The sequence below is a fragment of the Staphylococcus felis genome (genome assembly GCF_003012915.1).
Lineage (GTDB): Bacteria > Bacillota > Bacilli > Staphylococcales > Staphylococcaceae > Staphylococcus > Staphylococcus felis.
Map to the genome: position 1 here is coordinate 2076172 of NZ_CP027770.1, position 57671 is coordinate 2133842.

General features: G+C 34.6%; 52 protein-coding genes, 3 pseudogenes, 1 riboswitch and 3 other annotated features (2 of these 59 only partly in view). All 55 genes and pseudogenes read right to left on the minus strand.

Translation table 11 applies throughout. The annotated features are described in order from the left end of the window. Positions 1–272 carry the 5' portion of an adenine phosphoribosyltransferase gene (locus tag C7J90_RS09740; protein WP_103210025.1) on the minus strand. 247 nt of this gene lie to the left of the window's left edge, so only the first 272 of its 519 coding nucleotides appear in the window; its start codon is at positions 270–272; the stop codon falls past the left edge of the window. Positions 273–282: 10 nt separating this feature from the next. After that, a complete protein-coding gene (recJ, locus tag C7J90_RS09745; RefSeq protein WP_103210027.1) occupies positions 283–2559 on the minus strand; it encodes a single-stranded-DNA-specific exonuclease RecJ in 2277 nt (758 codons plus the stop codon). A gap of 446 nt (positions 2560–3005) precedes the next feature. Then, a complete protein-coding gene (gene secDF, locus C7J90_RS09750; RefSeq protein ID WP_103207713.1) occupies positions 3006–5285 on the minus strand; it encodes a protein translocase subunit SecDF in 2280 nt (759 codons plus the stop codon). Positions 5286–5426: 141 nt separating this feature from the next. Further along, positions 5427–5690: a preprotein translocase subunit YajC gene (gene yajC / locus C7J90_RS09755; RefSeq protein WP_103207715.1), complete on the minus strand. Its 264-nt coding sequence runs from the start codon at positions 5688–5690 to the stop codon at positions 5427–5429. An 18-nt stretch (positions 5691–5708) separates the two neighbouring features. Next, a complete protein-coding gene (gene tgt / locus C7J90_RS09760; RefSeq protein WP_103207716.1) occupies positions 5709–6848 on the minus strand; it encodes a tRNA guanosine(34) transglycosylase Tgt in 1140 nt (379 codons plus the stop codon). Between the two features lie 18 nt (positions 6849–6866). Continuing rightward, on the minus strand, positions 6867–7892 hold the full coding sequence (gene queA, locus C7J90_RS09765) for a tRNA preQ1(34) S-adenosylmethionine ribosyltransferase-isomerase QueA (protein WP_103207717.1): 1026 nt from the start codon (positions 7890–7892) through the stop codon (positions 6867–6869). 12 nt (positions 7893–7904) lie between these two features. Further along, positions 7905–8903 (minus strand): Holliday junction branch migration DNA helicase RuvB, encoded by a 999-nt coding sequence (gene ruvB / locus C7J90_RS09770; RefSeq protein WP_103207719.1) that lies wholly within the window; start codon positions 8901–8903, stop codon positions 7905–7907. Positions 8904–8918: 15 nt separating this feature from the next. Beyond that, a complete protein-coding gene (gene ruvA / locus C7J90_RS09775) occupies positions 8919–9521 on the minus strand; it encodes a Holliday junction branch migration protein RuvA (RefSeq protein WP_103207721.1) in 603 nt (200 codons plus the stop codon). 14 nt (positions 9522–9535) lie between these two features. Next, positions 9536–9979, minus strand: coding sequence for an ACT domain-containing protein (locus C7J90_RS09780; RefSeq protein ID WP_103207723.1), 444 nt, complete (start codon positions 9977–9979; stop codon positions 9536–9538). A gap of 23 nt (positions 9980–10002) precedes the next feature. Continuing rightward, positions 10003–11292, minus strand: a complete 1290-nt coding sequence (obgE, locus tag C7J90_RS09785; protein ID WP_103207725.1) for a GTPase ObgE — start codon at positions 11290–11292, stop codon at positions 10003–10005. 114 nt (positions 11293–11406) lie between these two features. Then, a complete protein-coding gene (rpmA, locus tag C7J90_RS09790; protein ID WP_014613716.1) occupies positions 11407–11691 on the minus strand; it encodes a 50S ribosomal protein L27 in 285 nt (94 codons plus the stop codon). Between the two features lie 10 nt (positions 11692–11701). Beyond that, positions 11702–12022 carry a ribosomal-processing cysteine protease Prp gene (locus C7J90_RS09795; RefSeq protein ID WP_103207727.1) on the minus strand — a complete coding sequence of 107 codons (321 nt, stop codon included), beginning with the start codon at positions 12020–12022 and terminating at the stop codon, positions 11702–11704. 2 nt (positions 12023–12024) lie between these two features. After that, the gene (gene rplU, locus C7J90_RS09800; RefSeq protein ID WP_103207728.1) at positions 12025–12333 is read right to left on the minus strand and encodes a 50S ribosomal protein L21; all 309 of its coding nucleotides are present in this window, start codon (positions 12331–12333) and stop codon (positions 12025–12027) included. 11 nt (positions 12334–12344) lie between these two features. Continuing rightward, positions 12345–12419: a sequence feature (ribosomal protein L21 leader region), on the minus strand. A gap of 36 nt (positions 12420–12455) precedes the next feature. Then, positions 12456–12947, minus strand: a complete 492-nt coding sequence (gene mreD / locus C7J90_RS09805; RefSeq protein WP_244905076.1) for a rod shape-determining protein MreD — start codon at positions 12945–12947, stop codon at positions 12456–12458. Between the two features lie 20 nt (positions 12948–12967). Further along, entirely contained in the window at positions 12968–13801 is an 834-nt protein-coding gene (mreC, locus tag C7J90_RS09810) for a rod shape-determining protein MreC (protein WP_103207732.1), read from the minus strand. A 241-nt stretch (positions 13802–14042) separates the two neighbouring features. Beyond that, positions 14043–14192 (minus strand): hypothetical protein, encoded by a 150-nt coding sequence (locus tag C7J90_RS12000; RefSeq protein ID WP_167388998.1) that lies wholly within the window; start codon positions 14190–14192, stop codon positions 14043–14045. 71 nt (positions 14193–14263) lie between these two features. Next, positions 14264–14728 carry a DUF4930 family protein gene (locus tag C7J90_RS09815; protein ID WP_232332049.1) on the minus strand — a complete coding sequence of 155 codons (465 nt, stop codon included), beginning with the start codon at positions 14726–14728 and terminating at the stop codon, positions 14264–14266. Between the two features lie 364 nt (positions 14729–15092). Further along, a pseudogene (locus tag C7J90_RS12260) lies at positions 15093–15221 on the minus strand (JAB domain-containing protein); the annotation flags it as partial. Between the two features lie 172 nt (positions 15222–15393). Beyond that, positions 15394–16011, minus strand: a complete 618-nt coding sequence (locus tag C7J90_RS09825) for a CadD family cadmium resistance transporter (protein WP_103207738.1) — start codon at positions 16009–16011, stop codon at positions 15394–15396. Positions 16012–16090: 79 nt separating this feature from the next. After that, on the minus strand, positions 16091–18505 hold the full coding sequence (locus C7J90_RS09830) for a cadmium-translocating P-type ATPase CadA (RefSeq protein ID WP_103207740.1): 2415 nt from the start codon (positions 18503–18505) through the stop codon (positions 16091–16093). Beyond that, the gene (locus C7J90_RS09835; RefSeq protein WP_103207742.1) at positions 18498–18863 is read right to left on the minus strand and encodes an ArsR/SmtB family transcription factor; all 366 of its coding nucleotides are present in this window, start codon (positions 18861–18863) and stop codon (positions 18498–18500) included. The genes C7J90_RS09830 and C7J90_RS09835 overlap by 8 nt, the downstream gene beginning before the upstream one ends. Before the next feature lie 239 nt (positions 18864–19102). Further along, positions 19103–19480 (minus strand): DUF6262 family protein, encoded by a 378-nt coding sequence (locus tag C7J90_RS09840; protein ID WP_103210450.1) that lies wholly within the window; start codon positions 19478–19480, stop codon positions 19103–19105. A gap of 6 nt (positions 19481–19486) precedes the next feature. After that, positions 19487–20347: pseudogene (locus tag C7J90_RS09845) on the minus strand (site-specific integrase); the annotation flags it as partial. 6 nt (positions 20348–20353) lie between these two features. After that, positions 20354–21498 (minus strand): IS3 family transposase gene (locus tag C7J90_RS09850; protein WP_103209691.1). Its coding sequence is split into 2 segments (ribosomal slippage): positions 20354–21252 and positions 21252–21498, totalling 1146 coding nucleotides; the frame shifts between segments, so codons are not numbered across the junction. Positions 21499–21569: 71 nt separating this feature from the next. Then, positions 21570–22607: pseudogene (locus C7J90_RS09855) on the minus strand (transposase); the annotation flags it as partial. After that, positions 22604–23689: a phage lytic cycle repressor MrpR family protein gene (locus C7J90_RS09860; protein WP_031775850.1), complete on the minus strand. Its 1086-nt coding sequence runs from the start codon at positions 23687–23689 to the stop codon at positions 22604–22606. The pseudogene C7J90_RS09855 and the gene C7J90_RS09860, both read right to left, overlap by 4 nt. A 118-nt stretch (positions 23690–23807) precedes the next feature. Continuing rightward, positions 23808–24368, minus strand: a complete 561-nt coding sequence (radC, locus tag C7J90_RS09865; protein WP_103209281.1) for a RadC family protein — start codon at positions 24366–24368, stop codon at positions 23808–23810. Beyond that, positions 24365–25102, minus strand: coding sequence for a prepilin peptidase (locus C7J90_RS12335; protein WP_142379872.1), 738 nt, complete (start codon positions 25100–25102; stop codon positions 24365–24367). Before C7J90_RS12335 ends, radC begins: the two co-directional genes overlap by 4 nt. A gap of 138 nt (positions 25103–25240) precedes the next feature. Then, positions 25241–26506 (minus strand): bifunctional folylpolyglutamate synthase/dihydrofolate synthase, encoded by a 1266-nt coding sequence (locus C7J90_RS09875; RefSeq protein WP_103209285.1) that lies wholly within the window; start codon positions 26504–26506, stop codon positions 25241–25243. 11 nt (positions 26507–26517) lie between these two features. Then, on the minus strand, positions 26518–29148 hold the full coding sequence (locus C7J90_RS09880) for a valine--tRNA ligase (protein WP_103209286.1): 2631 nt from the start codon (positions 29146–29148) through the stop codon (positions 26518–26520). Positions 29149–29188: 40 nt separating this feature from the next. Next, positions 29189–29395, minus strand: a binding site (T-box leader). A 66-nt stretch (positions 29396–29461) separates the two neighbouring features. Beyond that, the gene (locus C7J90_RS09885; RefSeq protein WP_103209288.1) at positions 29462–30520 is read right to left on the minus strand and encodes an AbrB family transcriptional regulator; all 1059 of its coding nucleotides are present in this window, start codon (positions 30518–30520) and stop codon (positions 29462–29464) included. A 95-nt stretch (positions 30521–30615) separates the two neighbouring features. Further along, positions 30616–31905, minus strand: a complete 1290-nt coding sequence (gene hemL / locus C7J90_RS09890; RefSeq protein ID WP_103209290.1) for a glutamate-1-semialdehyde 2,1-aminomutase — start codon at positions 31903–31905, stop codon at positions 30616–30618. A 16-nt stretch (positions 31906–31921) separates the two neighbouring features. After that, the gene (hemB, locus tag C7J90_RS09895) at positions 31922–32899 is read right to left on the minus strand and encodes a porphobilinogen synthase (RefSeq protein ID WP_103209292.1); all 978 of its coding nucleotides are present in this window, start codon (positions 32897–32899) and stop codon (positions 31922–31924) included. 3 nt (positions 32900–32902) lie between these two features. Beyond that, entirely contained in the window at positions 32903–33580 is a 678-nt protein-coding gene (locus tag C7J90_RS09900; RefSeq protein WP_103209294.1) for a uroporphyrinogen-III synthase, read from the minus strand. 13 nt (positions 33581–33593) lie between these two features. Next, positions 33594–34517, minus strand: coding sequence for a hydroxymethylbilane synthase (gene hemC / locus C7J90_RS09905; protein ID WP_103209295.1), 924 nt, complete (start codon positions 34515–34517; stop codon positions 33594–33596). A 24-nt stretch (positions 34518–34541) separates the two neighbouring features. After that, positions 34542–35162: a cytochrome c biogenesis protein CcsA gene (gene ccsA, locus C7J90_RS09910; protein WP_232332048.1), complete on the minus strand. Its 621-nt coding sequence runs from the start codon at positions 35160–35162 to the stop codon at positions 34542–34544. 230 nt (positions 35163–35392) lie between these two features. Continuing rightward, positions 35393–36733, minus strand: coding sequence for a glutamyl-tRNA reductase (gene hemA, locus C7J90_RS09915; RefSeq protein WP_103210410.1), 1341 nt, complete (start codon positions 36731–36733; stop codon positions 35393–35395). 209 nt (positions 36734–36942) lie between these two features. Beyond that, positions 36943–37560: a ribosome biogenesis GTP-binding protein YihA/YsxC gene (yihA, locus tag C7J90_RS09920; RefSeq protein ID WP_103209688.1), complete on the minus strand. Its 618-nt coding sequence runs from the start codon at positions 37558–37560 to the stop codon at positions 36943–36945. A gap of 160 nt (positions 37561–37720) precedes the next feature. Then, positions 37721–38986, minus strand: a complete 1266-nt coding sequence (clpX, locus tag C7J90_RS09925; RefSeq protein WP_103209686.1) for an ATP-dependent Clp protease ATP-binding subunit ClpX — start codon at positions 38984–38986, stop codon at positions 37721–37723. A 158-nt stretch (positions 38987–39144) separates the two neighbouring features. After that, complete coding sequence (gene tig / locus C7J90_RS09930) at positions 39145–40458, minus strand: trigger factor (RefSeq protein ID WP_103209685.1); 1314 nt, start codon at positions 40456–40458, stop codon at positions 39145–39147. An 87-nt stretch (positions 40459–40545) separates the two neighbouring features. Continuing rightward, a complete protein-coding gene (locus tag C7J90_RS09935; protein WP_103209683.1) occupies positions 40546–41469 on the minus strand; it encodes a hypothetical protein in 924 nt (307 codons plus the stop codon). 9 nt (positions 41470–41478) lie between these two features. Next, positions 41479–42090, minus strand: coding sequence for an NUDIX domain-containing protein (locus C7J90_RS09940; protein ID WP_103209681.1), 612 nt, complete (start codon positions 42088–42090; stop codon positions 41479–41481). A 168-nt stretch (positions 42091–42258) separates the two neighbouring features. Continuing rightward, positions 42259–42615 carry a 50S ribosomal protein L20 gene (gene rplT, locus C7J90_RS09945; protein ID WP_103209680.1) on the minus strand — a complete coding sequence of 119 codons (357 nt, stop codon included), beginning with the start codon at positions 42613–42615 and terminating at the stop codon, positions 42259–42261. A gap of 65 nt (positions 42616–42680) precedes the next feature. After that, positions 42681–42881 (minus strand): 50S ribosomal protein L35, encoded by a 201-nt coding sequence (rpmI, locus tag C7J90_RS09950; RefSeq protein ID WP_103209678.1) that lies wholly within the window; start codon positions 42879–42881, stop codon positions 42681–42683. 23 nt (positions 42882–42904) lie between these two features. Beyond that, a complete protein-coding gene (gene infC / locus C7J90_RS09955; protein ID WP_167389015.1) occupies positions 42905–43432 on the minus strand; it encodes a translation initiation factor IF-3 in 528 nt (175 codons plus the stop codon). Between the two features lie 24 nt (positions 43433–43456). Then, positions 43457–43592, minus strand: a sequence feature (ribosomal protein L20 leader region). 41 nt (positions 43593–43633) lie between these two features. Continuing rightward, complete coding sequence (locus C7J90_RS09960; protein ID WP_103209676.1) at positions 43634–45139, minus strand: amino acid permease; 1506 nt, start codon at positions 45137–45139, stop codon at positions 43634–43636. A gap of 182 nt (positions 45140–45321) precedes the next feature. Continuing rightward, positions 45322–45496, minus strand: a riboswitch (Lysine riboswitch). Positions 45497–45540: 44 nt separating this feature from the next. Continuing rightward, the gene (thrS, locus tag C7J90_RS09965) at positions 45541–47484 is read right to left on the minus strand and encodes a threonine--tRNA ligase (protein WP_103209674.1); all 1944 of its coding nucleotides are present in this window, start codon (positions 47482–47484) and stop codon (positions 45541–45543) included. 332 nt (positions 47485–47816) lie between these two features. Further along, complete coding sequence (gene dnaI / locus C7J90_RS09970; protein ID WP_103209673.1) at positions 47817–48740, minus strand: primosomal protein DnaI; 924 nt, start codon at positions 48738–48740, stop codon at positions 47817–47819. After that, positions 48740–50110: a replicative helicase loading/DNA remodeling protein DnaB gene (locus C7J90_RS09975; protein WP_103209671.1), complete on the minus strand. Its 1371-nt coding sequence runs from the start codon at positions 50108–50110 to the stop codon at positions 48740–48742. The genes dnaI and C7J90_RS09975 overlap by 1 nt, the downstream gene beginning before the upstream one ends. A gap of 1 nt (position 50111) precedes the next feature. Beyond that, positions 50112–50579 carry a transcriptional regulator NrdR gene (gene nrdR, locus C7J90_RS09980; protein ID WP_103209669.1) on the minus strand — a complete coding sequence of 156 codons (468 nt, stop codon included), beginning with the start codon at positions 50577–50579 and terminating at the stop codon, positions 50112–50114. 834 nt (positions 50580–51413) lie between these two features. Beyond that, a complete protein-coding gene (locus C7J90_RS09985) occupies positions 51414–52412 on the minus strand; it encodes a glyceraldehyde-3-phosphate dehydrogenase (RefSeq protein ID WP_103209668.1) in 999 nt (332 codons plus the stop codon). A 363-nt stretch (positions 52413–52775) separates the two neighbouring features. Beyond that, positions 52776–53399 carry a dephospho-CoA kinase gene (gene coaE, locus C7J90_RS09990; protein ID WP_103209666.1) on the minus strand — a complete coding sequence of 208 codons (624 nt, stop codon included), beginning with the start codon at positions 53397–53399 and terminating at the stop codon, positions 52776–52778. A gap of 16 nt (positions 53400–53415) precedes the next feature. Continuing rightward, entirely contained in the window at positions 53416–54288 is an 873-nt protein-coding gene (gene mutM, locus C7J90_RS09995) for a bifunctional DNA-formamidopyrimidine glycosylase/DNA-(apurinic or apyrimidinic site) lyase (RefSeq protein ID WP_103209664.1), read from the minus strand. 18 nt (positions 54289–54306) lie between these two features. After that, a complete protein-coding gene (polA, locus tag C7J90_RS10000; protein WP_103209662.1) occupies positions 54307–56940 on the minus strand; it encodes a DNA polymerase I in 2634 nt (877 codons plus the stop codon). A gap of 174 nt (positions 56941–57114) precedes the next feature. Next, positions 57115–57671, minus strand: partial view of a two-component system histidine kinase PnpS gene (gene pnpS / locus C7J90_RS10005; protein WP_103209661.1) — the final stretch only. The gene runs 1144 nt beyond the window's last position; 557 of the gene's 1701 nt are visible here — the last part of the coding sequence; its start codon lies off the right edge, out of view — the gene reads right to left on this strand; the stop codon is at positions 57115–57117.

Here is a 57671-nt window from a genome sequence, read left to right on the forward strand (position 1 = left end):
TCATAACGAATCACTTCTCTAGGTAATTTGCCTTCTTTACGAACAGGTGCAAAGCCAATTCCCATAGCATATGCCACAGGACATCCAATAATAAATCCACGCGCTTCTGGCCCAACCACAATATCCACATTTTTGGACTTTGCGTATTCTACAATCTGATCAGTAGCATAACCATAGGCTTCTCCATTATCCATAATCGTTGTAATATCTTTAAAATTAACACCCTTTTTAGGCCAATCTTGTACTTCTGAAACGTATTGTTTTAAATCCATTGTGTTCCTCCTAATTTTCATGTACCATTTGGTCTTCAACCCATGATTTAATCATACTAAAATTTTGATATAATAACGTTTTTTCAACTTCAATTCTATGAAGACGTGCTTGGTAAATTCGACTTGATTCGATAGTTCTTTTCTCAGTTGTTGCTGCTATAGAAATTAATCCATCTTTTTGTACGATAAGCTCTAAATCTAAAAAGACCTTTAATATAAATTTTAAGATATTAGGTTTAATATCCAAATATCGACTTAATTTTACACCATCTTCTACTAAATTTGTTTGTCCTTTTTGGTAAAGCGCTTTGTAACATTTTTTAAACAATTCAGGTTTAGGCATCCCATCAAAGTAAACAGAATATTGATGCTGAAATACTAAATAAACTTGAGATGCATTTAACTGTTTTAAAGACGTTTGAATATCCTCAATAGTCAATGGCAAATCACGTAAAACACATTTTTCGTATGAATTTGGAATAGGCTCACCGTAATAATATTCATGTTCATTTTGTTTATCTTCACTTGGATGGATTAAATAACTCACATTACGATCAAATTGAGGTAATTTCTTATTTTTATTCCTATAATCCAATATCTGCCTATCTTTACTTTGAATATCAGTCATGATTATTTGTGGTGATTGATATCCATTCCATTCGTTAACTTGAAGTTCACCTATTAAATCTACATTTTGATCTACCATTAACTCTTGTGCTAATGTGCCATTATTCCAATATAGGCCTTGCAAACTTTGCTCATTAAATACAAGTTTAAGATGATTCTTTTTTTGTCCTATAGATTTAACTTGATTAATCGATAAATCATTTAAACGAAATGTAGGTTTTTCAAAATCTGAACCAAAGGGACGTAAACGTTCGATCGATTGAATATTATCTATCGTCATGTCTGTTATATCTAACACCGCATCTACGTGGCGAACTGGTTTTAAATCTTTAGAATGGTATGAAGCCTTCATCCATTCATTTAGTCCGTTTCTTAAAGCATCTACGTTCTCAATTGATAAAGTTAATCCCGCTGCCATATGGTGGCCCCCAAACTTCTCAATGCAATGTGTTTGATTATTTAGCGCTTGATACATAGATATTTGTGCAATACTACGCGCTGAGCCTTTAGCATGTGATTGAGTGTGATCAATATTTAAAATCATGGTCGGTAGATTAAACGTTTCAACGATGCGTGAAGCAACAATTCCTAAAACACCTTCATGCCAGTCCTCTTTTGCTAATACTAAGAACTGGTGATTTTTCTCTATATATGTTTTGGCCATCGTCATTGCCTCTTCAGTAATTGCTTGAACGATATTTTTGCGTTCATTATTAAAATATTCAACTTGTTCTGCTAAAAATAGCGCCTCGTCTTTTTCTTTAGTTCTTAACAATTCGACTGCTAATCCAGCATCTTCTAATCGACCCACTGCATTGAGTCGGGGTCCAATTAAAAAGCCTATTGTTTCTTCTGTAATGACCTCATCAAAGCTTGCTTGCTTGAGTAGTGCTTGAATAGAAACTGGCGTTTTTTCATTGATAAGCGAGAGCCCTTTTTTGACAATATATCGATTTTCATCTGTCATTGATACGAGGTCAGCAATTGTCCCGATCATCGCAAAAATCCAATACTCACTGGGAATCTCTTTCAGTAAATTTTGTGCCAATTTCAAAGCAACACCAGCACCACACAAATATTGAAACGGATAGTCAAAATTGGGATGCATAGGATGAATAATTGCATAAGCGTTAGGTAAAGTATCTCCTATCTCGTGATGATCAGTTACGATAACATCCATACCTAACTCATTGGCAATATCAATTTCATTATGTCCTTGTATGCCATTATCTACTGTTATGATGAGCTGAACCCCCTCATCATATGCATTGCGAAAGGCTCCTTCGCTCGGACCGTATCCTTCTGAAAATCGATTAGGAATATACCAATTGACATGCGCACCTAATTGTTCCAATGCATCAACTAATATTGATGTTGACGTTACACCATCAGCATCATAATCGCCATAAACTAGAATCGATTCTTGTTTCTGAATTGCCTTATGTATACGCTCTGTAGCGCGAGTCATATCACTAAGCGCTTCAGGTGAATGACTCATATCACTTGAACTCAGTATTGCTTCGATAGTCTCTCTAGATGTAAAACCTTTGCTTTCTAAAACTTGACTCATCATTGGTGTCAAATTGAATTCTTTTATTAATGATGACTCTATTTTATTATTATTGTCTTTTGCCAACCATTGATATTTAGATTGAATCATAAACTATCCCGCCTCTTTCTCAAACGTATTATATCGAAAAACAGCATAAATAAAAAGCATTGATAGATGAAAAAATGGCTCTCAGTCAAATTGGACTGGTCGCATTAAATTAAGGCGTTATGCAATAATGGATTGCTTAACGCCTTTTTCGTTGTGTGATCATAAAGTCTTGAACATTAATTTCTCTTTTAATACAACATAAATCAGTAAAATTGAGTTGGTAAAACATATTTTATAACTTAGGGGTGTGAATAAATATAGCACATTTGATTGATTCCTAAGCCGAAACTTCTAAGGCGCCTAGAAAAGCGAGGCTTTATGGAACAATCAAATAAATGAAATTATTTATATACCAGTCCGATTTACTATAGAACCGAAAAAATAAAGTGGTTAAAATAGAACTTTACGTTTAACGTTCTATTTAACCACTTTCTTGTCGTTTGGAATTATACTAATACTTTTTCATCATTTGTTCTTTTACGTTTATGCACGATTAACTTATGTTGATCAGATTTACGTAATTCACGTTTCTTCAGCATTCCCCATAGTGGAACTGCAATAAAGATTGATGAATATACCCCTGATACTAGACCAATTAAAAGTGCAAGTGAGAAATTGAATATGCTTGATGCCCCTAAAACAAGTAAAGCCACCACAACGATTACGACAGTTAACACTGTATTAAACGAACGCGTTAAAGTTTGTCTGATTGAACTATTTACAATATAATCAATTTCACTTTCTTTCGTAATGACCTTCACTTTAGACAGCATTTCACGAACACGGTCAAATGTCACAATCGTATCATTAATAGAATAACCAATGATTGTTAACACAGCAGCAATGAATGTAATATCAACTTCAAGACGTAATAAGCTAAACACAGCTATAATCATAAAAGCATCATGTAATAACGAAATAATAGACGCTATACCCATGCGCCATTCAAAACGCAATGTAATGTATATAATCATGCCGATAGAAGCTAAAATAACAGCCATCATTGCATTTTTTGCAAGTTCTTGACCGATTACTGGCGATACCGTATTAATCGATGGTTCATTTCCATAAGCTTCATTCAGGTTTGTTTTAAGTTTAGCAATTTCATCTTTTGTTAAATCGTCCTTATATTGCATAGAAAGATTTTCATCATTTTGACCACCAATTGAAAGCTGATTTGGTGATAAATCTAGAGATTCCATCTTCTTCTCAACGTCTGCTTGTTTTAAGGCTTGATTACTTTGTAAATCCACACGTGTTCCTGAAGTGAAATCTATACCAAGGTTCAGTTTGAAAATAAATAATATGACAACACCAGCCAAAATAATAACACCACTAAAAGCAAATAAAGGTTTTGCCAACTTCATAAAATGAATACGATCATATGGGGTGCTTAAGTCAGGAACATCGTAACCTTCATTAATATTATGAATTTGTGATTTTTTAACACCAAACCACCATAATCTCTTCTTAAACACATTAGAATGTACGATTAATGCAAGTAAGATGCGAGTTAAAAAGACAGCTGTCACAAAACTCATTAAAATGGCTAATAATAACATTGTTGCAAATCCTTTTACAGAACTTTCACCAAAGAAGAAAAGTACTGTAGCTGCAAGTACTGTCGTTAAGTTGGCATCTAATATTGTAATAAACGAACTTTTATTCGCCCGTTTATAGGCTTGCTTTAATGTTCGGCCAATGCGCAATTCATCTTTTATTCTTTCGTACATAATAATATTCGCATCAACAGCCATACCCACACCTAATACTAATGCGGCAAGTCCTGGTAATGTTAATACACCGGAGATAAAGTTAAATGCGACTAATGTCAAATAAATATAAGTCGTCAATGTAATAACCGCAATCAATCCAGGAATGCGATAGAATAAAAGCATGAATAAGAAAATAATGCTTATCCCTATAATAGAGGCATAGATTGTTTTATCAAGTGCATCTTGTCCGAATTGCGCACCTACTGAAGTCGAATAAATTTCTTTTAAATCAACAGGTAGCGACCCTGAATTTAATAAATCTGCAATTTGTTTGGCTTCTGCTATACCGTCGTCACCTTGAAATCCACCAGATATCTCAACATTTGTAGAATTAATAGGTTCATCTACAGTTGCGGCAGAAATATATTTAGGATCTTCTTTTGTTTTTTCTTTTTGATAGCTATCACCTTTTTGATAGTCTAACCAAACAACCATTACATTTTCAGTTTGTTTTGATATATTGTCAGTTACTTTTCTGAATTTATCACTGTCCTTAAGTCTAAAAGTAACAGCAGGCTGATTGGTATTTTGCTTGAATTCCTGTTTTGCTGAACCTTGTACTAAATCTTTGCCGGTTAAGAGTACTTTATCGTTAGCATCACGAATCGTTAAGTTAGCTTGTGATGATAATATTTCACGCGCTTGATTTTGATCTTTAACCCCTGCAAGTTGTACACGGATACGATTGCCGTCTTCAACTTGAATTTTAGGTTCAGACACACCTAAAACATTGACACGCTGCTCTAATGTTTTAGCTGTGGATTGAACTGCTGTATTATCAATAGTATCACCTTTTTGCAAAGGTTGAACTTGATATAACACTTCAAATCCACCTTGAAGGTCAAGTCCTAAGTTGACATCTTTGACTACATTTTTTGAACTCATTGCCATACCACCGAACAAAAGTATGACAATCAATAAAAATGCAATCAATCTACTTACTTTTTTCACATAAACACCTCTTTTTGACTTTTCTCACGTTACTAGCATACTTTAATGCTTTAAAAATTCGCAAGCTATTTTATCATAAAAATAAAAAAGATATGGAATCCCATATCTTTTTCGATATTCAAACATGTCGTACTTCTTTATTTAAGAGGGATCAACTTGTTTAATCGCTTGTTTTTCAAATGTTAACTCATTGCCTTTACCGTCTACTGTAATAACAGCAGTTGTTTCATCAACTGCACGAACAGTACCTTTGATTCCACCAATTGTAGTTACACGTTGACCTGATTGTAATTCTTCAACCATTTGTCGGTGCTCTTTTGCACGTTTTTGTTGTGGACGAATCATAAAGAACCACATTACAACAAATAAAAGAATTAATGGTAATAAACTCACTAATGAAGACATAAAATTTTTTCTCCTATTCTAAAAGTTTTTGGGATTTTCAACATTTAAGCCATACTGCTCATAAAACGCTTCTTTAAAATCTAAAAGACGATCTTCACGTATAGCTTGTCTAACATCCTCCATTAATTTTAGCAGAAAATGTAAGTTATGGTAAGTCGTAAGGCGAATACCAAACGTTTCATCTGCTTTAATTAAATGACGTAAATAAGCGCGTGTGTAATGACGACATGTATAGCAATCACAATTTTCATCTAATGGTCTAAAGTCATCTTTAAATTGCGCATTTTTAACAACTAATCGACCTTTAGAAGTCATACACGTCCCATTTCTTGCAATTCGAGTAGGTAAAACACAATCAAACATATCCATTCCTAAAATACTACATTCAATGAGTGCATCAGGCGATCCGACCCCCATCAAATAACGTGGTTTATCTTTAGGCATAAATTGTTCGGTATACTTCACCATTTCATACATCACCGGTTTAGGTTCACCGACTGATAACCCTCCAATCGCATAACCAGGAAAGTCTAATTCAACAAGTTCTTGGGCAGACTGTTTTCGTAAATCCTTATACTCTCCGCCCTGTATAATTCCGAATAAAGCTTGTTCATCAGGTCGCTGATGTGCTTTTAAACAACGCTTAGCCCATCTAGTGGTACGTTCAAGAGAATCTTTAACGTAATCGTATTCGGCTGGCATAGGTGGACATTCGTCAAAAGCCATAATAATATCCGATCCTAAATCATTTTGGATTTGAATTGAATCTTCAGGAGACATAAATAATTTAGATCCATTTGTATGATGTCTAAATTCGACGCCTTCTTCTGATATTTTCCGTAAGTTACTCAAACTGAAAACTTGGAAACCACCCGAATCCGTTAAAATCGGTCCATCCCAATTCATAAACTGGTGTAATCCTCCAGCTTTTTTAACAATATCATTTCCTGGTTGAAGCCATAAATGATACGTATTACCGAGCAAAATTTTCGTGTTCATCGCTTTGAGTTCTTCAGGACTCATCGTTTTTACAGTCGCTTTTGTTCCGACAGGCATAAACATAGGCGTTTCAAATGAACCGTGAGGCGTATGTACAATACCCAATCTTGCTCCTGATTGTTTACATGTTTTGATATGTTCATATGTTACAGCTGGCATGAAAACGCTCCTTCTATCTTAAATAATGATCATCGCATCGCCAAAGCTAAAAAAGCGATACTGATGATTTACTGCATGTTGATATGCATTTAATATATATTGTTTTGAACTAAACGCAGATACAAGCATGACTAAGGTTGACTTTGGTAAATGAAAGTTCGTAATTAATCCATCAATAGCTTTAAACTCAAATCCTGGATAAATAAAAATATCTGTCCATCCACTTGATGCCACAAAATCATTATGATCCCGATATATTGTTTCAAGTGTTCGTGTAGAAGTTGTACCGACTGATATGACACGTCCACCGCTTAGTCTAGTATCTCTAAGGATTCGAGCTGTTTCCTCTGTCATTTGATAATATTCACTGTGCATGTCATGATCATCAATATTTTCAACACTCACAGGTCTAAAAGTACCTAATCCTACATGTAATGTCACAAATGCAATCTTTACACCTTTTTCTTGTATATCAGAAAGTAATGATTCAGTAAAATGTAATCCTGCAGTTGGAGCAGCAGCAGATCCACTTTCTTTAGCGTACACTGTTTGGTAACGATCTTTTTCATCTAGTCTTTCTTTAATATATGGCGGAAGTGGCATTTCGCCTAGCTCATCCAGTCGCTCTTGCAAAATACCATCATAGTTTAAGCGCATAATTCTGCCGCCTTGGGATCGTTCCTCAATACATGTTGCTTTAATCTTGCCATCACCAAAAACAAGTGTTTGCCCTAGCTTGATGCGTTTAGCTGGTTTCAGTAATACTTCCCAATCGTCATTTTCTAATTGCGTTAACATAAGCATTTCAACTTTTGCATGCGTATCTTCTTTGATACCAAATAGGCGTGCTGGCATCACTTTAGTATCATTTAAAACAAGTGTATCACCTTTATTTAAAAAATGAATAATATCTTTAAAGTGAAGATCCTCCACTTTACCTGTGACTTTATTTAAGTGTAGTAATCGACTCGTATCTCTATTTTTTAATGGTGTTTGAGCAATTAACGCTTCAGGTAAATGATAATCAAACTCTTCAATATTCAAAATAATGTCTCCTTACTTAGTCGGGTAGTTAAAATGTTCATAAGCATATGCAGTCGCTTTACGTCCTCTAGGCGTTCGTTCTAAGAAGCCTTTTTGAATCAGAAATGGTTCATAGACATCTTCAATTGTAACGCGCTCTTCGCCAATGGAAACTGCAATTGTATCTAGTCCAACAGGTCCACCGTGGTATTGTTCAATAATACAAGCCATCATTTTATGATCAATATAGTCCAATCCTTCTTCATCAACTTGTAATAGTTGTAATGCATGTTTGGTTGTTTCAATATATATCATGTCATCTTTTTGAACTTGCTGAAAATCTCTCACTCTTTTTAGTAACCTGTTAGCAATTCTCGGTGTCCCCCTACTTCTTTTAGCAATTTCAGAGGCGCTTTCATAGTCTATTTGAGTACCTAATACTTCAGCAGTTCGAATGATAATCTGTTGTAGTTCAATTTCTTTATAATATTCTAAACGCAAATGAACTCCGAAACGATCTCGCAACGGGCTTGTTAAACTACCTGCACGTGTTGTAGCACCGACTAATGTAAATGGAGGCAAATCGATACGTATACTTCTAGCCTCATCACCTTTACCCACGATAATATCTAAGAAAAAATCTTCCATCGCAGGGTACAATACTTCTTCAACTACACTGCTAAGTCTGTGTATTTCATCAATGAACAAGACATCACCTGGCTGTAATGCTGTTAAAATGGCAGCTAAATCCCCTGGGCGCTCAATCGATGGACCTGAGACTGTGCGCATATTCACGTCCATTTCATTTGCAATGATATGAGACAATGTTGTTTTACCTAATCCTGGGGGTCCAAACAACAAGACATGATCTAAAGGCTCTTCACGTAATTTTGCTGCCTCAATGAACACTTCCAAGTTAGATTTAATTGATGATTGACCAATGTACTGTCTTAAATATTCTGGACGCAGGGATAATTCAAATTCATGCTCATGTGAATGTTCATGTCCATCTACTGTACGTTCTTCATTCATGAAATCCCTCCCCAATTATTTTATAAGTTGTTTTAAGCCGAATTTAACAGCATCATCAACACTTTCAAATTGTTGTTGTTTCATTTGTTTTTCTACTTTATTCAGTTCACGTTTAGAATACCCTAAAGCTTCAAGTGCTAGCATCGCTTCATCTTGGACATTCAATTGTTTTTCACTTGTATCCATTTGCATTACAGTTTGTTCAGTTTCTACATCTATGACGACTTTTCCCTTTAGATCTAAAATGATTTGACGTGCTGTTTTCTTTCCGATACCAGGAAATTGAGTCAGATAAGCATCATTTTCATTCTCAATAGCCAATTTAACATCACTTGGCGTGCTCGCCGCTAAAATAGCTAGCGCTGATTTGGGACCTATGCCAGTTACTTTAATTAAACTCGCAAATAAATCTTTTTCTTCTTGATTGATAAAGCCGTATAGCAGGTGTGCATCATCACGTACAATAAGTGTTGTGTGCACTTTCGCTTTTTGATTAATCAATTTTTGAAAACGATAAGAATTCGGCGTATGCACCTCATATGCCACCCCTGAAGTTGTTTCTATAACAATATGTGTCGGGTTTAATTCGGTAATTTCCCCGTATAAATAAGCGTACATATCATTCAAACTCCTTACATGTTCATTCCAATTATATCAACATTATAAACGTTATCCATCTGTCTTAGCTGATTGATGATTTCATAAGCATTCATAGAAGACTCAGTAGCATTTAAAGATAAAGTAATAGACGCACGACCATCAATCGGGACACTTTGGTGTATTGTCAAAACTGATAATTTGTACTCAGATAATTGATCAAGAATATAAGCTAACGTTCCTACTTTGTCATTTACAAACAAAACAAGCGTAAACTCATTACTTGTTTGTTTTAACGCTTCTAACGGAAATATAGTATCTCGATATTTATAGAACGCACTTCTAGAACAGTCATGCATATTAACAGCTTCTTGGATAGTAAGAGAATGGTTGTCTTTTAATGATTTTTTTACATTCAGCACCTTTTGTACTACATAAGGTAAGACATCTTCTCGAATTAGATAAAATTGATGTTCCATATTACCTTATAAAACCTCCTCATTTACTCAACAAACTCAAATTCTCCACCTAAGATACGTACGATATCTCCATTTTCAGCGCCTCTTTCCCGTAAAGCGTCATCAATTCCCATCGATCTCATTTGTCGGGCGAAACGTCGCACAGCGGGATCACTGTTAAAATCAGTCATTTTAAACATACGCTCAATTGCATTACCACTCACAACATACGCACCATCATCATCTCGCGTGATTTCGAATTTATCTTGAGATGGGGTATGCTTGTAAAGCACGCGATTAACACCAACTGAATCTTCATCTAAACTAAAGTCTATATCTTTTACCGATTCAAGTGTATTGGCAATCTCATATAGTAATTGATCAATATTTTCTCGTGTATATGAAGAAATAGGTATTACTGTCACATCAGAATCGAGCTGTGCTTTAAAAAGTTCGAGCTGTTCTTGTGATTCAGGCATATCCATTTTATTTGCCACAATAATTTGTGGTCTCTCGTCTAACCGCTGTTTATATGCAGTTAATTCTTTATTAATTGTGACATAGTCGTCAAATGGGTCTCGACCTTCCATACCACTCATATCAACCACATGAACAATAACTTTTGTACGCTCAACATGACGTAAAAATTGATGACCTAGACCAACACCTTCAGACGCGCCCTCAATAAGACCTGGCAAATCAGCCATCACAAAGCTTCGTTGATCAGGTGTTGTGACAACACCTAAATTAGGTTGAATAGTTGTAAAATGATATGCACCAATTTTAGGTTTTGCTTTTGAAACAATTGAAAGTAATGTAGATTTACCTACGCTTGGGAAACCTACTAATCCGACATCAGCTAATAATTTTAATTCTAAAGTAACTTCAATTTCTTCTCCGGGTTCTCCATTTTCACTAAAATCTGGTGCTGGGTTTTTTGGAGAGGCAAAGCGAGAATTCCCACGGCCACCACGGCCACCTTTAGCAACAACCGCACGTTGTCCATGTTCAATCAAATCAGCTAAAACTTCTTCATTGTCACTATTTTTAATAGTAGTACCTGGCGGAACCTTTAATACCAAATCTTCAGCATTTTTACCATGCATATTACTACCTTGGCCATTTTCTCCCTTTTTAGCTTTAAATTGCCGTTGATATCGAAAATCCATCAAAGTACGAAGGCCTTCGTCAACTTCAAATACAACTGATGCACCACGGCCACCGTCTCCTCCTGCAGGACCACCAAAAGGGACATATTTTTCGCGACGATAAGCTGTGATACCATTACCACCATCGCCCGCTTTTAAAAATATCTTTACTTGATCGACAAACATCTTTTCACCTCTTTTTCACTATTTTATCTTTATTATCACTCATTTTGAAGTCATTTATAAGACGTATAAAAAATAAACACCAGAAGGCAACTTCTGGTGTTTAAATTAGACAAATTATTCAGCAACTGCGTATACAGATACTTGTTTTTTGTCGCGACCTTTACGTTCGAATTTTACAACGCCGTCGATTTTAGCGAATAATGTATCATCGCCACCACGACCTACGTTTTCACCTGGGTAAATTTTAGTACCACGTTGGCGGAAAAGGATAGAACCACCAGTAACGAATTGACCGTCCGCACGTTTAGCACCTAAACGTTTAGATTCTGAATCACGTCCGTTCTTTGTAGAACTTACCCCTTTCTTAGATGCGAAAAATTGTAAGTTTAATTTTAACATGAGTTACACCTCACTTAAGATTTAATTTAATATAGTCACTATATTCATCTTCAATAGTTTGCAAAGAAACTATCATCGCTTGTAGTATAAGTTGCGCTTGCTCATTTGATGTATCAATTGTGCGCACATGAAAATATCCACCATCATCATCGTAATCAATATCAGGCTTTTCAGAAGTTAATCCCATTATAGCATTCACACTTCCAAATAGTACAGCAGTCGCTCCCGCACAGACAATATCTTGACCATACTCAGCAAAACCAGCATGACCTGTCATGATTACATCAGTTACTTGACCTTCGTCATTTAAACTGATATCAACATTAATCATAATTAAGCGTTGATTTTATCAATTGTTAATTTAGTGTAAGGTTGACGATGGCCTTTTTTACGTTTTGAGTCTTTACGACGACGGTATGTGAACACAGTGATTTTTTTACCGCGACCTTGTTTGTTAACAGTAGCAGTAACAGTAGCGCCTTCAACTGTTGGGGCACCTACTTTAACTGAATCTCCACCTACAAATAAAACTTTATCAAATGTGAAAGTATCACCTTCGTTAACATTTAACTTTTCAACGAAGATTTCTTGTCCTTCTTCAACTTTGATTTGTTTTCCACCTGTTTCAATAATAGCAAACATACTTTGCACCTCCTATAATTAAGTCACGCCATATATAGGTGACCTGATGTACTTTAAAACCTATATTTGAGCGGTTGTATGTAGCTAAAAACTACTCAACTACTGCATGATACCATTTACACTTATTTCATGTCAATAGGATGGCGCTTATTTTTATATACTTTCATAACCAAGCGTATTAGCAATAATAAAATAGCATTTAAAAATAGCGTCGGTAACATTCTATAAAATAGAAAATGGAATAAATTAAAATCAATTAATCCAAGTATTGCGTATATCATAACGGAAAAGATTTCAAATAACGCAATCAGTATTAAAGTAGATACATAAATCATACTATTATCCCGGTAAAATACTTTTAAAAACTTATCCGCACTTAACGTAAAAATGATATATCCAAATAAGTATACACCATAAATTTGACCGAAATAAACATCATGTAGTAGACCTAAAAATACACTAAGGATTAATGCAATATTAGTGTTTTTTAAAATGGTCAAAAGTAAAATCATCAATAAAGTGAGATGTGGTACAAAAATGAGATTGATATTACCAATGTGAATGGGCGATAAAAAAGTCAAAAGTGAATCAGTGTAAAAACATAGTATTGCCAATAGAAAATAATGAATGATCTTCATGCGCTTTCACCTTTTTGCTCATCATACACAACATTATTTTTAGCGACATATACATGTGATAGTCCATTCATATTAGCACCTGTTTTAATGACAACTTGTTTAGATAAGCCGTATTGATCTTTTTGTACTTTTTCAACTTCACCAACGTATAATCCTTTTGGAAGTTGGTCACCCAACCCACTTGTCAGTACTTGATCCCCTTTTTCGACATCATCATTGTCATCTATATCGCTAATAATCAATCTATTTTTTTCATCATCATAATGGTCAATCAAACCAAATACTTCGTCTGAGTCATGCTGAATGTTTACAGAAAGCCTATTTGTTCGGCCTTTTGTAGATATTAAATTCACTTTTGAAGAAAATTGATTCACTTTGGCTACGCGCCCAATTAAACCATCGCTTGTCATGACAGCCATATTTTCTTTAATTCCTGCTTTTTGACCCTTATCAATAACGATAGTATTAAGCCATTGATCTGGCTGTCGAGCGATAACCGCGGCTGATATAGGATTATATTTCGCAATATCACTCATATCAAGCTCTTTTTTTAATTTTTCATTTTCTGATTTTAAACGATTATTTTCAGCTTCAAGTTGTTTTTCTTTATTTGTTGGCCTTTGATTGTGTTCAAAAAATTGATTGATTGAACCAGAAACAAATTGAATAGGATAGGAGAATATACGCTGTCCAAAACTAACCGTATCCCCTAGATATTGTTCTGGGACTGATTGGGTATTCGATCTTAATGAGAGACCGATTAAAGCAATAAATAGAATGATTGAACAAAACAACACAACTAATTTGTTGTTTCTAAAAAAATTGGACAACCTCAACACCTCATATTTTATGTATTTGTTTATAATGTATTATTTTATATGAATACTTTCCATTTATAAAGAGGTTGAGACATAAAGATTCATTACCGTCTAAAAATATTATTCTATTTTCAACACTCTCTAATGAGTCGTATTCCCCTCCTACACATTTCTTAAAAAAGGTTGAAACTATATCGTTACGAATAGTCCCAACCCTTAAGTAAACACTCGATTAACGGAATGATTGATCAAATCATTTTGATTGTGATGTATGACTACGGCTATCTGGTGTTTCATCGTTTTGATCATCATGATAAAGCGCTTCTTTTTTACGCAATTTTGCAAACAAATTTTGAGCTTTCAACTGTTCACTCTTTTGTTTGTCATCATTTTGATTAGACATTAGACTCACCTTTCTTTAGTCATTTCACTTCAAGGTTAACGCAAATTTTGATATAAAACAAGTGTACTCATTTAGTCATTTTGACCTTGATATGACTCGATTGGAAGCATTTTGATAGCGTGCCCCAGTTGATTAAGGTCGTAATATAAATCATGCTCAGTTGTGTATACCCTCATTTCACTATCTCCAAAATGATAAAGTAAAAATTGAGAATCTTGCTCTGCAATGAGGTAGTCTTGGTCATAACCCATGCGCGTCAATTCATGTACTTGCATAAACTCATATTTATCAATCCAACTAAAAATATTTCTCGCTTGAGCTCTTGGTATATTTCTAAATAAATCGTTATCTTCAAGAACATAACTTCTTCCCGCTACTGGAACTTTATACCCTTCTTCGTCATATGATTCAACTGCTATATCTTCTTTTAAAGGGTTCCATTCTTGTTGCCTTAAAGCTGGAATATATTTTAGAGAAATATAGAAAATACACAAAAGAAGTAATAAAATGATAAAAAAATTAAATAGCCTTTTCAATATAAGCCATCCTTTGGTAACAAATTTACTCCAATAAGTATAACGATAATCATATACTATTTCATCCTACTTGAGAATGAGTCGCCTCTAAAATTTGTCAGATGCATATACCTTTCGTTAATAGTAAAATAATAGTAAGGGAGTGATTATTTTGAGCTTATTGTATTTATTTTTAACTATTTTACTTGTAATTTTAATTTTTAGATTTAGCATTTCCCTAATAGGATTTATAATACGGTTAGCTATGGCATTAGTGATTTTATTTCTAAGCTATAAATTCATAATATGGCTCATAAATTATTTTCATTTATGGCCTTAAATTCGAATTGGCAATCGATTTGCTGATAATAGATAGAAGATGGTTTTACTTCTCATCATCCTCACTCATTATCGAAGTAAAATCGTCTTCTCCAATAATGATATGATCGAGTAGTTCAATACCCATAGCCTCACCACAAGATTTAAGGCGTTGTGTTGTTTGTATATCTGCTTGAGATGGTGTTAGGCTTTATCAAGAGTAAATTATGAAAAAAATGGTTTAAATCAATGTTCTTACTTTAAGTACATGTGTTTAACGTAAATGATAATTAGTTAAATATAAAAAGGTTATCCCAATCAATAGGATAACCTCTTTATACTTTACTTTATGGTTTGGATTCGCCACTTCAAAGAAGAAATGAAATCAGAGCATTGAATGTTCCATTTTCAAACAATATATAAATACCTAGCCCAATGAATACAATTGGTACAATCCAACGTTCATATTTCTCAATTGTTTCCGATATAAAATCGAAGGAAGCTAGACGGTAACTGACATAGCACAAAACTCCAACCATAATTAGAAAGACAATAGTGACAATAAAGATTTCAGACATACTTAAGGTCGTGAAGTACGGTATATAAATGGAAAAGTCATCCGCACTGGAAGCCAATACGATGAAAGTCATCGTCAAAAATAACTGATTAAATTTTCCAGAGGAGAATAAGGATAAAATGCTACTTTCATCTTCATCCTCTTCTCCTTTAATCCATATTTTCACGCCTAGGTAAAGTGGTAAAAGCCCAAGTAGTCCGATAACCCATTGCTGAGGAATTAAATTTACAACCCCCTGTGCAACTAAAAGACTTGCTCCTATCACAATTGCAGTCCCTATATATTGTCCTATCCAAATATGTTTTACCTGACCTTTTTTTACTTGCGAAAACAAAAGAATTAATATGACGAGATAATCAATTCCTGTTGCTACATATACCGCAGTAGCCGTCAGTATCGTCGCGATCATTTTATCATCTCCAATATTTTAGGGATAGGACTTTTCTTCAAAATGAAAAGTCCTTCCGTAAATTGCACACATATAGTACCTATTTATCCTTCACTCTCATCAGTCGCAAACTATTTAATGCTACCAAAATAGTGGCTCCCATATCGGAAAGAATCGCAATCCAAAGGGTTAGCCAGCCTGGAATAACCAATAGTAAGGCAATTATCTTAATTCCGATGGCAAACGTGATGTTCGCTTTGATGATATTTAGCGTTTTCCTGCTAAGTCTTACTGCAAATGGAAGCTTACTTAAATCATCTCCCATTAATGCAATATCAGCTGTCTCGATGGCAGTATCTGTTCCAGCACCGCCCATTGCAATGCCAACAGTGGATGCAGCAAGTGCAGGAGCATCATTGACGCCATCGCCAATCATAGCTACATTACCATGCTCGGCTTTCATTTTTTTAATATAGTCCAACTTATCCTGTGGCATCAATTCGGACTGAATATCAGAAACGCCTACATGAGCACCGATTGCTTCTGCGGTACCTTGATTATCACCTGTCAGCATAATTGTTTGCTTGATTCCTAACTGATGAAGTTTTTGAATCACATTTTTACTTGTTTCGCGGACCTCATCTGCTACAGCAATCACGCCGAGGATTGTTTGGTCCGTTCCAATAATCATGGCCGTTTTCCCTTGGTTTTGTAAAACTTTCACTTTATTTTCAAACTCAAGGCTAAAATCGGAAACATTTAATTCTTTAAAAAGCCTTGGACTGCCAATGTAATAGGTTGTTCCATCTATATTCCCTTGAATGCCCCGACCTGTAATAGAAGTGAAGTCCTCCACTCTAACATCGGAATAAGTAATATTATCTTGCTCTGCTTTCTTCATTATTGCTGAAGCAAGTGGATGTTGTGATCGATATTCTAAAGCTGTAATAATGGAAAACAGCTCTTTTTCTTCTACTTGATCATTTAACACTTTAAAATCTGTTACCACTGGTACACCTTTTGTCAGTGTTCCTGTTTTATCAAATGCGATTGCCTTAATGGCTCCTAATTCCTCTAGATAGACACCGCCTTTAATCAACACACCTTTTTTAGCTGCATTTCCAATTGCCGAGACAATCGAGATTGGAGTAGAAATAACTAATGCACACGGACATCCAACTACAAGTACCGCTAATCCTTGATAAACCCAAGTATCCCAACTTCCACCAAAGAATAAAGGTGGAACGACTGCAACGAGCGCCGCAATAACCATAATGATCGGCGTATAATATTTCGCAAATTTATCTACGAATGCTTGCGCTGGAGCGCGCTCCCCTTGTGCTTCCTCAACCAGATGAATAATCTTGGAGATGGTTGTATCCTCTACGTATTTGGTGATTTTTACTTCAAGTAGTCCCTCTTCGTTAAGCGTACCTGCAAATACTTCATCATCTACCGTTTTGGCAACAGGGACAGATTCTCCTGTTATAGCAGCCTGGTTGACAGCCGACACCCCATTTATAATGATCCCATCCATGGCAATTTTCTCCCCTGGTTTGACGATCATAATATCACCCACGGCGATATCGTCCACATGGATCATTATTTCCTGACCATTCCGCCTAACAAGTGCTTCTTTTGGGGCAATATCCATCAATGAACGAATGGACTGTCTTGCTCTATCCATAGAAAAACGTTCAAGTGCTTCACTGATTGCAAAGAGAATGACAACAATGGATGCCTCTGCCCATTCACCAATGATGGCAGCTCCAATAACTGCAACGGTCATCAGGGTTTTCATGTCGAAATCAAAGCGTATCAAATTTTGAAAACCAACTTTAAATAGTGAATATCCGCCAATTACAATCGAACTTACAAATAACATGGAAGTTACAAGGTTATCTTCTCCATTTACAAAGTGAGAAAGGTAACCAAAAGCAATCATTAATGTGGCAAACAGCAATGTGCTGTGTTTTTTATAAAACGGTATTTTCTCTTCTTTAGGAGCCTTAGTGTCTTCTTTGACCGCTTGTATCGATGGATTCGCCAGTTTTTCAGGAATTACCTTAAGATTCTCGAAAGCACCTGCTTTTTCAAGCTCTTCAACCGATGCATTTCCATATACATCAATTTTGGAAGCGCCAAAGTTCACTTTTGCATCCTGAACTCCAGCTAGTTGTTTTACATTTTTTTCAAACTTCCCAGCACAGTTTGCGCAAGAAAATCCCTCCACACGGTAAACATTTTTATCTTCTGTTACCACTGGTTCGACCCGTCTTCTAGCCTTCTCTGGTGCCACTTTAAGATTCTCGAAAGCACCAGCCTTTTCCAGATCTTCAACAGTTGCACTGCCAAAGACATCAATTTTGGAAGCTCCGAAATTGACTTTCGCATCATGCACCCCTGGTAGTTCCTTTACATTTTTTTCAAACTTCCCAGCACAATTCGCACACGAGAAACCCTCCACACGGTAAACCTGTTTATCTTCTGTTAATGTTTTTGTTGAACTATCCAATACTAGCAACCTCCCTTTGATGCAAGAAAGCTTTTTCTACAAGCTGTTTAACATGCTCATCATCTAGTGAATAATAGACTAATTTTCCTTCTTTACGGTATGTTGCTATACCTAAATTTTTCAACAATCTTAAATGATAGGATGCCGTAGCCGTTGAAGATTCAATGATATTCGCTACATCACAAACACATAACTCTCCCTCTAAAGATAAAACATAAGCAATTTTAACCCTTGTATCATCTGACAGAGTCTTAAAAACTTTCGCTACATCCATAGGATTCTGTTTAGCAAGGTCTTTTTTAGCCCTGTTTACCTTATCTTCGTGAATACAGGTAACTTCACACATATCTTTTGTCATAATTATCCTCCTTATTCAAATGACTGTTTGTTTGATAATTATAATATATCCCACCATAAACAAATAGTCAAATGATTGTTTGATTATTATATATTAATATTACAATAAAAAAGATTGGTTTCTAATGTTAGAAACCAATCTTTTTAGAGATTTTAACCAGATTTTAAAGCATCTTAAACATAACTGCCCCGTTAGTTTAAGTACATTTCTTCACAATTCATTTATAGATTAACTTTTAACTATTCATTATTGTACAATTCTCCATATAATTTCTGAATTTGGTTTTTTAATTTTTTATTTTCCTCCTCTAATTCCTTAACTCTTGTTTTTAAAGTCTTAACAAGAACCCCTTCAGATCGAGAGCTTTTCTCAGATTTTGATACTATAATTGATGTTATTTGACGTTTACGAAGGGATTCGATTCTTTGCCTAATATCTTGTTCTTTATAAAGCCATGATTTAGAAACTTTGGCTTCCTTTGCTATTGAATTAAAATTAATAGCTTTACCTTCAATCGAAAATTTAGAAATCGCTTTGTCTACTTTTTCCCTTGTCTTTTGTGATTTCTGCTTCGCCAAACGTACAATTTCTGTTGTATTTCTAACTTGTTTATCCATTGATAATTACCCCGTCAAACTTCCAATGATTTGTTCTAAACGCTCTTTAACACGGCTATTAGTCTCTATTTGTCTTTGCCATTGTTTATCCTTTGCTATGGTTAATAACTCTTCTGTACGCTCTAACTGTTCTTCGTGCTGTGGTAAGAATTGCTTACTGGTACAGAAGTGAGTGCAATCTAAGCATGCATTCGCATGTGGACAACCACCTGCTATTACTGGCAATCTACAATAACCATTTGGAAGCACTTGTGCATTTATATTTTTCTTGAACCATTGAAGCTCTACATCATCGACTTCACTATCATCATCTAGATTGAGCACATCTCCATTATTGGTAACCAGTTTTTCTTGAAATTTAGTAAATTCATTTTTTAGAGTTTCATCAAAGATATGAGCGTATCTGCTTGTCATTTCTGGGCTTTCATGTCCCAAAAATTTCTGCACAATATGCTGGGGCACCCCGTTGTTAATCATTCTTGTTCCTACTGTATGGCGAAAGGCATGGGCATGGAATCTATAAATCTCGCCTGATTTATCCACTATATTTTGCTCATAAGCTAATTTATTTAACTCGCCTCTAAATGTTTCTTGTTTTAATGGCGATCCATCTTTTCTTGGAAAGAGGTATTCACTATCTGGAAATTCCTCTGAAACTTTATCTTCCCGAACTTTAATAAGTAAAGCTACCTCTTTAGATATTGGAACTATATGCTCCTTTTTCATTTTCCATTGATAATACTTTAAAAAGTAATCTCCATCTTTGTCCTCTAATAGACAGCCTTTTTTCAAGGTGCACAATTCACTTATCCTCATTCCACATTCTTGAACAATCATAGTCATCGTAGCTATATATTCGGGTAATTTGGTATGTCAACAGATTTCTAGACAGTTTTTATAGAAACTATCTTTGTACGCTTTCGGCGTCAGATAATTTAATGCACTATGAGGTCGAATGTTGTTATACCAATTAACATAATCAAACAATTCGAGTTTTAAGTGATTAATAGATTTAAAATCATACTGTTTAATGAATTCAGTTTTTAACGCTTTAAATGTACTTTCAGCTACTGCGTTGTCATATGGACATCCTTTCATGCTTAAAGATCTTTTGATACCAAAGGTATCTAGTACATCATCAATCATGTGATTATCAAACTCTTTTCCTCTGTCAGTGTGAAACATTTGTACGTCTCTTAAATCGTGTCTAATGCTACTAAGTGCCTTGGATACAAGCGTGCTATCTTTCTTTGAGCCTGCGCTATGCCCAACAATCTCACGGTTAAAAAGATCAATAAATAAACATATGTAATGCCATTTTCCAGCCACTTTTACATATGTCAAATCACTGACAAGAACTTCCAATGGTTCTTTTCTATTGAAACTTTGATTTAATTCATTATTGATTTCGCGTTCACTTGAGCGAGAAGGAAATGATTTATACTTCGATGTCGTATAAGAAGATACTAATTTATTTGCTTTCATAATGCGTCCTATACGTCGTCTTGAGACATTTAAACCATTTTTGATAAGTTCATTTTTAATCCTTCTTGTTCCAAAACATTTGCGATTAGAATTGAAAATCTCGATAATTTTATCGCTAATTTCCTTATCTCGATCATCTTTTTCAACGTTGGGTGATTTGTTAATTTCGTAATAGTAACTACTTCTAGAGATTTGCAGGACTTTGCACATTGCTGATACTGAATATTTATTGGCATTCTTTCGAATGACATCTATTTTCGTCCCATGATCAGCGCTGCTTGCTTTAAAATATCATTTTCCATTTTCAATTGTTGATTTTCTTTACGTAATTTTCTTAGTTCTTTTTCTTCATTAGTTAAGTTATCTTGATGGTTAAATGAACCAGTATTTTGATGTTGCTTAATCCATTTCCCTAACGCCGAAGGTGTTAAATCATATTCACGAGCAATTTCATTTCTAGGCTTACCATTTTCATAAAGCTTTACCATTTGTAATTTAAATTCAGGACTAAAAGTTCTTCTTTCTCTTGTCATAAAAATCGCCTACTTTCTTAATTTAACAATATCTATTCTCATAGAATTTGTCCAACTAAGTGTAGACGATTCAATTTATCAAGATGACTGTTCAATTGCTCTAGAACGAATTCGTCTATAAAGCGAGGTTTTGCTCTTGGTATTTTCGGATAGTCCTCGGGATAAATTAATATTTTGGAAGGAACATCATCCCATTCTAGCCTATGAAGGGTACTAAATAGTCCTTCCAATATAGAGATCCTCCCAGTTATTGTACTAGGTTTTATCCCCATCATGTTTAGTTCACTTAAATATGCTTCAATTTCCACTCTCGTTAATTGGTGTACTCTCTGAACGTGTTTAAACTTTATGTCCAGAAAATTAAAGAACTCTTTAAGTTTTTGGGCAATATCACTTACATAGGAAAAGCTATCCATGTTCAATCTTAACTTACAATATCTTTTTACAAGCTGTTTAAAATATGTATTCCGAAACCCTTTAAAGTTAATTGTATATTCATATTGTGTTGGGTTAACCTTATCATCTGGCAAAGGTAAGTTTCGTCTATCCCAAACGTCTTTATCCCACTCCTCTCCATCAAAATAAAAATCCTCATAAAACTCAATAAATTGTTTTAGATTAGTAACATAGTAAGAATTAGCTTTTACAGGTGTTTTTTCTTGATTAGCAGTAATCTTATAATTAGTGGTGGTAATTCTAACACCCTGTTTTGTCAAATATGTTCTATACTCCGTCATTGCTTTATCAATAGGAACTTCAGTAATTGAAGTAATGCTGGGATACTTTAAATCTAAAAAATCCAACATTTTATTAATTACTGTTCCTTTTCTAATCCAGACAGTTTTTGCATTCCATATTCCATTGTTTAAATGGTAAAAATAAAAATATTTCAATTCTGTTCTTAACCACAGATTTTTAACACGTTCAAAACGAACCCAACGATTTCTTAAAGCAGGATTCTTACTTAATTCTATGGCAGAAGGATGTGGACATTTTCTTATATCCCAACTATTATTAGCCCAAAACCCTTGCATTTCTTCATTCATTACAGCTATTTTTTTGCTGATCTCACTCTGACTGATAATTTTCCTTTTACTAGAAGCATTCATTTCTTATGCTCCTTTCTCTCAAGGTATTTATTAAACTCATTTTTCATATCCTGATCTGAAAGATGAACATAGGTATTTAACGTTGTCTGAACATGTGCGTGACCTAATCTCTTTTGAACGAACGCAACATCCCACCCTTCCCTAATTAGCTGCGTTGCGTGAGTGTGGCGAAGCATATGCGATGTAAATTCTATTCCAGTCCTTTTAACTATTCTTCTAACTAAATCAAGAACACTTTGGTACTTTAGTGGTTTCCCAAAATAGCCTTCTTTTAAGGAAATAAAAACATAGTCATGCTCCAATTCCTCACTATACTCATATACCAAGTAATCTGTATAAAGTGACATCAGTTCTTTACTCACATGTATTGTTCTTTCCTTCCTTAATTTAATATAAGCTTCATTAACATTAACATCTCTAGGTGTTAAATGGATTTGATTGTCCCAAGTGGCAATATCTTCAAGCCTAAGCGATAACACTTCACCGATTCTTAAACCACCCTCATACATAAGCATTAAAATTAACTTATCTCTTTTCGTATGACAAGCGTCAATAATTTGCTTAACTTCCTCTGCTGTCAATGTTCTTATCTGTTTCTTTTTAACCCTTAACTTTAAGACATTCTTTTGGTATCTACCCTTATTAACATGATGTAAAAATCCTTTGAAGTTTCTTCCCTTTGCTTGTTTAAATACATCAATTGATTTAAATTCTCCTAATCTACTTAAATAATCAAGAAAACTCATAACGGCATTTAAAATTGTATTCACTGTCGTTTCTTCTCTTATGGCTTCTTTTGACTGAAGATCAATTACATTATTTGCTGTTGGATATCTCAACCAACCTACGAAATCTGCTAACAACTCAAAGTTAATATCATTAAGAATAACGCCTCTCTGTTCCATGAACTCATACAGCAACTTTAAATGATAGCAGTATGCTTTAATGGTATTTGGAGACTTACCAGTGTTATCTAAGTATTTAATAAATTTCATTACTGGTTCAATTAGCTGGTATTCTTTATCTAGTAATAAATACAATGGATACGGCTTATTCTCCACTTCTATCCTTTGAACCCTCACACGCGCCCCCCTCTTTAAACACTTTAAGTACTACAAATTATAAACCTTGTTAATTTTTATTTAAAGTAAAATCTCCCTTTAACATCTCCTCCTGAACTACTTTAACTACTATTATTTATTATACTATGGTTAATGGGTCTCCCGATGGATGATTGTGAACAACAATAATCGCATGTGCAGACCATTTTAACGCAACTTTAAACACTTCTCGTGGATGAATAATCGCACTATTTAAAGTACCGATAAACAATGTTTCTTTATGAATGATATGATGTTTCGTATTAAGTATGAGTATAACAAAATGTTCTTGCTGTATGCCTTTTAATTCGTGAAACATATAATTTGCAATTTGTTCAGGACTTTTAATAGGCTCTGATAACAATACTTGACGATCAAAATGAATTCTCGAAGCCAATTCAAAAGCTGCCAAGAGGGTAACTGCCTTATTTTGACCAATACCTTTAATTGTTTGTAGTTCTATCATTGATAACGTTTTAAGTTGATTTAGACTTGTATATTGACTTAGCATTTCTGACGCTATGTCTAAGCTCGACCTTCCTCGTCTACCTGTATTAATTAAAATAGCAAGCAGTTCAGTATTGGATAGTACATGTGCCCCCTTTTGTATAAGCCTTTCTTTTGGCTTTTCATCATTTGATAAATCATGAATTCTCGTCATATCACACCTCCAAAATAATATACTAAGTCTTGAAAAAATAGAGAAACTAACAGAAAGCTTACAAAAATTGAAGGAACAAGAGGTATAAATGGGATTTTTATCCATTTCAATGCTAAGAAGAATGGTAGTAGCAATAATGCTATAGGAAAGATTAAAAAAAGAAATAAAATCATAAATTTAAAAGGGAAAATAAGTGAAAAAAGCATCAACAACTTGATATCACCAAACCCGATTAGGTGTGGGGAGATTAAACCTATACATAAAAGGAGTATAAAAAGGAGCCATTGATTAAGTTCTATTTTGGGAATATGATTCATAAAGAAAGCACAAATCACTAGTATCACTAACCATCGATGAGGAACGATTAGAAATCGTAAATCTATAATAGACAAAGTAAGTAGAATTAATGTTACGAGATAAAAAATGGACAAGTGAATATCAACTTCTAAATAAATAGGTATAATAAAAAGGATTCCACCAAATATTTCGCCAATCCATAAATAGATGGGGATAATCGCTTTGCAATATCGACATTTCCCTTTTAATATAGCATAACTGAATATCGGTATTAAAAAAGCAAAGTTCAAACGACGACTACAGCTCGAACAACACGATCGCCTCATCATATGTTGAATAGAGATGCACTTTACTTCTGAAATTTGTAATAAAAAACTCATTAAACTTGCACCGGTAAAAAAGATGATTCCTACCATAACTACCTCCTTTAACATCATGATTTTAGTATATGAGTTTGACGAGAATCGGTCAAATTTTGGATTATTTATTTTGTTCAATTTAAGTATTAAAAAAATGCAAACCCCACTACAAATTAGAGTGAACTTGAATTCCTCTTATTTGCAGTGGGGTATATTTTAATTAAAATATATTTTTGATTTAACTTCACTGATGAAATACAAGCTACCTGTGATTAATAAGCAATCTCCTTGATAATTTTTAATAAAATCAACAAAATTATCAACGATGGATTTATTAGTAAATTCTACCTCATCATAAAGGGTATGTTTAGGTAATGCTTTAGGAAAGTCGAATTCAGTTACATAGATATGTTCTGCAATATCATTAAATGCAGTCAACATGTGGTGAATGGGTTTTCCATCAATAGCAGAGAATAAAACATCAACTTTCTCTAATTCATAGTATCGGTGTATAGTATCAACAAGTGCATCAATACTTTCTTTATTGTGTGCACCATCAATAATCATGAGTGGTTCTTTTGAGACTTCTTCTATACGACCAGTCCAGTAGGTATGTTCAATACCTTCAATCATACTATTAAAATCAAGTTTGATAACCCCTTGCTCATACAATTCAATAAGTGCAGTTATGGCAAGTGCGGCATTCTCTTTTTGATGTTCACCTTTCATATCTAAAGCGATATTTTCGAGCTCATATTCTTTATAGCGATACGTAAATTCATCATCTTCTGATTTTATCAAGATATCACGATCATATTCGATCGCTTTAGCATTTAGTCTTTCAGCTGTATCACGAAATTGTTTGATAGCATCATCATTTTTTATTGCATAAATTACCGGTGTATTTTCTTTGATAATGGCACTTTTATCACGAGCGATATCAAGATAAGAGTTGCCTAGAATATCCGTATGATCAAGACCGATACTCGTCAAAATGCTCAAAACGGGATGAATCACATTTGTAGAGTCATTTTTTACACCAAGCCCTGCTTCTACTAGAACAAAATCAACTGTATAGAACTCTCCAAAATACAAATACATCATTGTTGTTATAATTTCAAATTCAGTAGCTGTCCCTAACTCCGTCTCTTCTTCCATTGCTTCACTAATCGGTTTGACACGTGTTGCTAATTCTGCAATAGCCTCATTCGATATTGGATGACCATTCACACTAATTCGTTCATTAAATGTTTCGATATAAGGTGATGTAAATGTTCCGATTTGATAATTATTTTTCATTAAAGCTTCGCGTAAATAAGCAACTGTTGAACCTTTTCCATTTGTACCACCAATATGAATCACATTGATGTTTCTTTCAGGATGTCCTAATTGAGCTAACATCCATTCCATCCGTTTGACACCTGGCTTAATACCGAATTTCGTCCTTTCATGTATCCAATATAAACTATCTAGATAATTCATAACTCAGACTCCTAAGCTTTTAATTGTTCGATTCTTGACTTCACACCGTCAAATTTTTCCTGATAATTCTTTTTCTTTTCTCTTTCTTCATTAATTACTTTTTCAGGAGCTTTATTTACAAAGTTTTCATTAGCTAATTTATGATTAACACGATCTAACTCTTTTTGCCATTTATCTAATTCTTTTTCTAATCGTTTGATTTCTTTCTCCATATCAATCAAACCTTCAAGCGGTAAAATGACTTCTCCGGCAGTTACGACAGATGTCATTGCTTTTTCCGGGATTTCAATATTTGTGCTTATTTCTAAAGTGCTTGGGTTACAAAAACGTTCTAAGTAGTCTTGATTACGTATAAGCAACGCTTGTACATTTTGATCTTTCACTTGAATTTTAATTGGTATTGGCTTTGATAGTGGTGTATTCACCTCTAAACGTGACTGACGAACAGATTTAATGATTTCTACAAGCTGTTCCATCACTACTTTACTGTCCTCAAACATTAAGCTTTGATCCACAGTCGGCCACTGACTTGTTACGATTGAAGTTCCTTCATGAGGAATATTCTGCCAAATATGCTCAGTAACGAACGGCATAAACGGGTGTAACAATCTCATTATTCTATCTAAAGTATAACTTAGTACTGAACGTGTCACATTTTTTTGAATTTCATCCTCTTGGTTCATTGGAATTTTACTCATTTCAATATACCAATCACAGAATTCATCCCAGATAAAGTTATATAATGAACGCCCTACTTCACCAAATTCATATTTTTCACTCAGTGACGTGACAGTTTCAATTGTTTCATTTAAGCGTGTGAGTATCCATTGATCTGCAATAGAGAGATTTTCGGATAAATCAATATCCTTCACAGTAAATGATTCGCCGATATTCATAAGACTAAAACGTGCAGCGTTCCAAATTTTATTAATAAAGTTCCACGCTGATTCAACTTTTTCTGTTGAATATCTTAAATCATGTCCTGGTGACGACCCAGTTGCTAAAAAGTAGCGTAAACTATCTGCACCATATTGATCAATAACATCCATCGGGTCAACACCATTACCCAATGACTTACTCATTTTTCTACCATCTTCAGCACGAACTAAACCATGTAGTAGGACATCATTAAACGGTTTTTGATCTGTAAATTCTAAGCCTTGGAATATCATTCGGGCTACCCAGAAGAAAATAATATCATACCCAGTCACCAAAACATTTGTCGGATAGAATCGTTTGTAATCCTCTGTATCAACATTTGGCCAACCTAATGTCGAAAACGGCCACAATGCACTTGAAAACCATGTGTCTAATACATCCTCATCTTGTGTCCAATTTTCAATATCAGCAGGCGGTTCTTCTGATACATACATTTCTCCCGTTTCATTATGATACCAAGCTGGAATTTGATGTCCCCACCATAATTGACGTGAAATAGTCCAGTCTCTGATTTCTTCCATCCACCTATTAAAAGTCTTTTCAAATCGAGCTGGGACAAATTCAATGCGATTATCTGTGTTTTGATTGTTTAAAGCTTGTTCCGCTAACGGCTTCATTTTGACAAACCATTGTGTAGACAAATACGGCTCAACAATAGCACCACTTCGTTCAGAATGACCTACAGAATGCATATGATCTTCAATCTTAATGACTAAGCCTTGTGCTTCTAAATCTTTTACGAGTTGTTTACGACAGTCAAATCGATCCAATCCTTCATACTTACCTGCATGTTCGTTCATATGTCCAGTTTCATCCATAACAACGATGCGCTCAAGTTCATGTCTGTTTCCAATTTCAAAATCATTTGGATCGTGTGCAGGCGTCACTTTCATAGCCCCACTACCAAACTCTTGATCAACGTATTCATCGCCTAAAATCGGTAATTCGCGTCCAACAATTGGTAAAATAACCTTTTTACCAATAACATCTTTGTATCGAGCGTCATTTGGATTAACTACTATTGCTGTATCTCCAAGCATTGTTTCAGGTCGTGTCGTTGCAATTTCAATAAATCCTTCCCCATCCGCATAAGGATATTTAAAATGATAAAACTTACCGTTCACATCTTCATGAATCACTTCAATATCTGACAATGCTGTGCGCGCTTTAGGATCCCAATTAATGATACGTTCTCCGCGATAAATTAATCCTTTGTTGTACATATCAACAAACACTTTTTTAACCGCTTTGCTTAGACCTTCATCTAGAGTAAATCGCTCTCTTGAATAATCAAGCCCTAATCCAAGTTTAGCCCATTGTTGACGAATAAACTCAGCATATTCTTCTTTCCATTCCCATGCTTTTTCAAGAAACTTTTCACGTCCGATATCATGACGAGAAATACCTTCTTCTCTCATTTTAGCTTCTACTTTAGCTTGAGTAGCAATGCCCGCATGGTCCATACCAGGTAAATATAAAGTATCATATCCTTGCATACGTTTCATACGTGTTAATATATCTTGTAACGTTGTATCCCATGCATGTCCTAAATGTAATTTACCTGTTACATTAGGAGGTGGAATCACTATCGTGTATGTGTCTTTATCCGATGTTTTACTTGGTGTAAATAAATTTTGATCTAACCAAGATTGATAACGACCCGCTTCAACTTCTTGCGGATTGTATTTTGGTTTCATTTCCATTTAAAATCCCTCCATAAAATAAAAAAACATCTGTCCTAAAAAATAGGACGGATGTTTCCGTGGTACCACCTATATTCAATAATTGAAAAATTATTGCACTCATATGATTAACGCTCATGACACGCCTTAACTTACTACAATTCAGTTAAGGTCATTACTGGGCTACCTTCCACTTACGCTTTTATGCATTTCCACCAAACATGCACTCTCTAAAAAAATAATAAGTGTACTCCTCCCAAATGGTTATTAAATTCTCTTTTATAGTATACTGAATTAACGATTAAGTCAATAAATTGTGTGAAAATACAACAAGCTAAACACGGCGTTTTAAGAAAATATGAATCATCGGTGCAATCAAAAATAAAATAAAGAAAACTCTAAAAATATGATAGCTTGATATTAGTGCTACATCTGCACCTGTTTCTAATGCTACAAGCACGATTTGACTCATTCCACCTGGTGCAGCTCCTAAAAACAACTCATTAATCGATTCGTGATTTATAAAGCTTAATAAAATCACCATTATTAAGCTACAAATGATAAGCAGCACATTTTGAAACGCAATCGCTAGTGCAATTCGCCCCTTTAACCTACTCGTCAAATGTGCAATTTGCAAACCGACACGTATCATATAAATCACTTGTGCAGCTGCAATAATAGGCTGATCCAAAGTAAATGTTAGGCCTGTTGATATATTCCAAATAATAAGCACAACAATTGGTGCGAGTAACATTTTTGTAGGGAAATGAATCCACTTCATTACATAATAAACAATAATAATACCTATTATTAAAATCATGATGTGTGAAACTTGTAATACATGGGTCATGTGATGTGCAGTCTTAACTGCGCTGTTTGTAGTCGTCTCATTTTGAAAAAAGAATGAAATTAATGGAACTAAAATAACTACAAAAATAATTCTAGACGTTTGAGTTAAACTGACTACTAATATATCTGCCTTTTTGTTTTCTTCAGCCATAACTAACATTTGACTTAAAGCACCTGGTATGACACTCAGTATAGCTGTTTCGACATTTACTTTTGCAATTTTTTGAAATCCAATAGATACGATTAAAGCCAAAATGACTAACAAAACACTCACGATTACAATTGAAAAAAAGTCATTCTTAATATCATTCATTACCGATTTAGTAAATGCACTTCCAATTTGAACACCTAACAAAACCAACCCAAGCTGGCTCAACCAAGACGGCCATTCTACCTCTAATTTGAGTATTTTAACAACTATTAAGCTTGCAATGATAGGCCCGAACATCCATGGTAGCATTATATTCATATAATATAGAATAAAACCCAAAATAATAGAAAGTAATAATACAATCAGATTGTTCTTTAGATATAGTTTCGACATATGTTCCCCTTTATGTTTTCAAACGCAATGATATGTTAAAAAGGCCGAGACAAAAAACTCAGCCTAGTCCAAAATATCGTTTTCAAAACGTCATCTTACGCATTTAAAATACGTGTTAACGCAATATCGAAAGCTTCTATTGTTTGTTCGATATCTTTATGAGTATGTTTTGTAGACAAAAACATACCTTCAAATTGTGATGGCGGTAAAAAGATACCTTCTTGTGCTAATTCGCGATACAACTGACTAAATAATTTTAAATCAGATTGATTGGCTTCCTTGAAGTTTGTGACCGGTCCTTTATTTAAAAAGAAACCAATCATTGACCCAGCACGATTTATCGTAAGCGGGACTTGATGCTTACCGAAAACAGTCTTCAGTCCAACTTCTAATTTATCACCAAGTTCATTAAAGTATTGATAACTTTCAGGTGTAAGTTGGCTTAAAGTCATATAACCACTTGTCATTGCAAGCGGATTACCAGAAAGTGTACCAGCTTGATAAATATCGCCACTCGGTGCAATGTGATCCATTATGTCTTTTCGTCCGCCAAACGCACCAACTGGCAATCCACCGCCAATAACTTTACCTAAGCATGTTAAATCTGGAATAACGTCATAATAACCTTGAGCACAATGATATCCCACTCTAAATCCAGTCATTACCTCATCGAATATGAGTAAGGCATCATAACGTTTTGTAATTTCACGTAATCCTTTCAAAAAGTCATTAATAGGTGGAACAACCCCCATATTACCAGATACAGGCTCGACTATAATTGCTGCAATATCATCACCAAATTGCTCAAATGCATAGGTCACAGCATCTAAATCATTGTAAGGTACTGTTATCGTATTGCGAGCAGTTCCTTCTGGCACGCCTGGAGAATCTGGTAACCCTAGTGTCGCCACACCTGACCCTGCTTTAATAAGCAAAGAATCACTATGCCCATGATAATTCCCTTCAAATTTAAGAATTTTATTTTTTCCAGTATAACCTCGAGCAAGTCTTAATGTGTCAAGTGTTGCTTCCGTTCCTGAAGATACCATTCTAACCTTTTCAATCGAAGGTACACGTTCGATAACGAGTTCTGCTAATTTATTTTCTTCGATTGTGGAAGCACCAAAGCTTGTTCCTCTATCGACTACTTTATGAATTTCTTCTATCACTTTAGGATCTTTATGGCCTAAAATTAACGGTCCCCAGCTTAAAACGTAGTCAATATATTCATTACCATCGATATCGAAAATATGACTTCCTTCTCCGTGGTCCATAAAGATAGCAGGTGTATCTACTGATTTAAAGGCTCGAACTGGACTATTAACTCCACCTGGCATTAATGTCTGTGCTTTTTCAAATGCTTGAATTGAATTTTCGTAACGCATTTTGCTCCTCCTTTAGTTATTGTCGTTCAATATAATGGCATAAATCTTTTGCGAAGTAGGTAATAATCATGTCTGCACCAGCTCGCTTCATTGATATCATTTGTTCCATAACTACTTTTTCCTCATCAATCCAACCATTAATGGCTGCGGCTTTTGTCATGCTATATTCTCCGCTTACATTGTAGGCAATAATTGGAATATTTGTATGATTGCGCACATCACGAATAATATCTAAATAGCTTAATGCGGGTTTGACAATCATCATGTCTGCACCTTCTTTTAAATCACTTTCTAACTCACGCATTGCTTCCAATCGATTAGCTGGGTCCATTTGATATGTTTTGCGGTCGCCAAATGAAGGCGCAGATTCTGCTGCGTCTCTAAATGGGCCAAAAAAGCTTGATGCATATTTAATACCATAACTCATAATCGGGATATGATAATACCCTGCTTCATCTAAACCTTTTCGAATTTCAGCTACAAATCCATCCATCATATTGCTAGGTGCAATAATATCTGCCCCCGCTTTTACTTGTGACACAGCTGTTTTCACGAGTAAAGGTAATGTTTTATCGTTATCCACATCATGCGTATGGGTATCTATTAAGCCACAATGGCCATGATCAGTATATTCACATAAACAAGTATCGGCTAAAATTAACAAATCATCATATAATGATTTAGCAATACGCGTTGCCTTTTGAATCACTCCATCTTCAATAAATGCTCCCGTACCACACTCATCTTTTTCATTAGGAATACCAAAAAACATAATTGCTCGAATTCCTAAATCATATGCTTCCTTTATTTCATCATGAAGCAAATTCAAGCTTATTTGATATACACCTGGTAGCGATTTAATCTCAGTTTTAACATTATCTCGCTCAACTACAAATATAGGATAAATTAAATCCTCTTTTCTTAAATGTGTTTCACGTACCAAACTACGCATTGTTTTAGACGAACGCAAACGTCTATGTCTATCAAAATGCATTATTTAATCCCTCGTTTCAATAATTTTTTCAATCATTGCATCTAATGTTTGAATATCAGCAGTTTTGCATTGCATACCATAATCTTCCACAGTTTGTCGCGTTTGACTACCAATTGTAACAATGTCATATTGGTTTACTAATGTTGCTTCATAGTCAAAAAATGCATTAACCGCAGAGGAACTTGCAAATGTAATAACATCCACACAACCTTGATTGATTAAGCGGTATACTTTTTGAACGTTTTGAATATGGGGTGCTGACTCATATAAATCTATTTTACAAGTCGAATGCCCTCTTTGTCTAAGTGATTGATTTAATAGAGGTCTTGCACCTTTACTGGACGGAATTAAAATTTTATCCGAACTTTTAGCATTGAATGATTCTAGGAAACCTTCTTGAGAGTAGTTATGAGGTATGAAATCCACTTTAATCCCATACTTTTCACAAATCTGTGCAGTTTTGATACCGATAACAGCAACTTTCTCATAAGAAACTTGACTCATATAAGGTAAAAAGTGGCGAACTGCATTCTGAGATGAAAAAAGAAGCCATTGATAGTGCTCACCCAAAACTTGTATATCAAACGACAAAGACTTTGTCTCAATCAGTGGTAAATGAACAATATTAACTGATTGGTTAGTATACATTTTAGTTTGAGTCATTACTACAGTTGGCTTCATATTTTACACCTCATTAACCCTCGTTTAAAGATTGGATAATCTGATAAGCACCTTGTTCTTTAAGGATTCGGCTGACCTCTTTACCTAATTCAATGCCTTTAGACCCTTTAATTGTATGTTGAAAACGTCTTTTTCCATCAGGAGACATAATTAATCCAGTGAATTCTATTTCATCATCAGTTACCTTTTTAGCATAGCCTCCTATCGGCACTTGACAACTTCCATCCATTTCTTTCAAGAAAGTACGTTCTGCACTGACACATTCAAAAACATCGGGGTTATGTACTTTTTGTAATAAATTCAATAACTCTGTATCGTCTTCACGACACTCTATTCCTAAAGCCCCTTGACCAATTGCAGGAACGAGTAAATCCGCATCAAGATAACTCGTCACAATATCATCAGACCAACCCATGCGCTTAAGTCCAGCAGCTGCTAAAAGAATGGCGTCATAATCTTCCTCATGCAACTTTTTTAATCGTGTGTCTATGTTTCCTCGAATCCACTTGATTTCAAGGTTAGGAAATTGCGCAAGGATTTGTGCACCTCGACGTAATGAACTTGTTCCAATAACACTTCCATCTGGTAGTTGGTCTAATGGCACGTGGTTTTTGGCTATATAAGCATCAAATGGATTCTCTCGATCAGGAATACAACCAAGTGTTAGACCTTTAGGCAACTCACTCGGTACATCTTTCAAAGAATGCACAGCCATATCAATAGAATGATTAAAAAGCTCATTTTGTATCTCTTTTACAAATAATCCTTTCCCCCCTACTTTAGATAATTGACGATCAACAATTTGATCTCCTTTAGTTACAATTTCTTTAATTTTAATATCTAGTGTAGGGTCTATCTCTTTCAAACGTGCTATAAACTGTTTTGTTTGTGTGATTGCAAGTTTACTCCGCCTTGAGCCTACAACGAGTTGACGCATTGCTTTTCCTCCTTTATGACAACTTTATACCCCAGTCCACTGATGAAATGAAGACAATTGAGTAATTACAATTAAATTAATCATACAACTTAAAAAAAGAAAAATATTAAAGTAAATTAATGAGATAATCTTAAACTGTTTTACTAATCTAAGTATGATATATACCATATAACATATAAAAATAAGTAATGATGAAATAACCTTTAAATCAACAAAAATATGTAGTCCAACAGTCATAAGCCCCCATTGAACACCTAATATTAAACTCACCAATAATAGTACATTTCCAACTAATGAACAAAAAAAGACAATGTACTCTATCTGTTCAAGACTGCTCATTCTAAAGAAATATTGCGTGAACTTTTTCTGCTTTAAGTTTTGAAATTGCATCAGATAAATAATCGAATTAACAAATGCAATCGCAAAAATAACATAACTTATTAACGCAAGAGAAATATGAACAACTAATAATTCATTCATCACCGTCATACGAGAAACATCTAAATTAAATTGGTAGGGATGAAACGTGTGAATCATCATAAAAATAAAACCCAGAACATTTAAAAGGACTATCATAAAATCCGATTGTTTCATAGCTGTTAGCATAAAACTGATTGTAAGTATAAGCCATGTTAAAACACTCATACTTTCAACTATTGATGTTAACGGGAGGTAGCCCCTCCAAATAATAAAAATTGTCAAAGAGACTGTTTGGCATACCCAAACAATCCCTAAAGAATAAAAACCAAAAGTTTGAAGTCGATAATTTTTTTGAAATAAGTCTATAATAAGTGAAGCTGTACAGATTAAATAGATCAACAAAATGACTTCATGAAAACGAATTAAAAAAACTTCTTCCACAGCATCACCAACTATTAATGATCAAATCTTAAAATTTTCTGTTTCAAAATTTGACGTTTATTTTCAATTGCTTGTGCTTTGTAATCTTCTTCTACTTCTATATCAAAAATATCTTGAAATAAAGATAGTTTTAATTGGGCATCTTTGTCGCTACTAATTTCTTTTGCCATTTTGATTGGATCTTTTAACATTTGGTTGATAATACTTTTCGTGTGCTTAGATATAACTTTACGTTCACGTTCACTTAAGTGAGGTAATTTACGATCAACGCTTATCATTGTTTCTTGTTGAATGGACATTGCTTTTTCGCGTAAGGCACGTATGACTGGTACAACGCCTAACATCTGTACCCATTCATTATGTTTTTCAATTTGTGCAGGTATTTTTGAAGCAATGATTTCAGCTGCTCTTTGTCTTTCACGAATATTTGCATCAACTAGACCTTTTAAATCATCGACATCATATATGAATAAATTTGTATCTAATGTATCGATAGGCTCAATATCTCTAGGTACTGCAATATCAATCAGTACTTTTTGATTAAATGAATCGACACTACTACACATTTCTAACATCTCTTTAGATATTACAAAATGATTGGCACTAGTAGAGCTAATCACTACATCAGCATTTAGTATTTCATCTGCGAGTCGGTTAATAGGAGCCACTTTTATGTGATGCATTGTGGCTAATGTTTGTGCCTTCGAATATGTGCGATTAATTAAAGTGATGTCAGTAACCCCGGCACCTTTTAGATTCATAATCGCGCGCTCTCCCATTTCACCAGCACCTATAATAAGTGCGCTTTTTTTGTGTAATTTTCCAAACATCTTTTTCGCCAACTCAACAGCTGCATACGAAACACTTATAGCATTATCGGCAATATCTGATTCATGATGCGCTCTTTTACTAAACGTAATCGCCTGCTTAAAAAGTTCATTAAAAATGGTGCCAGTTGTCTTAGCTTCTTGCGCTGTAAAAAATGCATCACGAATTTGACCCAGAATTTGAGTTTCTCCTAAGACAATTGAATCTAAGCCTGACGTCACTTTCAATAAATGCTCAATCGCTTCATCTTCCACCTTAACTTCTGACATTGCTTTAATATCATCTACTTCAAAGTTAAATTCTCGTGCCAAAAAGCGTTGGATATAATATCTACCTGTGTGAATTTGGTCAACAACTGCATAAACCTCAGTACGGTTACATGTTGATAATATAACGTTCTCTAAAATAGATTTTGTTTCAAATAACGCTTCATGTACACGTAACATATTTTGATCATTAAATGAAAGTTTTTCTCTAACTGTAACATCAGCTGTTTTATGATTAACACTCACTGCTATAATATACATGCATATATCCCCCATACGTTCTTCAATACGAACATTATAACATAGATTATAGTAATTCTAATTAAAACAAACTTAAAATTAAGGATTAAACTGAAATTGTAGAAAAATGTTTGAAATTTTTCAAGACGCTATTAACGAATACGTAAAAATGAAGTGAGGTTTGACTTAGGACCTTACTTCTCAATCAACCGGCACAATATATCATTTAATTATTCATTTTCATTGTTAGATGAGTTGTTGACTAAAAATGACTCAATAGCATTCCAGATTAGCGGTGCTTTTGCTTTGTTTAAAGACGAGTAGCTTATGATGGAATCTCCAGGCTCCAACTCCAATGTCTCTTTTATAATTTTAATATGCTTTTGAATTTTACCTTTAGGTACTTTATCTTCTTTAGTAGCAATAATTAAAGTCGGAATATCATAATGTTTTAAGAAATCATACATTAAAATATCATCTTCAGTTGGTGGATGTCTTAGATCTACTAATTGAATCACAAGTTTTAAAGCTTGTCGTGTTGTAATATAAGTTTCAATCATTTTACCAAAAGCTTCACGTTGCTTTTTACTTACTTTTGCATAGCCATACCCCGGAACATCTACAAAAATGAGTTGATTATCGATATTGTAGAAATTAAGCGTTTGTGTTTTGCCAGGTTGCTGTGATGTTCGAGCCATATTCTTTCGACCGATCATTGTATTAATAAAAGTTGACTTTCCTACATTTGAGCGTCCGCTTAAAGCGACTTCCGGCAAATCAAGTTCCGGGTATTGTTCTGGTTTAACAGCACTAATTAAAATATCCACATGGTTAGGATTAATATTCATATCTTCGCCTCCAATCAATCATTCTTTCAATATTAATTTTAAAGGAGCGGGTGTGAAATCTGCAATATGCGATTCCATCGTCCCGCTCCTTTTTCATTAAATCTACTTTTAATATCTTTACAGTAATAAAATTAACTATACATATTGCTACCAACTATCATTATGCAGATGTTTTCTCATCATTTAACAAGTTGTTATCAGCATCATACAATTCTGGGTTTGTCTCATTAACAATTGTATCTTTTGTAATAATGACTTTAGCAACATTATCAGTTGATGGAATATCATACATAATGTCGATGAGCGCTTCTTCAATGATAGAACGCAATCCACGTGCACCCGTCTTACGTTCAATCGCTTTTTCACTTATGGCAGCAAGCGCTTCGTCTGTGAATTCAAGATTCACATTATCAAGTTCTAACATTTTGGCATATTGTTTAACAAGCGCATTCTTAGGTTGAGTGAGTATATTTTTAAGTGCAGCTATGTCTAAAGTTTCAAGATTTGCGACAATAGGAACACGTCCGATAAACTCAGGTATTAGTCCATATGATTGTAAATCTTCAGGACGAATATGCTCTAATAAACTATCATCATCATAATTAGAAGCTTCACTACTTGAAAATCCAATCACTTTTTCACCCAGACGACGCTTAATTACATCATTAATACCATCAAACGCACCGCCAAGTATAAATAAAATATTTGTAGTATCAATTTGAATGAATTCTTGATTTGGATGCTTACGGCCGCCTTGAGGTGGAACACTTGCAGTCGTACCTTCAAGTATCTTTAATAATGCTTGTTGTACACCTTCACCTGATACATCTCTTGTAATAGATGTATTTTCAGACTTACGTGCTATTTTATCTATTTCATCAACATAAATAATTCCTTTTTCGGCTTTATCAATATCAAAATCAGCAGCTTGGATTAAACGTAATAGAATATTTTCTACATCCTCGCCGACATATCCTGCTTCAGTTAAGCTTGTAGCATCTGCAATTGCAAAAGGTACATTTAACGTTCTTGCTAACGTTTGAGCAAGTAATGTTTTACCACTACCCGTTGGACCGATTAAAGCAACATTACTTTTTTGCAATTCAACATCTTCATTATCTTTTGGTCCAAGTTGTTGCACACGTTTATAATGATTATAAACTGCTACAGCTAAAGATTTTTTAGCTTTTTCTTGCCCAATCACATAATTATTGAGTTCATCCATAATTTCTTTCGGTGTTGGTAATTCGGTTAATTCTTCAACCTCATTGTGGCTTAACTCTTCTTCTACAATTTCAGAACAAAGTTCAATACATTCATTACAGATATAAACACCGCTACCTGCTACCAATTTTTTAACTTGATCTTGATCTTTACCACAAAAAGAACATTTTAAGTTTTCTTCGTCTTCATTGAATTTAAACATACTAATATACACCCCTGTTCTTTTACGACTATACTAGAAAGCATTTTATTACGCAAACAATGATACTTTCAAGTTTTTTGCATAAAATAACGATAGCAGATACAAAATCAATTTGTATCTGCTAACGATTGATTACGGTGAGCTAAATCACACATTAATTATTCTGAATCGTCTTCTTTTTCAGGTGCATCAACAAGCTTAGCTTCTTTAACTAATAAGTCGATCACTTTTTTAATACGTACGTCATTCTTAACGATATCCGTATTACCTAAAGTCTTTTTGATGTCCTCAACAGAAATATTAAATTGTTTACTCATCGTTTCCAATTCATTATCGATATCTTCGTCTGAAACTTGGATATCTTCTTTATCTGCAATTGCACTTAAAGTTAAATTTGTTTTAACACGTTGTTCCGCATCTTCAGACATTTGATTACGTAAATCTTCTTCTGATTGACCAGAAATTTGATAATATGTCTCTAGGTCTAAACCTTGTTGCTGAATACGTTGAGCGAACTCTTGTAACATACGATCTTGCTCAGTTTTAACCATAGCTTCTGGAATGTCAATCTTAGCGTTATCAGTCGCTAACGTAATCGCTTCTTCTTTTTGTAAATTTTCAGCTTCAGTTTGCTTACTTTCTTCTAATTGTTTACGTAAGTTAGCTTTATATTCATCAACTGTATTCGCTTCAGAATCTAATTCATTTGCTAATTCGTCATCTAACTCTGGAACTTCTTTTGTTTTGATTTCGTTAATTTTTGTTTTGAAAGTTGCTGGTTGACCTGCTAATTCCTCTGCATGGTACTCTTCAGGGAATGTCACTTCAACGTCTTTCTCTTCTCCAACTTTTAATCCAACTAATTGTTCTTCAAAACCTGGAATGAACATGCCTGAACCAATTTCTAAATCATATCCATCAGCCTGTCCACCTTCAAATTGCTCACCATCAACGTAACCATCGAAGTCTAGATTTACAGTGTCTCCTTCTTCAACTTGGCCGTCTTCTTTAACAACCATATCAGCCATAGCTTCTAAACGTTGCTTCACTGTTTCTTCTAATTCTTCTTCTGTTAATTCTGTTTCTTGTTTAGCGATTTCTAATCCTTTATAGTCACCCAACTCAACCTCAGGCTCAACAATAACCGTTGCATTGAATTTTAATTCTTTACCTTTTTCGATTTGTGTTACTTCGATTTCAGGCTGATCTACTGGATTAATACCTGCTTCGACTACAGCATTACTATAGGCTTGTGGTAATAAAATATCAACCGCATCTTGGTATAATGCTTCAACACCAAAACGTTGTTCAAAAATAGCACGTGGTACTTTCCCTTTACGGAAACCAGGTACATTAATTGATTTGACTACTTTTTTAAATGCCTTATCTAAAGCTTTATCTACTTCTTCTGCAGGTACAGTAACTTGTAAAACGCCTTCGTTACCTTCTTTTTTTTCCCATGTTGCTGTCATGTATAAAAACCTCCATGATTTATCATTTTTAAAATTTTTCAACTTCTTAATTATAACACAGGTTCATGCTGATTTAAACATGAACGGCTATGTATTTAGTGATTTTATAAGTTCAACCAGTGTTTGCTGTGCATATTCACTTTCATCCATTTGGCCTATCATCTCTTTAAAATATAACAAATAAGCTTCTTTCCATTCTTTAATAGATGCCACCTCTTCAATATCAAGTGGATAAAGCGCGATATTATGTGTATTCAAATGGATATATGCCTCTTGTACTAATGATGGTATATGCTCTTCTAATAGCGCAATCACTTCCGGTACAACGATGCGTTTGAATTGGCTATGTTCTAAACCTATTAACTTTGAAGGTATGACTGTAATGGTTTTTGAAGCTTTTGTGACTGATACACATCGATCATATTCAGCAAGCCGTAAATATTCAAGCATCAAACTTTGGATATGTGTGGGCATGAATGATGTGTTGAATAGATAACTAATGCTTTCAGTGAATTGATATGCATTATCATCTATGAGAGATAAAATCAGTTGCATCTGTTCATGCTGATTGAGTGAATGAAATTGCTGTAACCGATATGCCATATAATCTTTGCGTTCATCTAATTTAGATCGAGCACGATCCTTTATAGGTAATAAAGTCATACGCGTTTGATGTTCTGTGACCTCGTCAAGGACTTGCTCAATGATATCCATTACAGATTGATATTGTTCAAGTTCAAATAGGCTCTTCACATAGTAGGTCATATAGATATCATAAGGTTTATATCCTAAAGTTAAAAGAATATTAGCTTCTTCTTTTAGTTCTAAATAGGCGCTGAGCTCCCACAAAACCTCGCATTTAAGGATAGCCAGCTTATCCGTTAACTCAAAATAGGACTCATACTCATTAATGACATCATAAGCAGTTTCATAATTTTCATCCTGCACACTTTCAGTGATATCACGAACTAGCTTTTCTTTTAATTTCGGGAAAGGAATAACATCAGACATTTTGATCACCTATTTTAAAGCTTCTAATATGAGCGAACTCCATGATTCGTAATTCTGTAAATCATGGATGTCATCAAGCGACTGCCACTCAATTTTTAATGTATCTGTTTCTTTCACTTCCACTTTATCACGGTTCACTTTCACTTTAAAAACGACGCCGATATGTACTCGCCCTACTTCATTTTGATCATCATTGATAAAACCTATATGCTGAAGCTGTTCTGGTTGTTCAATTGTGAAACCTACCTCTTCTTCTAGCTCTCGACTTGCATTTTCCTTGATTACATCTTCAATCGTTTGCGCATTAGAAACCTCATTCATATGACCACCAACACCAATTGAAGATTGACCATGTAGACGCGCTTCACCGCCACCTGACAATCGTTCATAGACAAGTAATTCGTTATCTTCATTTTCTAGCAAACAGTATGATATTAATTGTTTATATGAGGGGTCTTCTTCCATGTCGCCTCTTCGTTTAATTTCATAGTCAGCAAGCGCTCTATAGATTTCCAAACTTTTTGCATCGTCTTTAGCAATAAATCCGTTGAATGCATATTTCTCATTTTGAAATAAACGTTCTCTTAATACTACAGTAATTTGCTCATCAAATTTTGACATTCATTTACTCCTTTAACCTATTTTCTTCATCTTATCAAAACTATAAATTCAAGGTAAAGTAATTATCGTTATCTATATCAAATGACACATTATGATTTAACTTTTTCATTCTTGTCATTTAAAAAAGAGTTGGAACTATATCTCATTCCAACTCTTTGATTAGTATTATTATTTTAATGCCGCTTTAGCTTTATTAACTAATTCAGCAAATGCTTTTTCGTCTGAAATAGCAATTTCAGATAACATTTTACGGTTAATATCAATTCCAGCTTGTTTTAAACCGTTCATTAAACGAGAGTAGCTCATGTCATGTTGACGTGCAGCTGCATTAATACGAGTAATCCATAATTTACGGAAGTCACGTTTTCTTTGACGACGGTCACGGAATGCATATTGACCTGACTTCATGACTTGTTGTTTTGCTACTTTATATAACGTGCTTTTTGCACCGAAGTAACCTTTAGCTAATTTAATTGTCTTTTTACGACGTGCTCTTGTTACTGTTCCACCTTTTACACGTGGCATAGTAAATTCCTCCTTTTATCTCTATGGTATGTCGTTTCATACCCATGTCATTGATTTAAATGCGCTTATTTTACGTATGTTAATAATTGACTTACACGTTTTGCATCACTTTTTGATACAAGTGTTGCTTTACGTAATTGACGTTTTTGTTTTGTAGACTTGTTCGCGAATAAGTGAGATGTGTAAGCTCTTGAACGTTTTAATTTACCTGATCCTGTTCTTTTAACACGTTTCGCTGCTCCGCGGTGAGTTTTCATTTTAGGCATAATGATGTCCTCCTAGTATCTTTTTATTTTTCATTGATTGGGGCTAACATAAGGAACATTTGACGACCTTCCATTTTAGGTTTTTGCTCTATTGTTGCAAGGTCTTTACATTCATCAGCAAATTTTTCTAAAACACGTTGGCCAATTTCTTTATGCGTAATTGCACGCCCTCTGAAACGAATTGAAACTTTACATTTATCACCTTTAGATAAGAACTTACGCCCATTTTTCAACTTAGTATTGAAGTCATGTTCTTCAATTGTTGGACTTAGACGAATTTCTTTCACGTTAATAATTTTTTGTTTCTTTTTCATTTCTTTTTCTTTTTTCTGTTGCTCGTATTTGTATTTTCCATAATCCATGATACGTGCAACAGGTGGCTTAGCATTTGGAGCAACAACTACAACGTCTAAACCAAGTCGGTCTGCCATCTCCAATGCTTCACGTTTTGGTTTAACACCGATTTGATCACCATTTTGACCAATAAGACGTAATTCTTTTGCACGAATCTTTTCATTTACTTGCGTTTGATCCTTAGCTATGGTTGACACCTCCAATAATTTTACGAATGGTCCAAGCACGAAAAGAAGCGAGGGTATACCACCCCCGCTTCAAACGTCAACATGAACTATCACACATGTTAAATCGTTAACCTGCCAACAGCATAAAGCGTCGCTACAGGTGAGAAGCGGGTTGCTTCTACTTGGTCCGTTTCGTATTCAACAAAAACAACTATACCAACGATTTAGTGTTTAGTCAACCTTTTTTTGAAAGTTTCTTTCTTCCATTGAAACATGTGGATCTAAGTTTACTTTTTCTAAAGGTATTCGTTTCGTTTTATATCTTATTTTATGATAAAAGAAGAAAATTAAAAATACCGGTATTCCCATATAAGTAATTAAAAATCGTTTAGGGTCAAAGTCGCCACTCGTGATGAAATCCACATCTTGTCCAATAATGACAACAATACATAAAATCAGTGCAAGTATTGGTCCGAAAGGAAACAGCTTAGCTTGATATTTCAACTGACTTACATCATAATTTTGTGCATCAAATGCTTTTCTGAAGCGATAATGACTGATTGCAATACCTAACCATGCGATAAAACCTGTTAGACCACTAGCCGCAACGATATATTCATAAGCATTTCCACTTAAATGTTGCACAACAAAGATTAAGATGACAACTAATGCTGTTGATAACATTGAGATAATAGGTGTTCCTTTCTGATTGGTCTTGCCAAATGCTTTTGATGCCAATCCATCTTTACTCATGGAATATAACATCCGTGTACTTGCATACATACCAGAGTTTCCTGCTGATAAAACGGATGTCAGTATAACTGCATTCATAAATGATGCTGCAAACGCAAGTCCTGCATTTTTGAAAACAAGCGTAAATGGTGACGTAGCAATATCATCTCCACCACCCATTAATGCAGCATGATTATATGGAATTAACATTCCAATAATAAAGATTGCAAATATATAGAAGAGTAAAATACGCCAGAAAACTTGTTTAATCGCTTTTGGGACAGCACGCTCTGGATTTTCTGACTCACCTGCAGTAATCCCGACAAGTTCTGTACCCTGAAATGAAAACCCTGCAATTAGAAATACACCAAAAACAACTAGAAGATTGCCACCTAATCCATCTCCTAATAATGGTGCTTCGCCTCTTGTAAAGACATCAAATCCAACAGCACTGCCTCCCATTATTCCAATAATAGTAAGTAATCCAACGATAATAAAAATAATAACTGTCGCAACTTTGACAAATGCAAACCAATACTCACTCTCACCGTATACTTGTACAGACAGTGCATTAAGGCTGAATATGATCGCCATAAAAATGCAACTCCATGCCCAAGCTGGCAAGAATTGAAGTGGTTCCCAATACTGAATGACTTGAGCAGCAATGGTTACATCAGCTGCAACTGTAATCACCCAATTAAACCAATAATTCCATCCCAATGCAAACCCTAACGAAGGGTCAACAAAACGTGTTGCATAGGTACTAAATGACCCTGAAACAGGCAAATAAGTTGCCATTTCGCCTAAAGAAGTCATTAAAAAGAACACCATTATACCAATAATTGCATATCCTAATAAGGCGCCAAGAGGTCCCGCATTATGAATGGCACCACCAGAAGTCATAAATAAACCAGTTCCTATTGCGCCTCCAATTGCAATCATTGAGATATGTCGATCTTTCAGATGACGCTGAACGGTATTTTGATTCGAAACATCATTACTCATAAATTTGTCCTTTCTTTTACTTAGAGGTCATGTGAAGCTCTAATAATAAGGCTAAATAAAATTGGCACTACTATTTTTACTTAATACATTTAAATCTCTCAACATTCTCTCTATCAAGCTTTAACTTATGACCCAAAACAGAGAAAAGGGCTACACCTTTATGATGCAACCCTTTTTACTGTATGAATAGCAGCGCATCACATCTGTGACAGTCTAGTTCCTATTTGAAAACTAGCCCAACTATAAAAGTTGATAGTCTTTTATAATTTCGGCATCGACACCTTTCACTCATTCAACATACGTACCATCAATACTTCTGACAAGTTACTTATTGCAAATGCATCCTCTAACTAAATCTCTATTTAATTTAATTTTCACTATACACTATATGTCTGTTTCTATCAAGACTGTCTTTGCTTTTTCAATCGAATTTCATCAACTAAATCCCAGATGAATGTGTCTTTTTCCTTAGTTTGTTGCTCTTTAGAGCCATATTGACGCACATTCACTTCATTATTTTCAACTTCTTTATCCCCTACAACAATTTGATAAGGAATTTTTTTCATTTGTGCTTCACGGATTTTATACCCCATTTTTTCATTGCGATCATCTATGTTGACACGAACGCCTTGTGATTTCAACTCATCTTGAATTTGACGAGCATAATCATAATGCAGATCAACATTAACTGGGATAATTTCAACTTGTTGAGGCGCAAGCCATGTTGGAAATGCCCCTTTAGTCTCTTCAGTTAAAAATGCTACAAAGCGTTCCATTGTTGATACAACACCACGATGGATAACAACAGGTTGATGATGTTCACCATCTTGACCAATGTATGTGAGTTCGAATTTTTTAGGTAATAAGAAATCAAGCTGAGCTGTTGACAATGTTTCTTCTTTACCCATCGCAGTCTTCACTTGCACATCCAGTTTTGGACCATAAAAGGCTGCTTCACCAATAGCTTCTTCATAATCCAATCCTAATTCATCAACCGCTTCTTTTAACATTTTTTCCGCTTTATTCCACATCTCATCATCATCATAATATTTCTCTTTATCTTCTGGATCACGATAACTCAAACGGAATGTATAATCTTTGAAGCCAAAGTCCTTGTATACATCTAAAATCATCAATACAACGCGCTTAAATTCTTCTTTAATTTGATCAGGACGAACAAAAATATGCGCATCATTCAATGTCATCCCTCTTACACGTTGTAATCCAGATACAGCGCCGCTTGCTTCATAACGGTGCATTGTACCTAGTTCAGCAATTCGAATCGGCAACTCACGGTAAGAATGTGGTTTATTCGCATAAACCATCATATGGTGGGGACAGTTCATTGGTCTGAGAACCATTGCTTCATCAGCATCTAGCTGCATGGCCGGGAACATATCATCTTGATAATGATCCCAGTGCCCTGATGTTTTATACAATTCAACATTTGCCATTATTGGTGTGTATACATGGTCGTATCCAAGACTGACTTCTTTATCAACAATGTATCGTTCAATTTCACGACGAATTGTTGCACCATTTGGCAACCAAAGTGGAAGCCCTGCGCCGACCAACTGATTATTTGTAAATAATTCTAAATCTTTACCAATTCGACGATGGTCGCGTTCTTTACGCTCTTCTAACATTTTCAAATGGGCTTTTAGCGCTTTTTTATCAAAGAATGCTGTACCATAGATACGTTGGAGCATTTTGTTATCGCTATCACCACGCCAATACGCACCAGCAGTAGAAAGAAGCTTAAACTCTTTAATTTTTGATGTTGATGGCACGTGCACCCCACGACATAAATCTGTAAATTCACCTTGTGTATAGAGTGTTACATTTTCATCCTCTGGAATAGCATCAATTAACTCTAATTTATATTCATCGTTTTCGAAAAAGGCTTTAGCTTCATTGCGAGAAACTACTTTACGTTCGATTTTATGATTTTCATCTACAATTTGACGCATGGTTTTTTCAATCTTTTCGAAATCATCGCTTGAAACTTTTTCATCCATGTCAAAATCATAATAAAATCCACCTTCAATCACTGGACCTACACCAAATTTGACATCTCCATACAAACGTTTAAGAGCATGAGCCATTAAATGCGCAGTAGAATGACGTAACACCTCTAATGCTTCGTCACTATCTGGTGTAACAATTTCTAAATCACCATCGACCTCTAACGGTCTTGTTAAATCTACTAGTTGATGATTATATTTACCTGCAACCGCCTTTTTACGAAGGCCTGGACTAATAGACTGAGCAATCTCTTCAGTTGTCACTCCTTGTTCAAATTCCTTTTGATTACCATCTGGAAAACGCACATTAATTTTTGACATTGATATCCTCCTCATCATCTTTAACAGCAATAAAAACAAAAAACCTCCTCCCAATAAGGGACGAGGTTTCGCGGTACCACCCTAATTTAAGACATCTGCATCACATGATAACAATCATAACCGATGCTTGAGTCTCATCTTTACTTAAGATAACGGTCTTGAGCCGGACGTTCATTACAAACATCATCTATATAAGGGAGTAATCATCACATATTACAGACTACATTCTCAACGTTTAGTAGCTCTCTGTACAGTAATAAATGTAACATCATGTCCTTGAATTTTAAAACTGTTATTAAGTTAATTCTATTATAACGCTAATTTTCATTTTTTCAATGCTTTCTATAATTTTCACCTTCTAGAAGATATGAATCGCTTAACGTTTTGATCCGTTCCATAATACGTTTTGCTTTCATACCATCTATACCACTTTTCGTATCTGAAAGGTGTACTTCTAACTCTTCTAAGCTCAAATTCGAACTAAAAAATGTAGGAAGTTCTTGAATCATACGGTAATGTAGTATAGGACCTAACACTTCATCACGTACCCACGGCGTCATATCTTCTGCACCAATATCATCTAAGAATAATACTCGAGCTTCTCTAACTTGTTGAATTTTTTGAGCTGTAGTTCCATCTCTAAAACCATTTTTTAATGTTCTAATATATTCAGGAACGTAAATAATCATTGAAGATACGCGGCTATTTTTCAATTCATTCGCAATTGCACCTAGAATAAATGATTTCCCCGTTCCAAATGCACCGTACAAATAAAAGCCTTTAGTCGGCTTATTCTCAATAATAGCATCAATGACATCATCTAACTTCATCGCGAGATCAAGGCGATTACGTCTTGTCATGTAAATATCTTTTATTTTAGCGTTGAGTGTGTCCGAATGCATATGAAATGATGTTATCATACTATTAGATTTTTTCTCTTCGTCATGTCTGATTTTGCAAGGACAAGGTTTATAGCGAATTTTAATATGATGATCTTGGATATAAAGCTCAGGTATATGCCCCTTCACAAAGTTTGGACAATTTGCAAAAGTATGATTGTCATCATAGTGCTTTTGTTGATCTTTATACTCTTGGAGAACATTCAAATCATTATCAATCATTTGTGAAGTCACTTCAGACTGATGCGTCTCTAAAAACTGTTTGATGTCCGGATCATTCAATACTTGACGTTTAATTTTTTCGATTTTTTTTTGGATAGATTGATTGTTGCCGATAATACGGTTAAACTGTTGCATCAGTCTTCACCTGCCCGTCGTTTGTTTTTTAATTTATTTAAAAAAGCAGCCCTATCTTTTGCCAAAGCATCTTGATCTTCATTTTTTTGCTCAAATTCTTCAGGATGTGTAATCCAGCGTGGCTGTACCTCTTTAGTATGCTGATACTTGTTTCGCTTTCCAGTAGAAGGTTCTTTATATTTTTTATTTTTCGCTTGTTCTTGATTCTTTTGAACTTCCATCGCCTTTTGATATGCCGATTTTGCATCAGTGACACCGCTTTTTTTCCATGTTGATGCAACGGAATAGACATATTTTTCAGGCAAACTTCGATCCGTTTTTTGCATCACATACTGTAGCAAGACATTAATAACACCAAAACCAAAGCCTTCTCTATTCATGAGTTCTTCTATCATTTCCTTTTGATATTTAGGGGGTTCAGATCCGCCATACGACGTTAACATGACTAATGGACTTGTTTGATCCATTAACTCAAACCATTCATCCCAACTTTTGACAGATAGATTATCTTCTTTTGAATGGCTTGCTTGTGTTAATCGACTTTGTACATTTAAAGCTGGCAATTGCTGTTGGTTTTCTATTAAATAATAATTTTGTGCTTGTTTACGTAGATCTGTAATAGATAAACTTTGATCACTGTTTAAAGATTTTAATATCATCGTTTTCATCACATCTGGCGACAGTTGATAAAGCGTAGCAAGTTGTATGATAACTGATTTATTAGGTTCTGATAATACAGAGCGGCTAACAAAATACGTTTGGAGCATATCCGCCAATAATTCAAAATCAAATGCAACATCCCTTAAATCTAAACCTTCATAATGACTTGGTTTTAGTCTGGTATCATTTGAAAGTGTTGCCTGCTTTGGAACTTTAAAAACATCCGTAAATGTCTTTGTTACTTCAGAAAAACCTGACAAGTCAACTTGAGAAGGTAAGAAATAAGCTTTCAACTTATGAAACCTTTGTTGACCGACTGTCTCATAAAAATATATAGAGAGCATCGGATCATTAAAAAATTCATATGCAGATGGTGGTGGTATTAACTCGTAGATAAACTTTGTCTCCTCATCTGTTTGTTTAACAAATGTTTTTAAAAGACCTATACCTTCTAACAAATCCAGATTTTCTCTAAAATCTATCAAGTTCATCTTTAATTCAGACATCATCGTGTAATGTGTCATTCCTTCTTTAAATGTGATGCCTTCAAACTGATTTAAAAATTGATAGATACCTATTGCAGAAGCACCAATTAAAGGTGTAAATAAACGGTTTAGAATATCATAGTGATGCGTATGGTATTGGAATTGTCGCACAACTACGAAACCATCATGAGAGCTCAATTTTGATTGAAACCTTGATATAGACATACTACTCACTCCGTCTATTCTCTTTCAAAATGCCTTGCATAGATTGCAACAGTTGATCCACATCTTTAAACTCACGATACACTGATGCAAATCGAACGTATGACACTTGATCAACATGCATCAACAAATCCATCACATACTCACCAATATCACGTGAGGAAATTTCAGCTATCCCTTCTTCACGCAACTTCCACTCTACACGATTAGTAATATCTTCTAGTTGCTGTAATCCAACAGGTCGCTTTTCACAAGAGCGAACTAGACCATTTAATATTTTTTCGCGATTGAATTGCTCTCTTGTCCCATCTTTTTTAACGACGATTAGAGGACTTACTTCAATATGTTCAAAAGTTGTGAAACGTGTACCACAATTTTCACATTCTCTTCTTCTTCTAATTGCGTTCATGTCATCCGCATGTCTAGAATCTACTACTCTAGATTGCGAATGATTACATTTGGGGCATTTCACGACTTCCACCTTCTTCATGTTGATTTTGCTTCATTATACTATAAACCACAACATATCAAAAGTTGTTCATACTAAACTGTATATTTAAAGCATACAATTTACATATTTTAAGCCCTTCTACTTTTTAAATGCTTATATCATAAAAGAACAGGCTGGGACGTAAATATCTCGAAGTTTTCTTATAATGAGATGATTCATTCAATGATACGAAAGTGTCTTTTTTTAAAAGTATTTTAAAGTAAAATGACATGTATATCACGTCGTATTGTTGGCGAGACGCCTGAGGGAATAGGATGAGCGTCGAGACCAAGGCTCGACCCATCCCCTAGGAAATGCGAGCCAAACAATGGTTCTATAGTAAATCGGACTGGTGTATAAATAATTTCATTTATTTGATTGTTCCATAAAGTCTCGCTTTTCTAGGCGCCTCACCTCAACTCATTTTAAGATTGAACTTACCCAATCTTAAAATGGATTTTCGGTTACGGCAAGATGCCTCAGAAGTCTCGGCTTAGGAATCAATCAAATGTGCTATATTTATTCATACCCCTAAGTTATAAAGTATGTTTTACCAACTCAATTTTACTGATTTATGTCGTATTAAAAGAGACATTAATGTTCAAGACTTTATGATCACACAACGAAAAAGGCGTTAAGCAATCCATTATTGCATAACGCCTTAATTTTATGCGACCAGTCCAATTTGACTGAGAGCCCAAACAATACGAATGATTGATAAAAGGAAAGCGTAGAGGTAATTCAATCATGAATCATCTCTACGCTATCCTTTTGGGATTGATGTCCCAGTCTCATCCTCACATCTATTCTAATAATTTATAATTTTTGAGCAATCATCTGTAAAACATCCACAACTCGTGTAGAATAACCCCATTCATTATCATACCAAGCTAATACCTTCACCTTATTATCATTCATTACTATTGTTGATGGTGCATCAATAATAGCAGAGTGTGCATCTGTAGTGAAATCATCTGAAACTAAAGGTTCATCGACTATATTAATAACACCGTCTAAATTATTATCTCTGAATAACTGATTGACTTGATCTTTCGTCACAGATTGATTTAAGTCTACTACTAAATCGACGAGCGAGACATTTTTAGTAGGCACTCGTAATGCCATACCATGAAGTTTTCCTTCAAGTTCTGGCAATACTAATGCTAAGGCTTTTGCAGCTCCAGTTGATGTTGGTATGATGCTTTCAAAAGCAGCGCGAGCACGTCTTAAATCTTTATGAGGGTTATCTAAATTATTTTGATCATTTGTTACTGCATGGACTGTTGTCATTAAGCCATTCTTAATACAAAACTCATCATTTAATAACTTTGCAACAGGGGCTAAGCAGTTTGTTGTGCAAGAGGCATTGCTAAATATGTCATACTTATCGACATCTAATGTGTTATCATTAACACCCTTTACAATCGTTTGAACATCCCCGCCTTTTGATGGACCAGTTAAAATGACTTTTTTTGCACCTGCACGTATATGTGCTATCGCCTTGTCCCCATGATTGAATTTACCTGTTGCCTCAACAACTATATCGATACCTAAATCACGCCACGGCAAGTTTTCAGGCTTACGATCTGACACTAATTTAATCTCTTTACCCTCTACTTTTATGCCAGTTTCTGTCGCTTCAACAGTTTGATTAAATCGTCCATGAGTTGTATCGTATTTAAGAAGATGTGCAATAGTCTCTGATGGATAACTTGCATTTATCGCTACAACTTCGATATCTTCTCTATTTAATGCTATTCTTAAAACCATACGGCCAATTCGACCTAAACCATTAATCGCAATCTTCGTCGTCATTTAAAAAGCACTCCTTAGATAATGTGTTATACTTTATAAAAACAGTATAACATATTTATATCATATTGAAATCGTTTTCTATCATCAATTTCACTTTAAAGTTGTACTTATACACAAATGGCCATAGATGTTTCGCTAAATGTTTACGATTCATCAAAAAAAGCCGAAACATCATGCATTCATGATAGATTGAGACAATACTTTTTATTATTTCCCATAAGAAAATATTGTTGTGTCACAATCCTATCAATGTGAATCAACTTAGAATCATCGAGAAGTATTTCATTTTTATTCAGGTTGCATTACGCACCTTCTCTCAAACTCTCATCAATTCACAAACATGACGTTTCGACTTCATATTTTTTATTCTGTATCATTTGGATGATATGCGTCTAAAAACCCTTTTTCTACGAGCACCTTTTCCAAATTTTGTTTTAATTCTAATTTAGACCCTAAATTGTCAATCACAACATCTGCCATTCGACTTTTTTTATCAATTGAAATTTGGCTGTAAACACGCGCTTTGGCATCTTCAATTGACATATTATTTCGTGCCATTAATCGATCAATTTGTATAGGTTCCGAAGCATAAACCAACCAAACTTCATCAACAGTGTCTTCCAATCCATTTTCAAATAATAAAGGTATATCCATAATCACGTTGTAACCTTTTTCAAGATAGTCATCACGCTCTTTCTTCATCAATTGATTGACAATTGGATGAATAATTTGGTTGAGTTTTTCTCTTTTTTCATCATCGTAAAATACTTCTTGTCCAATGAACGCTCTATTCATTTCACCCTCTGCTGTAATCGCTTCTTCTCCGAATAGAGCTCGAACTTTTTCAAGACCTTCTGATCCTTTTTCAACTGCTTTTCGAGATGCTACGTCGGCGTCCACAATTTTAAAGCCATGTATTTGAAGCAATTCTGCAACTGTTGATTTACCAGTTGCAATGCCTCCTGTAAGTCCAATCACTTTTGGCATATTTTCCCTCTTCCTTTTATAATTGACAGTTTGGGCAATAATGTGTGTTACGTCCAGCTATAATCTCTCTTTTAATCATTCCACCACAAACTGAACAAATATTTTGTTTATATACTTTTAAGTTATTTTGCATTGTTCCACGTTCGCCATCAGCATGTACATAATCTGAAATGCTCGTACCGCCATTTTCAATACCCATATATAATACTTTGATAACACTGTTAAATAGACGGCGCTTAGCTTCTTCAGTCATATTTTGTGCCTTCGTTTGAGGATGAATAGAAGCGTCAAACAGTGCTTCACAAGCGTAAATATTACCACATCCGGCAATCACTTTATGATCAAGTATCATTTGTTTGATCGACATGTTTTGATATTTTTTTAGATGAAACTGATTCATAAAATGATCCATCGCTTTTTCATCAAACGGCTCAGGTGCTATTTCTAATATAGATGGATAATCTTCGAGTGTTTGCACATTTCTAATTTCACCAAACCGACGAATATCTGAATACACTAACATCTTATTATTTTCTAAATGAAAGACCACTTGCCAATGTTTTTGATAATTATATATCGGAATATCTTCGAGCTTTTCAACAACAAAATAAGCACCTGACATTCCTAAGTGAGAAATTATGATTCGTGTGGTATGGTTGTCTTTAAGATATATTAATATATATTTACTTCGCCTTTCTATTTGTGTCACTTCATAGTTTTCTGTAAATAACTTAAATTTCTCAAGGGTTATTCCTTTAATGATGGTATCTTTACCTTGTGATTTCCCTAATATTACTTTTTCAGAAAACTGCACACGCTTAATTTTATGATTTAATATATGCGGCGCTATACCTCTTTTAACATGCTCAACTTCTGGTAATTCTGGCATTCGTTTATTGACCTCTTTCTACTTAGCATCATACCAAGTTTTTCCATAATCTGATTCGACTGATAATGGGACATCTAATTTTAAAGCATTTGTCATAATATCTTCAACGAATATGCTAAATGAGTCCACTTCAGATTTAGGCACTTCAAAAATTAACTCGTCGTGTACTTGTAATAATAAAGTGGCTTGATAATCTGTTTGTTTAATAGCTTCGTTAAAGTTAACCATCGCAAGCTTAATAATATCAGCTGCACTACCTTGAATAGGTGAGTTCATAGCAGTTCTTTCAGCAAATCCTCTTTTATTAAAATTACGACTTGTTATATCAGGAATATAGCGACGGCGTTTTAATAATGTTTCAACATAACCATCTTGTTTAGCATCTTGGACTACGCGCTCCATGTAATCTTTAACACCTGGAAAATGATTTAAATAATCATCTATAAACTTTTGAGCTTTTTTTCGTGAAATACCTAAACTCTGACTTAACCCATAATCACTAATGCCGTAAACAATACCAAAATTAACAGCTTTCGCTTGACGTCTCATTAATGGCGTGACGTTATCTTCACTCACGTTAAACACCTTCATCGCAGTCGTTGTGTGAATGTCTTCATTTTCGTTAAAAGCGCGTTGTAATGTTTCATCACCTGTAATATGAGCAAGTACACGCAATTCAATTTGAGAGTAATCGGCTGCCAATATAACATAGTCTTCATGTGATGATTTAAAAGCTTTACGTATTCTTCGCCCTTCTTCTAAACGAATAGGAATATTCTGAAGGTTCGGGTCAACGGATGACAGACGACCTGTTTGAGCTAATGTTTGATTGAATCGTGTATGAATTCGGCCATCTTCCCATATCACTTTTTGCAATCCTTCTACATAAGTTGATTGTAATTTCGACAAAGTACGATAAGTTAAAATCGAGTCAATTATCGGATGTTCTCCTTGTAATTTTTCAAGCACATCCACTGCAGTTGAATAACCTGTTTTCGTTTTCTTAATGACAGGCAACTCTAGCTTTTCAAATAATATGACACCAAGTTGCTTTGGTGAGTTAATATTAAAAGATTCTCCAGCTTTTTCATGTATATCAGAAATTAACTTTTCAAGCTGTAATTGTAGTTCCTTTTCCATCTCTTGTAATGTCTTTTGATCAGTATATACACCTACATATTCCATTTCACTTAAAATATAAGCTAGCGGCATTTCCATATTTATCAACAGATCAAGTTGTTGATTTGACTCTAAAATTTCAAGCATTTTCGGACGCACTTCATAAACCGCGTCTAAAATGGATGCAACGTGCTTATTTAAAACTTTATCATCAGGCACACTAAAAGTTTTACCCTTGCCGTATACTGAAACATCACTTTTAACATAAGTATGATCGAATAAAGACATGACAGAGTGAACATCATCAATCGCATGTGAAGGATCAATTAAGTAGCTTGCAAGCATTGTGTCAAATGTAATATTTTGGATATTCACACCAAGTCGTTTCAATGCTATATACGTTTTTTTTGCATCATATACATATTTTTGAGACTCGTTATCTTCTAGCCAATCTACTAAACCTTGATGTTGTTTTAATTCGCTAGGATCTAATACAACATACTGCTCACCATCAAAAATACCGAATTTTAGAATCGTATCTTTTAAATAATTCACACCTTCCATTTCAATATGAATCGATGCAACCTCTAACTTCTCAAAAACAATCTGATTGATATCAGTTATAGGTTCAAAAGATTTATGAATATCTTCTGCAGTTTGTGATGCATCTTGGTCTAATGCATCTAATAATTGACGAAATTCTAATTCTCTAAACAATTGAATCTTTTGAGTTTCGTCTTCTAAATCTGGTCGCTTTGTATCTTCTAACTTAACTGAAATAGGTGAATTACGATTAATCGTCGCTAATTTCTTGCTAATCAAAGCATCTTCTTGACTGTTTTGGAGTTTTTCTTTTAATTTTTTACCAGAAACTTCGTCAATATTGTCATATACACCTTCAACTGAATTAAATTGATGCAATAATTTTAACGCTGTTTTCTCACCGACTCCCGCAACTCCAGGAATGTTATCAGAGGTGTCTCCCATTAATCCTTTCAAATCTATAATTTGACTCGGTACTAACCCATTATATTTTTCAGAGATGAACTCTGGCGTATAATGGTCCACGTCAGTAATACCTTTTTTAGTGTAATAAATCGTAACATTTTGTGAAGCAAGTTGCGTTAAATCACGATCACCTGTGATAACAATGGTTTGCATGCCTTGCTCATCTGCTTCACGGCTCAACGTTCCAATAATATCATCCGCTTCATAATTTTCTAACTCATAACTTTGAATTTGATACGCCTCTAGTAATTGACGAATATATGGAAATTGTTCACTTAATTCTGGTGGTGTTTTTTGGCGACCTCCTTTGTAATCTTGATAAGTCTCATGACGAAATGTCGTTTTTCCAGCATCGAATGCGACTAGAAAATGTGAGGGTTTTTCCTCTTTCAATATTTTTTCGAGTAATCGAGCAAATCCGTATACAGCGTTCGTATGTATACCTGCTTTGTTTTGTAATAATGGCAACGCATAAAATGCCCTAAAACTTAAACTATTACCATCAATTAAAATTAGTTTATCCACGCTTTTCCCTCCAACACCGTTTGTTTATATTTTATCACAGAACTCGTTTTATCCATATCATATGCCATTGTGGTACTTATCCTTAAGTCACTTGTACAAGAAAAGGCGACTTAAAATAGATAATCAACCTATATTAAGCCACCATGTATTAAAATATAAAACGCACCTAAAAAACTAGCTTGGTAAAATCACTCTAAATGTAGATCCAACATTTAGTTCAGATTCAACTTCAATATGGCCACCATACCCTTCAACGATATGCTTAGTAATCGATAAACCGAGTCCAGTACCTCCAGAATCACGACTTCTAGCTTTATCAACACGATAAAATCGTTCAAATATTCTATACTTATCTTCTTCTCTCATGCCGATGCCTTCATCAATCACTTCAATAATTTGGCTATTCGTTACATTATATACACGTAAAGTAACGGTTTTATGCGGAGAAGAATAGTTAATTGCATTTGACAATAGATTAACAATGACTTGTGATATTTTATTTTCATCAGCCATTGCTAAAACATTTTTTTGAACCGCATTTTTCAAGGTAATGAATTTATCATCAGCAATAGGTTTGATAACTGACAACGACGATTCTGCCACCTGTGATAAATTAATCTGATGTTTTTCTAAAGTCGAAGTCTGTTCAATCTTAGACAAATCTAACAAATCTTCTACTAATGATTGAATTCGGTTAGATTCTTTTAAAATAATACCTAAAAACATGTCTA

What these genes read in the sequence shown, in the direction of transcription:
- C7J90_RS12000 (WP_167388998.1), bottom strand. Translation starts at nt 14,192, where the DNA reads ATGTCTAATCAAAATGATGACAAACAAAAGAGTGAACAGTTGAAAGCT.
- yajC (WP_103207715.1), bottom strand. Translation starts at nt 5,690, where the DNA reads ATGTCTTCATTAGTGAGTTTATTACCATTAATTCTTTTATTTGTTGTA.
- mutM (WP_103209664.1), bottom strand. Translation starts at nt 54,288, where the DNA reads ATGCCAGAATTACCAGAAGTTGAGCATGTTAAAAGAGGTATAGCGCCG.
- hemC (WP_103209295.1), bottom strand. Translation starts at nt 34,517, where the DNA reads ATGCGTCAACTCGTTGTAGGCTCAAGGCGGAGTAAACTTGCAATCACA.
- C7J90_RS12335 (WP_142379872.1), bottom strand. Translation starts at nt 25,102, where the DNA reads ATGATGTTAAAGGAGGTAGTTATGGTAGGAATCATCTTTTTTACCGGT.
- C7J90_RS09940 (WP_103209681.1), bottom strand. Translation starts at nt 42,090, where the DNA reads ATGTCAAAATTTGATGAGCAAATTACTGTAGTATTAAGAGAACGTTTA.
- tig (WP_103209685.1), bottom strand. Translation starts at nt 40,458, where the DNA reads ATGACAGCAACATGGGAAAAAAAAGAAGGTAACGAAGGCGTTTTACAA.
- hemL (WP_103209290.1), bottom strand. Translation starts at nt 31,905, where the DNA reads ATGCGTTACGAAAATTCAATTCAAGCATTTGAAAAAGCACAGACATTA.
- tgt (WP_103207716.1), bottom strand. Translation starts at nt 6,848, where the DNA reads ATGCCAGCTGTAACATATGAACATATCAAAACATGTAAACAATCAGGA.
- clpX (WP_103209686.1), bottom strand. Translation starts at nt 38,986, where the DNA reads ATGTTTAAATTCAATGAAGACGAAGAAAACTTAAAATGTTCTTTTTGT.
- yihA (WP_103209688.1), bottom strand. Translation starts at nt 37,560, where the DNA reads ATGAATATTAATCCTAACCATGTGGATATTTTAATTAGTGCTGTTAAA.
- ruvB (WP_103207719.1), bottom strand. Translation starts at nt 8,903, where the DNA reads ATGAATGAAGAACGTACAGTAGATGGACATGAACATTCACATGAGCAT.
- C7J90_RS09960 (WP_103209676.1), bottom strand. Translation starts at nt 45,139, where the DNA reads ATGAGTAATGATGTTTCGAATCAAAATACCGTTCAGCGTCATCTGAAA.
- thrS (WP_103209674.1), bottom strand. Translation starts at nt 47,484, where the DNA reads ATGTCAAAAATTAATGTGCGTTTTCCAGATGGTAATCAAAAGGAATTT.
- C7J90_RS09835 (WP_103207742.1), bottom strand. Translation starts at nt 18,863, where the DNA reads ATGACAAAAGATATGTGTGAAGTTACCTGTATTCACGAAGATAAGGTA.
- C7J90_RS09885 (WP_103209288.1), bottom strand. Translation starts at nt 30,520, where the DNA reads ATGTCGAAACTATATCTAAAGAACAATCTGATTGTATTATTACTTTCT.
- C7J90_RS09975 (WP_103209671.1), bottom strand. Translation starts at nt 50,110, where the DNA reads ATGTCTATATCAAGGTTTCAATCAAAATTGAGCTCTCATGATGGTTTC.
- C7J90_RS09880 (WP_103209286.1), bottom strand. Translation starts at nt 29,148, where the DNA reads ATGGAAATGAAACCAAAATACAATCCGCAAGAAGTTGAAGCGGGTCGT.
- hemA (WP_103210410.1), bottom strand. Translation starts at nt 36,733, where the DNA reads ATGTATATTATAGCAGTGAGTGTTAATCATAAAACAGCTGATGTTACA.
- C7J90_RS09840 (WP_103210450.1), bottom strand. Translation starts at nt 19,480, where the DNA reads ATGGATAAACAAGTTAGAAATACAACAGAAATTGTACGTTTGGCGAAG.
- C7J90_RS09795 (WP_103207727.1), bottom strand. Translation starts at nt 12,022, where the DNA reads ATGATTAATGTTGATATCAGTTTAAATGACGAAGGTCAAGTAACTGAT.
- ccsA (WP_232332048.1), bottom strand. Translation starts at nt 35,162, where the DNA reads ATGAGTGTTTTAACATGGCTTATACTTACAATCAGTTTTATGCTAACA.
- recJ (WP_103210027.1), bottom strand. Translation starts at nt 2,559, where the DNA reads ATGATTCAATCTAAATATCAATGGTTGGCAAAAGACAATAATAATAAA.
- C7J90_RS09780 (WP_103207723.1), bottom strand. Translation starts at nt 9,979, where the DNA reads ATGGAACATCAATTTTATCTAATTCGAGAAGATGTCTTACCTTATGTA.
- C7J90_RS09875 (WP_103209285.1), bottom strand. Translation starts at nt 26,506, where the DNA reads ATGAATTATCTAGATAGTTTATATTGGATACATGAAAGGACGAAATTC.
- dnaI (WP_103209673.1), bottom strand. Translation starts at nt 48,740, where the DNA reads ATGCAACAGTTTAACCGTATTATCGGCAACAATCAATCTATCCAAAAA.
- ruvA (WP_103207721.1), bottom strand. Translation starts at nt 9,521, where the DNA reads ATGTACGCTTATTTATACGGGGAAATTACCGAATTAAACCCGACACAT.
- C7J90_RS09985 (WP_103209668.1), bottom strand. Translation starts at nt 52,412, where the DNA reads ATGACGACGAAGATTGCGATTAATGGTTTAGGTCGAATTGGCCGTATG.
- rplU (WP_103207728.1), bottom strand. Translation starts at nt 12,333, where the DNA reads ATGTTTGCTATTATTGAAACAGGTGGAAAACAAATCAAAGTTGAAGAA.
- C7J90_RS09900 (WP_103209294.1), bottom strand. Translation starts at nt 33,580, where the DNA reads ATGAAGCCAACTGTAGTAATGACTCAAACTAAAATGTATACTAACCAA.
- C7J90_RS09935 (WP_103209683.1), bottom strand. Translation starts at nt 41,469, where the DNA reads ATGTCTGATGTTATTCCTTTCCCGAAATTAAAAGAAAAGCTAGTTCGT.
- rpmA (WP_014613716.1), bottom strand. Translation starts at nt 11,691, where the DNA reads ATGTTAAAATTAAACTTACAATTTTTCGCATCTAAGAAAGGGGTAAGT.
- obgE (WP_103207725.1), bottom strand. Translation starts at nt 11,292, where the DNA reads ATGTTTGTCGATCAAGTAAAGATATTTTTAAAAGCGGGCGATGGTGGT.
- C7J90_RS09825 (WP_103207738.1), bottom strand. Translation starts at nt 16,011, where the DNA reads ATGATCGCGACGATACTGACGGCTACTGCGGTATATGTAGCAACAGGA.
- rpmI (WP_103209678.1), bottom strand. Translation starts at nt 42,881, where the DNA reads ATGCCTAAAATGAAAACTCACCGCGGAGCAGCGAAACGTGTTAAAAGA.
- hemB (WP_103209292.1), bottom strand. Translation starts at nt 32,899, where the DNA reads ATGCATTTTGATAGACATAGACGTTTGCGTTCGTCTAAAACAATGCGT.
- rplT (WP_103209680.1), bottom strand. Translation starts at nt 42,615, where the DNA reads ATGCCACGTGTAAAAGGTGGAACAGTAACAAGAGCACGTCGTAAAAAG.
- coaE (WP_103209666.1), bottom strand. Translation starts at nt 53,399, where the DNA reads ATGCCAAAAGTGATTGGACTTACAGGAGGCATTGCAACTGGTAAATCA.
- radC (WP_103209281.1), bottom strand. Translation starts at nt 24,368, where the DNA reads ATGACGAGAATTCATGATTTATCAAATGATGAAAAGCCAAAAGAAAGG.